The organism is Streptomyces sp. NPDC058872 (assembly GCF_042743065.1).
GTDB lineage: Bacteria > Actinomycetota > Actinomycetes > Streptomycetales > Streptomycetaceae > Streptomyces.
The window spans coordinates 1-55,859 of the sequence record NZ_JBHYMK010000022.1 but is presented as its reverse complement, the minus strand read 5'-3'; the positions used below and the strand labels follow the sequence as shown (position 1 = coordinate 55,859).

The 55,859-nt window shown below is 72.1% G+C and carries 50 protein-coding genes and 4 pseudogenes (1 of these 54 running past the window's edge); 26 read left to right on the top strand and 28 right to left on the bottom strand.

The window, feature by feature from the left end; all coding sequences use genetic code 11:
* Nucleotides 1–374, bottom strand: partial view of a CapA family protein gene (locus tag ACFW22_RS16570; protein WP_386404237.1) — the beginning only. It extends 838 nt beyond the left edge of the window; only the first 374 of its 1,212 coding nucleotides appear in the window; the start codon lies at nt 372–374; its stop codon lies beyond the left edge, outside the window.
* 260 nt (nt 375–634) lie between these two features.
* On the opposite strand from ACFW22_RS16570, the gene ACFW22_RS16565 reads away from it, so the two are divergent.
* The 3 genes from ACFW22_RS16565 to ACFW22_RS16555 all read left to right on the top strand — a co-directional run bounded on the left by ACFW22_RS16565 (nt 635) and on the right by ACFW22_RS16555 (nt 2,342).
* Nucleotides 635–1,192 carry a sigma-70 family RNA polymerase sigma factor gene (locus ACFW22_RS16565; RefSeq protein WP_386404234.1) on the top strand — a complete coding sequence of 186 codons (558 nt, stop codon included), beginning with the start codon at nt 635–637 and terminating at the stop codon, nt 1,190–1,192.
* Between the two features lie 4 nt (nt 1,193–1,196).
* On the top strand, nt 1,197–1,616 hold the full coding sequence (locus ACFW22_RS16560) for a PaaI family thioesterase (RefSeq protein ID WP_386404231.1): 420 nt from the start codon (nt 1,197–1,199) through the stop codon (nt 1,614–1,616).
* 228 nt (nt 1,617–1,844) lie between these two features.
* On the top strand, nt 1,845–2,342 hold the full coding sequence (locus ACFW22_RS16555; protein ID WP_386404228.1) for a hypothetical protein: 498 nt from the start codon (nt 1,845–1,847) through the stop codon (nt 2,340–2,342).
* Here ACFW22_RS16555 and ACFW22_RS16550 read toward each other — a convergent pair.
* The 4 genes from ACFW22_RS16550 to ACFW22_RS16535 all read right to left on the bottom strand — a co-directional run bounded on the left by ACFW22_RS16550 (nt 2,286) and on the right by ACFW22_RS16535 (nt 6,637).
* Nucleotides 2,286–3,557, bottom strand: a complete 1,272-nt coding sequence (locus ACFW22_RS16550) for a sensor histidine kinase (RefSeq protein WP_386404225.1) — start codon at nt 3,555–3,557, stop codon at nt 2,286–2,288. The two genes, ACFW22_RS16555 and ACFW22_RS16550, sit on opposite strands and share 57 nt — an antisense overlap.
* A gap of 64 nt (nt 3,558–3,621) precedes the next feature.
* Nucleotides 3,622–5,355, bottom strand: coding sequence for a cation acetate symporter (locus ACFW22_RS16545; RefSeq protein ID WP_386404222.1), 1,734 nt, complete (start codon nt 5,353–5,355; stop codon nt 3,622–3,624).
* A gap of 10 nt (nt 5,356–5,365) precedes the next feature.
* On the bottom strand, nt 5,366–5,776 hold the full coding sequence (locus ACFW22_RS16540) for a hypothetical protein (RefSeq protein ID WP_386404219.1): 411 nt from the start codon (nt 5,774–5,776) through the stop codon (nt 5,366–5,368).
* Nucleotides 5,777–5,884: 108 nt separating this feature from the next.
* A complete protein-coding gene (locus tag ACFW22_RS16535) occupies nt 5,885–6,637 on the bottom strand; it encodes a LytR/AlgR family response regulator transcription factor (RefSeq protein WP_386404216.1) in 753 nt (250 codons plus the stop codon).
* Between the two features lie 129 nt (nt 6,638–6,766).
* On the opposite strand from ACFW22_RS16535, the gene ACFW22_RS16530 reads away from it, so the two are divergent.
* The 3 genes from ACFW22_RS16530 (at nt 6,767) to ACFW22_RS16520 (ending at nt 10,587) form a co-directional block, all read left to right on the top strand.
* Nucleotides 6,767–7,441 carry a response regulator transcription factor gene (locus ACFW22_RS16530; protein ID WP_386404213.1) on the top strand — a complete coding sequence of 225 codons (675 nt, stop codon included), beginning with the start codon at nt 6,767–6,769 and terminating at the stop codon, nt 7,439–7,441.
* Nucleotides 7,438–8,751, top strand: coding sequence for a sensor histidine kinase (locus tag ACFW22_RS16525; RefSeq protein WP_386404210.1), 1,314 nt, complete (start codon nt 7,438–7,440; stop codon nt 8,749–8,751). Before ACFW22_RS16530 ends, ACFW22_RS16525 begins: the two co-directional genes overlap by 4 nt.
* Before the next feature lie 189 nt (nt 8,752–8,940).
* Nucleotides 8,941–10,587: an alpha/beta hydrolase gene (locus tag ACFW22_RS16520; RefSeq protein WP_386404207.1), complete on the top strand. Its 1,647-nt coding sequence runs from the start codon at nt 8,941–8,943 to the stop codon at nt 10,585–10,587.
* Here ACFW22_RS16520 and ACFW22_RS16515 read toward each other — a convergent pair.
* From ACFW22_RS16515 to ACFW22_RS16505, 3 genes are all read right to left on the bottom strand, one after another.
* Nucleotides 10,550–11,941 carry a wax ester/triacylglycerol synthase family O-acyltransferase gene (locus ACFW22_RS16515; RefSeq protein WP_386404204.1) on the bottom strand — a complete coding sequence of 464 codons (1,392 nt, stop codon included), beginning with the start codon at nt 11,939–11,941 and terminating at the stop codon, nt 10,550–10,552. The two genes, ACFW22_RS16520 and ACFW22_RS16515, sit on opposite strands and share 38 nt — an antisense overlap.
* A gap of 98 nt (nt 11,942–12,039) precedes the next feature.
* Nucleotides 12,040–14,121 (bottom strand): SpoIIE family protein phosphatase, encoded by a 2,082-nt coding sequence (locus ACFW22_RS16510; RefSeq protein WP_386404201.1) that lies wholly within the window; start codon nt 14,119–14,121, stop codon nt 12,040–12,042.
* A gap of 49 nt (nt 14,122–14,170) precedes the next feature.
* Nucleotides 14,171–15,283, bottom strand: coding sequence for a DUF6777 domain-containing protein (locus tag ACFW22_RS16505; protein ID WP_386404198.1), 1,113 nt, complete (start codon nt 15,281–15,283; stop codon nt 14,171–14,173).
* Nucleotides 15,284–15,684: 401 nt separating this feature from the next.
* Here ACFW22_RS16505 and ACFW22_RS16500 point away from each other — a divergent pair, with 401 nt between their 5' ends.
* From ACFW22_RS16500 to ACFW22_RS16490, 3 genes are read left to right on the top strand one after another with little or no spacing between them, the layout of a single operon-like run.
* Nucleotides 15,685–16,551 (top strand): YndJ family protein, encoded by an 867-nt coding sequence (locus ACFW22_RS16500; protein ID WP_386404397.1) that lies wholly within the window; start codon nt 15,685–15,687, stop codon nt 16,549–16,551.
* Entirely contained in the window at nt 16,548–17,099 is a 552-nt protein-coding gene (locus ACFW22_RS16495) for a DUF1990 family protein (RefSeq protein ID WP_386404195.1), read from the top strand. The genes ACFW22_RS16500 and ACFW22_RS16495 overlap by 4 nt, the downstream gene beginning before the upstream one ends.
* Nucleotides 17,100–17,121: 22 nt before the next feature.
* Nucleotides 17,122–18,549, top strand: coding sequence for a lipase maturation factor family protein (locus tag ACFW22_RS16490; RefSeq protein WP_386404192.1), 1,428 nt, complete (start codon nt 17,122–17,124; stop codon nt 18,547–18,549).
* 55 nt (nt 18,550–18,604) lie between these two features.
* Here ACFW22_RS16490 and ACFW22_RS16485 read toward each other — a convergent pair whose 3' ends face one another.
* From ACFW22_RS16485 to ACFW22_RS16475, 3 genes are all read right to left on the bottom strand, one after another.
* Nucleotides 18,605–18,775 carry a hypothetical protein gene (locus ACFW22_RS16485; protein ID WP_384875582.1) on the bottom strand — a complete coding sequence of 57 codons (171 nt, stop codon included), beginning with the start codon at nt 18,773–18,775 and terminating at the stop codon, nt 18,605–18,607.
* A gap of 290 nt (nt 18,776–19,065) precedes the next feature.
* Nucleotides 19,066–20,541 carry an SDR family NAD(P)-dependent oxidoreductase gene (locus tag ACFW22_RS16480; protein WP_386404188.1) on the bottom strand — a complete coding sequence of 492 codons (1,476 nt, stop codon included), beginning with the start codon at nt 20,539–20,541 and terminating at the stop codon, nt 19,066–19,068.
* A gap of 60 nt (nt 20,542–20,601) precedes the next feature.
* Complete coding sequence (locus ACFW22_RS16475) at nt 20,602–21,315, bottom strand: (2Fe-2S)-binding protein (protein WP_386404394.1); 714 nt, start codon at nt 21,313–21,315, stop codon at nt 20,602–20,604.
* Between the two features lie 245 nt (nt 21,316–21,560).
* Between ACFW22_RS16475 and ACFW22_RS16470 the strand changes: the two genes are divergently transcribed.
* Nucleotides 21,561–22,535, top strand: a complete 975-nt coding sequence (locus tag ACFW22_RS16470) for a DMT family transporter (protein ID WP_386404185.1) — start codon at nt 21,561–21,563, stop codon at nt 22,533–22,535.
* Here the strand turns inward: ACFW22_RS16470 and ACFW22_RS16465 are convergent.
* The 5 genes from ACFW22_RS16465 to ACFW22_RS16445 form a co-directional block, all read right to left on the bottom strand.
* Nucleotides 22,416–23,774 carry a transglycosylase family protein gene (locus tag ACFW22_RS16465; protein ID WP_386404182.1) on the bottom strand — a complete coding sequence of 453 codons (1,359 nt, stop codon included), beginning with the start codon at nt 23,772–23,774 and terminating at the stop codon, nt 22,416–22,418. The two genes, ACFW22_RS16470 and ACFW22_RS16465, sit on opposite strands and share 120 nt — an antisense overlap.
* 431 nt (nt 23,775–24,205) lie before the next feature.
* Complete coding sequence (gene panD, locus ACFW22_RS16460; protein ID WP_386404179.1) at nt 24,206–24,631, bottom strand: aspartate 1-decarboxylase; 426 nt, start codon at nt 24,629–24,631, stop codon at nt 24,206–24,208.
* A gap of 477 nt (nt 24,632–25,108) precedes the next feature.
* A complete protein-coding gene (locus ACFW22_RS16455) occupies nt 25,109–25,768 on the bottom strand; it encodes a nucleotidyl transferase AbiEii/AbiGii toxin family protein (RefSeq protein ID WP_386404176.1) in 660 nt (219 codons plus the stop codon).
* On the bottom strand, nt 25,765–26,127 hold the full coding sequence (locus tag ACFW22_RS16450; protein WP_386404173.1) for a hypothetical protein: 363 nt from the start codon (nt 26,125–26,127) through the stop codon (nt 25,765–25,767). The genes ACFW22_RS16455 and ACFW22_RS16450 overlap by 4 nt, the downstream gene beginning before the upstream one ends.
* A gap of 785 nt (nt 26,128–26,912) precedes the next feature.
* Nucleotides 26,913–27,308 (bottom strand): GNAT family N-acetyltransferase, encoded by a 396-nt coding sequence (locus tag ACFW22_RS16445; RefSeq protein WP_386404170.1) that lies wholly within the window; start codon nt 27,306–27,308, stop codon nt 26,913–26,915.
* Nucleotides 27,309–27,564: 256 nt separating this feature from the next.
* Between ACFW22_RS16445 and ACFW22_RS16440 the strand changes: the two genes are divergently transcribed.
* Nucleotides 27,565–28,782 (top strand): metallophosphoesterase, encoded by a 1,218-nt coding sequence (locus ACFW22_RS16440; protein WP_386404167.1) that lies wholly within the window; start codon nt 27,565–27,567, stop codon nt 28,780–28,782.
* On the opposite strand, the pseudogene ACFW22_RS16435 reads toward ACFW22_RS16440, so the two are convergent.
* Nucleotides 28,776–28,868, bottom strand: a pseudogene (locus tag ACFW22_RS16435) (IS5/IS1182 family transposase); the annotation flags it as partial. The gene ACFW22_RS16440 and the pseudogene ACFW22_RS16435 sit on opposite strands and share 7 nt — an antisense overlap.
* Here ACFW22_RS16435 and ACFW22_RS16430 point away from each other — a divergent pair.
* Nucleotides 28,852–29,512 (top strand): annotated as a pseudogene (locus ACFW22_RS16430) (3'-5' exonuclease); the annotation flags it as partial. The pseudogenes ACFW22_RS16435 and ACFW22_RS16430 sit on opposite strands and share 17 nt — an antisense overlap.
* 79 nt (nt 29,513–29,591) lie before the next feature.
* On the opposite strand, the gene ACFW22_RS16425 reads toward ACFW22_RS16430, so the two are convergent.
* Nucleotides 29,592–35,402 carry an AAA domain-containing protein gene (locus tag ACFW22_RS16425; protein ID WP_386404164.1) on the bottom strand — a complete coding sequence of 1,937 codons (5,811 nt, stop codon included), beginning with the start codon at nt 35,400–35,402 and terminating at the stop codon, nt 29,592–29,594.
* A gap of 481 nt (nt 35,403–35,883) precedes the next feature.
* Between ACFW22_RS16425 and ACFW22_RS16420 the strand changes: the two genes are divergently transcribed.
* The 3 genes from ACFW22_RS16420 to ACFW22_RS16410 all read left to right on the top strand — a co-directional run bounded on the left by ACFW22_RS16420 (nt 35,884) and on the right by ACFW22_RS16410 (nt 37,923).
* Nucleotides 35,884–36,657 (top strand): hypothetical protein, encoded by a 774-nt coding sequence (locus ACFW22_RS16420; RefSeq protein ID WP_386404161.1) that lies wholly within the window; start codon nt 35,884–35,886, stop codon nt 36,655–36,657.
* Nucleotides 36,658–36,733: 76 nt separating this feature from the next.
* Nucleotides 36,734–37,069 carry a DUF262 domain-containing protein gene (locus tag ACFW22_RS16415; RefSeq protein ID WP_386404158.1) on the top strand — a complete coding sequence of 112 codons (336 nt, stop codon included), beginning with the start codon at nt 36,734–36,736 and terminating at the stop codon, nt 37,067–37,069.
* On the top strand, nt 37,024–37,923 hold the full coding sequence (locus tag ACFW22_RS16410; RefSeq protein WP_386404155.1) for an MGMT family protein: 900 nt from the start codon (nt 37,024–37,026) through the stop codon (nt 37,921–37,923). The genes ACFW22_RS16415 and ACFW22_RS16410 overlap by 46 nt, the downstream gene beginning before the upstream one ends.
* On the opposite strand, the gene ACFW22_RS16405 is transcribed toward ACFW22_RS16410, so the two are convergent.
* Both ACFW22_RS16405 and ACFW22_RS16400 read right to left on the bottom strand, forming a co-directional pair.
* On the bottom strand, nt 37,845–38,192 hold the full coding sequence (locus ACFW22_RS16405; RefSeq protein WP_386404152.1) for a deoxyxylulose-5-phosphate synthase: 348 nt from the start codon (nt 38,190–38,192) through the stop codon (nt 37,845–37,847). The genes ACFW22_RS16410 and ACFW22_RS16405 overlap by 79 nt on opposite strands.
* A 121-nt stretch (nt 38,193–38,313) precedes the next feature.
* Nucleotides 38,314–39,990 carry a hypothetical protein gene (locus tag ACFW22_RS16400; RefSeq protein WP_386404149.1) on the bottom strand — a complete coding sequence of 559 codons (1,677 nt, stop codon included), beginning with the start codon at nt 39,988–39,990 and terminating at the stop codon, nt 38,314–38,316.
* A 638-nt stretch (nt 39,991–40,628) separates the two neighbouring features.
* Between ACFW22_RS16400 and ACFW22_RS16395 the strand changes: the two genes are divergently transcribed.
* From ACFW22_RS16395 to ACFW22_RS16385, 3 genes are all read left to right on the top strand, one after another.
* Nucleotides 40,629–42,611, top strand: coding sequence for an N-6 DNA methylase (locus ACFW22_RS16395; RefSeq protein ID WP_386404146.1), 1,983 nt, complete (start codon nt 40,629–40,631; stop codon nt 42,609–42,611).
* 313 nt (nt 42,612–42,924) lie between these two features.
* Nucleotides 42,925–43,344, top strand: coding sequence for a RidA family protein (locus ACFW22_RS16390; protein WP_386404143.1), 420 nt, complete (start codon nt 42,925–42,927; stop codon nt 43,342–43,344).
* A gap of 122 nt (nt 43,345–43,466) precedes the next feature.
* A complete protein-coding gene (locus ACFW22_RS16385; RefSeq protein WP_386404140.1) occupies nt 43,467–43,625 on the top strand; it encodes a hypothetical protein in 159 nt (52 codons plus the stop codon).
* Here the strand turns inward: ACFW22_RS16385 and ACFW22_RS16380 are convergent.
* Both ACFW22_RS16380 and ACFW22_RS16375 read right to left on the bottom strand, forming a co-directional pair.
* Nucleotides 43,604–43,717 (bottom strand): annotated as a pseudogene (locus ACFW22_RS16380) (VOC family protein); the annotation flags it as partial. The gene ACFW22_RS16385 and the pseudogene ACFW22_RS16380 overlap by 22 nt on opposite strands.
* Before the next feature lie 27 nt (nt 43,718–43,744).
* Nucleotides 43,745–44,197 (bottom strand): Lrp/AsnC family transcriptional regulator, encoded by a 453-nt coding sequence (locus ACFW22_RS16375; RefSeq protein WP_386404137.1) that lies wholly within the window; start codon nt 44,195–44,197, stop codon nt 43,745–43,747.
* A gap of 107 nt (nt 44,198–44,304) precedes the next feature.
* On the opposite strand from ACFW22_RS16375, the gene ACFW22_RS16370 reads away from it, so the two are divergent.
* The gene (locus tag ACFW22_RS16370; protein ID WP_386404134.1) at nt 44,305–45,264 is read left to right on the top strand and encodes an SMP-30/gluconolactonase/LRE family protein; all 960 of its coding nucleotides are present in this window, start codon (nt 44,305–44,307) and stop codon (nt 45,262–45,264) included.
* A 176-nt stretch (nt 45,265–45,440) separates the two neighbouring features.
* On the opposite strand, the gene ACFW22_RS16365 is transcribed toward ACFW22_RS16370, so the two are convergent.
* Nucleotides 45,441–45,914, bottom strand: coding sequence for a MarR family winged helix-turn-helix transcriptional regulator (locus ACFW22_RS16365; RefSeq protein ID WP_386404132.1), 474 nt, complete (start codon nt 45,912–45,914; stop codon nt 45,441–45,443).
* Between the two features lie 73 nt (nt 45,915–45,987).
* On the opposite strand from ACFW22_RS16365, the gene ACFW22_RS16360 reads away from it, so the two are divergent.
* Nucleotides 45,988–46,356 (top strand): cupin domain-containing protein, encoded by a 369-nt coding sequence (locus ACFW22_RS16360; protein WP_386404129.1) that lies wholly within the window; start codon nt 45,988–45,990, stop codon nt 46,354–46,356.
* A 224-nt stretch (nt 46,357–46,580) separates the two neighbouring features.
* Here the strand turns inward: ACFW22_RS16360 and ACFW22_RS16355 are convergent, their stop codons facing one another.
* Nucleotides 46,581–47,732: an FAD-dependent monooxygenase gene (locus tag ACFW22_RS16355; RefSeq protein ID WP_386404126.1), complete on the bottom strand. Its 1,152-nt coding sequence runs from the start codon at nt 47,730–47,732 to the stop codon at nt 46,581–46,583.
* A gap of 24 nt (nt 47,733–47,756) precedes the next feature.
* On the opposite strand from ACFW22_RS16355, the pseudogene ACFW22_RS16350 reads away from it, so the two are divergent.
* Together ACFW22_RS16350 and ACFW22_RS16345 are read left to right on the top strand one after the other, a co-directional pair.
* Nucleotides 47,757–47,939 (top strand): annotated as a pseudogene (locus ACFW22_RS16350) (hypothetical protein); the annotation flags it as partial.
* 312 nt (nt 47,940–48,251) lie between these two features.
* Entirely contained in the window at nt 48,252–48,878 is a 627-nt protein-coding gene (locus ACFW22_RS16345) for an exonuclease domain-containing protein (protein ID WP_386404123.1), read from the top strand.
* Between the two features lie 29 nt (nt 48,879–48,907).
* Here ACFW22_RS16345 and ACFW22_RS16340 read toward each other — a convergent pair whose 3' ends face one another.
* Nucleotides 48,908–49,189, bottom strand: coding sequence for a hypothetical protein (locus ACFW22_RS16340; RefSeq protein ID WP_386404120.1), 282 nt, complete (start codon nt 49,187–49,189; stop codon nt 48,908–48,910).
* A 255-nt stretch (nt 49,190–49,444) separates the two neighbouring features.
* On the opposite strand from ACFW22_RS16340, the gene ACFW22_RS16335 reads away from it, so the two are divergent.
* A complete protein-coding gene (locus ACFW22_RS16335; RefSeq protein ID WP_386404117.1) occupies nt 49,445–49,570 on the top strand; it encodes a hypothetical protein in 126 nt (41 codons plus the stop codon).
* Between the two features lie 170 nt (nt 49,571–49,740).
* Here the strand turns inward: ACFW22_RS16335 and ACFW22_RS16330 are convergent, their stop codons facing one another.
* Complete coding sequence (locus ACFW22_RS16330) at nt 49,741–50,913, bottom strand: cytochrome P450 (RefSeq protein ID WP_386404114.1); 1,173 nt, start codon at nt 50,911–50,913, stop codon at nt 49,741–49,743.
* Nucleotides 50,914–51,240: 327 nt separating this feature from the next.
* Here ACFW22_RS16330 and ACFW22_RS16325 point away from each other — a divergent pair, with 327 nt between their 5' ends.
* Together ACFW22_RS16325 and ACFW22_RS16320 are read left to right on the top strand one after the other, a co-directional pair.
* Nucleotides 51,241–52,395, top strand: a complete 1,155-nt coding sequence (locus ACFW22_RS16325) for a cytochrome P450 (protein ID WP_386404110.1) — start codon at nt 51,241–51,243, stop codon at nt 52,393–52,395.
* Nucleotides 52,396–52,425: 30 nt separating this feature from the next.
* Nucleotides 52,426–53,205, top strand: a complete 780-nt coding sequence (locus tag ACFW22_RS16320; RefSeq protein ID WP_386404107.1) for a class I SAM-dependent methyltransferase — start codon at nt 52,426–52,428, stop codon at nt 53,203–53,205.
* 18 nt (nt 53,206–53,223) lie between these two features.
* On the opposite strand, the gene opcA is transcribed toward ACFW22_RS16320, so the two are convergent.
* Both opcA and ACFW22_RS16310 read right to left on the bottom strand, forming a co-directional pair.
* Nucleotides 53,224–54,135, bottom strand: a complete 912-nt coding sequence (gene opcA, locus ACFW22_RS16315; RefSeq protein ID WP_386404104.1) for a glucose-6-phosphate dehydrogenase assembly protein OpcA — start codon at nt 54,133–54,135, stop codon at nt 53,224–53,226.
* An 83-nt stretch (nt 54,136–54,218) separates the two neighbouring features.
* The gene (locus tag ACFW22_RS16310) at nt 54,219–54,752 is read right to left on the bottom strand and encodes a DoxX family membrane protein (RefSeq protein WP_386404101.1); all 534 of its coding nucleotides are present in this window, start codon (nt 54,750–54,752) and stop codon (nt 54,219–54,221) included.
* Nucleotides 54,753–55,188: 436 nt separating this feature from the next.
* Here ACFW22_RS16310 and ACFW22_RS16305 point away from each other — a divergent pair, with 436 nt between their 5' ends.
* Nucleotides 55,189–55,803 carry an HdeD family acid-resistance protein gene (locus tag ACFW22_RS16305; protein WP_386404099.1) on the top strand — a complete coding sequence of 205 codons (615 nt, stop codon included), beginning with the start codon at nt 55,189–55,191 and terminating at the stop codon, nt 55,801–55,803.
* Nucleotides 55,804–55,859: the final 56 nt, after the last annotated feature.

Sequence of the window (55,859 nt, the reverse complement as noted above, 5' to 3'; positions counted from 1 at the left end):
GTGTAGGGGCCGCCCTCCTTCCCGTACACGGTCTCCATGTGGCAGAGGGCGAGGTCCGCGTGGGAGACGACGGGCCTCGCACCGGACAGCATGGGGCCGAAGTCGTATCCGGTGCCGCGCGCGTCCTCGGCCGCACGCCGGATGATCGAGTCGTGCGGGAGGACGTCCCCGGAGGCGACGAGGGTGAACCCGGTGGGGGCCGATGCCCCGCCGGGCGCGGCGGACGGGACGGCGGGGCTCCCGGTCCGCGCGTCCCCGACACCCGCCGCGGTGGCATCGGCGGCCGGACCGCTCCCACCGGCGCAAGCGGTCGCGGCCGCGAGCAGGAGCGCGGCGAGCGCCACCGTCCCCGGCGATCTGGTGCGTGAGGTCATGTACGGCACTCCGCCCTATTCATGTGATGAACATCTGTTCTGATGAATTGACCGTCCAGAAAAGCCGCAGTCAAGGGTCAAGGCCGCACCGGGCAATGAACCACGCCGAAACGGACGCATCGACTCCGCCTGACCGCTCGCCGTACCGCTCGTCGCTCGGTGCGACCGTTCGTCGCAGACCGGTGTCCGTTCCCTGTCCCCCGCGGTGCGGATGCGTTCCGATACGGCCCGGACGACGAGCCGCAGGAGAGGCGGGAAGCATGACGACGGCGACGACCGACGAGCGGACCCTGGAAGAACTGCAGCGGGACCACGGCCCCGCGCTGCTCTCGTTCTTGCTCGGCTTGACCTACGGGGACCGACAGCGGGCCGAGGACCTCGCCCAGGAGACCCTGGTGCGGGCCTGGCTCCACCCCGAAGCCTTCGCCGGGCCCTACGCCTCGATGCGCCCCTGGCTCTTCACCGTGGCGCGCCGCCTCGCCATCGACGCCCGCCGCTCACGGCTCGCCCGCCCCGCCGAGATCGGCGACGGCGTCCTCGCCGTGACTCCCGATCCGGCCGACTCCACCGCCTCGGCCGAGGCCGCACTCGACGTACGGGCGGCCGTACGGGAGCTCAGCCCCGAACACCGGGCGGTGCTCGTCCGGATCTACTTCCGCGGCCTCACCGTGAACGAGGCCGCCGACGAGCTCGGCATACCCGCCGGGACCGTCAAGTCCCGCTCGTACTACGCGCTGCGGCAACTCGGCCGTTCCCTGCCCGGCTACCGCCCGCGTCACGGCGTCATTGCCCGGTCCCGCGCCGGGGCCGCACAATGACGCCGTGACGCTGACAACCGCTGCCGCCGAAAAGGTCCTCGCCGACAACTTCGCACCCTGGGTGCTCGACCTGGGACTCACCGTCGAATCCGTCGCCGTCGACGGCCACGAAGCCGTGCTCAGGCTCCCCTGGTCGGACCGATTGGCCCGAGAGGGCGGCGGGCTCTCGGGCCAGGCCCTGATGGCTGCCGCCGACACGGCGACGGTGATCGCCGTCGCGGTGGCCCGGGGCGGCTTCGTACCGATGACCACCGTCCAACAGTCCATCAGCTTCCAGCGCGCGGTGATCGGAGCCGACGTGCTCGTGCGCGCCCGCCTGACCAAGGCGGGGAAGCGGATGGCCTTCGCCGACATCACGATGACGGCCGAAGGGACGGACGGGGCGGCGGCCCATGCGACCGCCGTCTACGCACTCCTGGGGTGACGCTCCCGATCCCGGGCGTCCGGACCTGCCTCCTCCCCCTACCTCCCCCGTCCCTGCTCGCCCTTCCGGCATTCCCAACCCCACCAGCACCGATCCGGCCGGAAAACGTATCCGAAACCACACGGGCGAGTTGAGCAAAGCAGGACCCGCGGAGCTCCTCCAGGGAGGAGGCTCTCCTCCGGACCCCTGACGTCCGGGGTCCGCCACGCCCGGGAGAAGGTGGGAGCATTGCTGCCCGAAAGCACGAACGACACCGGCGGGGCCGGTGGCGGCCGCCTCGCCGTGCCGATGGCATGGCTGTGTGCCGAGTACCTGGCCGACGAGGTGCTGCGGAGGGCGGCGCTCGTGCCCTCCGGTTCGTTGGAGTACCGCGCCGGCCTCCAGGCCCTGACGCTGACCGTCCACCTCGCGGAGGAGCCGGACCGTCCGACGGGCACACGGGCCGGCCGCCGGCCCGACGAATGGCTGCGCCGCACCGCGTACGACCGGCCCTGGCCGCCCTGGGTGGAGGAGCGGCTCGCCGAACGGCTGGCGAGCGGGGGCGACGGACCGGACCTGGCACTCGCACGAACCGCCTGGAGCCGCCTGCGGAACACCTGGGTCCGCGCCGTGGACCTCGACGACCGGACCGACCCCGCCTCTCCCGTCGACGAAAGCGAACAGGCCTGGCTACCCGCCTGGAAGCTCGGTCTCCCGCTCGCGCACCTCTCCCTGTACCTGCGCTGACGGATCCCAGAGCGCCGAGGGGTGCACCCCCGAACGGTACTTGGGAATGCGCACCGTCACCTTCATGCCCGCACCGACCCCGGTCTCGATGACCAGGCCGTGCTCCGCCCCGTACACCTGGCGCAGCCGTTCGTCCACGTTGGACAGGCCGATGCCGGAGCCCGGCGGGTGTTCGCCGCGCAGAACGGCGCGCAGCAACTCCGGGTCCATGCCGACGCCGTCGTCCTCGACCGTCACGACCGCCTCGGCACCCGCGTCCCGCGCCGCGATGGTGACCCGGCAGCCCCGCTCACGGTCCTGGAGGCCGTGCTTGACGGCGTTCTCCACCAGCGGCTGTAGACAGAGGAACGGCAGGGCCACCGGCAGCACCTCGGGAGCGATCTGCAGGGTCACCTCCAACCGACTCCCGAAGCGGGCACCGGCCAGGGCCAAGTACTGCTCGATGGAGCGCAGTTCGTCGGCGAGTCGGGCGAACTCCCCCTGCTTGCGGAAGGAGTAGCGGGTGAAATCGGCGAACTCCAGCAGGAGCTCCCTGGCGCGTTCGGGGTCGGTGCGGACGAACGAGGCGATGGCGGCGAGGGAGTTGAAGATGAAGTGGGGGGAGATCTGGGCGCGCAGGGCGCGGATCTCGGCCTCCACGGTCCGGGTGCGCGAGCGGTCCAGCTCAGACAGCTCCAGCTGGACCGAGACCCACCGGGCGACCTCGGTCGCGGCCCGCACCAGGACGGCCGACTCCCGCGAGCCGTAGGCCACGAGCGCGCCGAGCACCCCCTCCTCACCGGTGAGCGGGGCGATCACCGCCCAGCGCAGCGGACACGCCGGATCGTCGCAACCGCTGTGCACGGAACGGCTGCGACCGGTCTCCAGGGTTTCGGCGGCGCGCTCCGGAACGTGCGCACGGTGGTGCTCCTCGCCCGGTCCGTCCCAGGCGAGGACCGCGCCCCGGTCGGTGAGGCAGAGCGCCTCCGTGCCGAGCAGCGAGCGCAGCGTGCGGGCCGCCTTGCGGGCGGTCTCCTCGGTGAGCCCGGCGCGCAGCGGGGGTGCGGCGAGCGAGGCGGTGTGCAGGGTGTGGAAGGTGGCCCGCTCGACGGGGGTGCCGAGGTCGGGGTCGGCCGGGGGACCGCCGCGACGGGCCGCGAGCCTCCCCAGGACGAAGCCCACGGCGAGCAGCAGGACACCGGCGGCGGTCGCGGCGACGAGGACGGTGCCGGTCATCCGCGCTCCTCACCGTAAGGAACGGGGGCGCCCGTCGCAGCACCCCACGGGCGGCGGCCATCGCTCATCGACACGCTCCCCGGACGGGGAGGGTGCCGGCGAGTTCCTCCGGAAGGTGGAGCCGGGCCAGGAGGGCGGGGGTGCCGGGCGGGATCCGACGCGGAGTGGCGAGCGAGACGCACACCATCGTCAGGAAGCCGAGGGGAACCGACCAGACGGCCGGCCAGGCCATCAGGGTGTGCGGCCACCCCTCGGGGGCCAGCCCGGCCCGGGTCGCCATCACGGCCGCGAGGGCGGAGCCGCCGCCGAGCAGGAGGCCGGCCATGGCGCCGGGCGGGGTGAGCCGCCGCCACCAGATGCCGAGGACCAGCAACGGGCAGAAGGAGGAGGCGGAGACGGCGAAGGCGAGGCCGACGGCGTCGGCGACCGGCACCTCGGAGGCAGCGGCCCCCACCCCCAACGGGACGGCGGTGGCGATCAGGCTCGCGAGGCGGAAGTGCCGGACGCCCCCGGAGGACAGCACGGACTGGGTGAGGACCCCGGCGACGGACATGGTGAGCCCGGAGGCGGTGGAGAGGAAGGCGGCGAAGGCACCGGCCGCGAGGAGCGCACCGAGGAGTTCGCCGGGGAAACCGCCGAAGACCCGATCGGGCAGCACGAGCACGGCTGCGTCCGCGGAGCCGGTGAGGACGAGTTCGGGGGCGTAAATCCGGCCGAGGAAGCCGTAGAGGGGCGGAAGGAGGTAGAAGGCCCCGACGAGGCCGAGGACGACCAGGGTGGTGCGTCGGGCCGCGCGGCCGTGCGGGCTGGTGTAGAAGCGGACCGCGACGTGCGGCAGCCCCATCGTGCCGAGGAAGGTCGCGAGGATCAGTCCGTACGTGGCGTACAGCTGGTGCCCTTCGCGTCCGCCGGCCAGCGGTTGGGACCAGCCGAGGGGGTCGGTGACGCTCGTGGCCCGTTCGGGGAGCGGCGTGCCCGGCGGGAAGGCGAGCGAGGTGCCGGCGAGGACGCGATGGGTGCCGGGGGCGAGCGTGACGGTCCGTCCGGCGGAGCGGACGGAGTCGACGGTACCGGTGACGGTGACCGTGAGGGGTGCGTCGAGGTCGATCCGCACCGTGTCGGCGACCCGGACGACGGTGTGGTCGCGCAGGACGGCGGGTGCGTCGAAGCGGGCCCGGGGCGCCCCGTCCCCGTACCAGGCGACGAGGAGGAAGAGGGCGGGGACGAGGAGGGCGGTGAGCTTCAGCCAGTACTGGAAGGCCTGGACGAAGGTGATGCTGCGCATGCCGCCCGCGGCGACGGTGCTGGTCACGACGACGGCGACGAGCAGTCCACCGGCCCAGTCGGGGGCTCCCGTGAGGATCCGCAGGGTGAGTCCGGCGCCCTGGAGTTGGGGCAGCAGGTACAGCCAGCCGATGCCGACGACGAAGAGGCCGGCGAGCCGGCGGGCCCGTGGGGATTCGAGGCGGGCCTCGGCGAAGTCGGAGAGGGTGTAGGCCCCCGAACGGCGCAGCGGGGCGGCGACGAGGACGAGCAGGACGAGGTAGCCGGCGGTGTAGCCGACGGGGTACCAGAGCATGGCGGGGCCCTGGACCAGGACGAGTCCGGCGATCCCGAGGAAGGAGGCGGCGGAGAGGTACTCGCCGCTGATGGCGGCGGCGTTGAGGCCCGGACGGACGGTGCGCGAGGCGACGTAGAAGTCGGAGGTGGTCCGGGAGATCCGCAGCCCGAGGGCTCCGATGAGGACGGTGGCGAGGACGACGGCGGTGACGGCGGCGACCGCGTAGCTCTGGTTCATGCGGGGAAGGTCACCGTTCGACGGTGCCGGCGGAGCCCGTCTCCACGAGGCCGGTGAAGTCGCGCTCGTTGCGCTCGGCCCGGCGGACGTACCAGTGGCCGACCGTCCACACGACCGGGTAGACGCCGATGCCGAGGGCGGCCCAGACGAACGCTTCGGGCACGGGCAGCGCGAGCAGCAGCGGCAAGGTGCCGACGAGCAGGGCGAGGGCTCCGAGGGCGGTCAGGGCGGCGCGCAACTGGCTGCGCATCAGGGAGCGGACGTAGGTGTGGCCGAGGGTGGTCTGTTCGTCGATCTCGGAGCGGGCCGGGGCGTGCGCGGGGCGCCTGCCGCTCGGCCGGGGCACGGCTCCGGGAGCGTGGGCGGAGGCGTAGGTGACGGTCTCGCGCCGGGGTCTGCGCGGGGGGTGGCCCTCGGACATCGGCGTCCGCTCCCGCCTCTCTCGACGACTTCCGGTGACGCGCGCGGGCGGCGGCACCGGCCCCGCGACGCGTGGAGTCTACGCAGCGGGCTCGGGGGACGGTAGGCGTCAGGCGGATCCGCCCCCGGGCCTGCGCATCAGGAGGTCCCGCAGGTGGCGGGCGTGGCGGCGGCTGACGGCCAGGTCGGTGTCACCGAGCCGGACGGAGGTGGCGCCGCCTTCGAGCCGGAGTTCGTCGATGCGGGCGAGGGCCACGAGGTGGCTGCGGTGGATGCGGACGAAGCCGCGGGCGGCCCACCGCTCCTCCAGGACGGAGATCGGAATGCGGACGAGGTGGCTGCCGCGGTCGGTGTGGAGGCGGGCGTAGTCGCCGTGGGCCTCGACGTACGCGACGTCGTCGACCGGGACGAAGCGGGTGACGCCGCCGAGCTCCACGGGGATCTGCTCCGCCGTTGCGGGGGCGGTGGCGGCGTGGACCAGTTCGTGCAGGCGGCGGACGGCCTCGGCGAGGCGCTCGCGGCGGACCGGTTTGAGGACGTAGTCGACGGCCTTCAGGTCGAACGCCTGGAGGGCGAAGCCCTCGTGGGCGGTCACGAAGACGACGGACGGGGGGCGGGCGAACCCGGCAAGCAGGCGGGCCACGTCGAGTCCGGTCAGGCCGGGCATGTGGATGTCGAGGAAGACGGCGTCGATGCCGTCGTCGCCGTCGGGCCCGTTCTCCAGGGCGCGCCCGATCCTCCGCAGGGCCGCGGTCGCGTCGCCGGCGCCCTCGGCGGTCCGCACCCGGGGGTCGGCGCGCAGTAGGTACAGCAGCTCTTCGAGGGCGGGTTCCTCGTCGTCGACGGCCAGGACGCGCAGCATGCGGCGCAGTCTAGGGGTGGAGGCGGCGGTCGGTGCGGCCCCTCCTCCGGGCACGACCGTGCGGCGGGGTGCCGTGGCCGTCGTCGGGCGCCCGCCGGGGGGCGCGGAACAGCCCTTAGGGTGTGCGACGTGCGTGTACTGCTCGTCGAGGACGACGAAGACCTCCGGTTCGGGGTGGCCGCCGCGTTGCGGGCCGCCGGGCTGGCCGTTGACGAGGCCGGCGATCTGCCCCGCGCCGACGAGGCGCTCTTCGTCACGGCGTACGACTGCGCGGTCTTCGACCGGATGCTCCCCTCCGGGGACGCGGCCGTCTACGTGGAGGGGATGCGGCGCAGCGGACGGAACGTGCCCGTGCTGTTCCTGACCGCCCGCGACGCGGTGGCGGACCGGGTGGAGGGCTTCGCGAGCGGTGGTGACGACTACCTCGTCAAGCCCTTCGCCGTGCCCGAGCTGGTCGCACGGGTGCACAGCCTGTGCCGGCGGTCCGGCGTCGTCCGTCCGCCGGTGCACCGCGTCGGTGACCTGGAGGTCGACACGGCCCGCCGCCACGTCCGCCGGGCCGGGGTGCTGCTCACCCTCACGCACCGGGAGTTCGCCGTGCTCGAAGTCCTCGCGGCGCGCTCGGACCAGGCGGTCTCCCGCTCCGAACTGATCGAGAGCTGTTGGGACGAGATGGCCGAACCGCAGTCGAACGTCCTGGAGGTGGTCGTCTCGCAGCTCCGCCGCAAGCTCGGCGATCCACCGCTGATCCGTACCGTGCGCGGGGTCGGCTACCGGCTCGCGCCGCCGGACGACGCACGGTGAGGACCGCCCGCCCGCGCCGGTCCCGACCGCCCACGCCCACCGCCCGGGTCCTACGGCTGCGCAGGCGGATCAGCCTGCTGTTCGCGCTGACCAGCGCCGTGGGGCTGATCGCGATGGCGACCTTGGCGGTGCGCAGCGACAGCAACCGCTGGCGGGAACAGCTGGACCACACCATGGACGCGGACACCAGTTGGGCCCTCGGGCTCCTGGAGACCGACGAGGACGGCCGGCTGGTCACGGACGTCCTGGCGGACGCGGTGGACACCGCGTGCCCGCCGCTGGCGGTGCTCCTCGCGGACGGGGACTCCCCCGGTGCCCTGACGGTCCGGCACGCACCGGTGCGGCCGTGCCTGACCGTGGGCCGGGAGGTGGTCCTGGAGGCGGGGCGCGAGGCGGTGCGGGCCGATGGTGCGCGGGCCTTCGACGGGCGCACGACGGGCGGCGCTCCGGTGCGGGTGTTCGCCCAGCCCTTCTACGCTCCCGAGGCCACGGACGACGAGGGACCCCAGGGCGTGCTCGTGACCGTGTCCGACGCCAGCGCCCAGCGTGCGGACCACCGTCGGCTCGTGTGGCTGGTGACGGGCGGCTGCGCGGTGCTCGTGCTGCTGTCGGCAGCGGTCGGTCACGCCCTGTCGGGGCGGGCGGTGCGCCCCGCGCTCGCCGCCCTCGACCGGCAGGAGGCGTTCCTCGCCGATGCCGCACACGACCTGCGGACTCCTGCCGCCTCGCTGCGGACGCTCGCCGAAACGGCCTTGCGCGGCGAGACGGACAGCGCCGACGTGCACCGGCGCACGCTGCGGCTCGCGGAGGGCATGGGTCGGCTCGTCGACGGTCTGCTCACCCGGGCCCGGCTCATGTCCGGCACCGCCGCGGTGGCACGACAGCCGCTGCGCCTGGACCAGTTGGTGGAGGCGGTCGTCCAGGAAGCCATCGCGGCCTCCGCCCCGGAACCCCACGTGCGGACCGTGGCCGAAGCGACCGTGGTGGTCGCCGATCCCGACCTCGTGCGCCGGGCCGTCGGGAATCTGTTGGACAACGCGTTCGCCCACGGCCGCGCCCCCGGCGTCCCGGCGGACGTGCTGGTCTCGGTGGGTCGGGACGGCACGGTGACCGTCGAGGACGCGGGTCCCGGTCTGCCCCCCGAGGTCGCCGGCTCCCTGTTCGAACGGTTCCGCAGCGGATCCGGGTCCACCGGTCTCGGACTGTCCATCGCCTCCTGGGTGGCCCACGCCCACGGCGGAACGCTCACCGCGGAACGCGGCGGGCGCGGCGGAGCCCGGTTCGTCCTGCGCCTGCCGACGGAGGACTGAACCCGGGCGGTGCGGGCACACCGGTGTGCAGGGCCCGGGTGCTCCGCGGAGCCGGGCGGACGGCCCGGGGCGGGTCGGGCGGGCGGCGTCTCCCCCGCCCGGAGGGACGGGCCGCCGACGGGGCCTTCAGGAAAACCTCAGCATCGGTGCCCGATGCTTCCGTGGACCGACCATCCAGGGGAGTTCCACGTGTTTCGCACCACCGCCCGCCGTCGGGCCCTCGCCCTCGCCCTCGCCGTCCTCGGCGCCGCCTCCTCGGCCGCCTGCACACAGGTGTCCGAACGGCCCGGAGACCGGCCCCGGGCTTCGGCGGCGCCCGCCGACCCGGCCGCCCGCACCGACCTGCGGCGGTTCTACGGGCAGCAGCTCGACTGGCAGCCCTGCGGCGACTTCCGTTGCGCTGCGCTCACGGTTCCGAGGGACTACTCGCGGCCCGACGACGGCAACACCTTCGTCCTGCCGGTGGTGAAGGCGGCGACCGCGGTCGCCGGCAAGCGACTCGGCTCGCTCGTCCTGAACCCCGGTGGGCCGGGCGAATCCGGTGTGGGGGTGCTCAAGGACGGCATCGCCGAGGACCTCGGCCGGGGCGTGCGCGAACGGTTCGACGTGGTGTCCTTCGACCCGCGCGGCGTCGGCGGGAGCAAGCCCGCTGTGACCTGCCTGGACGGAGGGCGGGCGGACGAGGACTCCGCCGCTGCGGAAGGTGTCCCGCTCCACCCCCGGACGGACACCGAGCGTGCCGCGGCACTGGCCGAGGCACGGGCGACCGCCGAGGCCTGCCGAAAGGCCAGCGGTCCGCTGCTCCCCCACGTGGGCACGGACGACGCGGCCCGCGACATGGACGTGCTGAGGGCGGCGCTCGGCGAGCGGAAGTTGACCTATGTGGGCTGGTCGTACGGCACGAGCCTGGGCACCTCCTACGCGGAGCAGTTCCCGCGTCGGGTGCGGGCGATGGTCCTGGACGGAGCGGTCGACCCCTCCTTGAACTGGCGGGAGCGCGTGATCGGCCAGTCGGTCGGGTTCCGGAACGCGGTCGCCGAGTACGCCGCGTCCTGTGCCGAGGTCGTCGGCGAGGGCTGCCCCGGGAAGACGCCCGAAGGGATCCGCACCCTCATCGACGGTCTGGTCGAACGGACGGAGCACGAGCCGCTGCCGGTCGACGGGTCCGAGGCCGGGCTCGATGCCACGGGCGTGGTGTCCGCGCTCTCCCTGTCGATGTACACCCCGGAGGAGCAGTGGGCGGGCCTGTCCGAGGCGCTGCGTGCGGCGGCCGACGGGGACGGCACGAAACTGGCGGCACTGGCGGCGGGTGAGGAGGATGCTCCGGCCGGAGGGACGGAGGACGAGGCGGCTCCGGCCGAAGAAGGGGGCGCGGACGTGCGCCCGGAGCCGTCCGGGGAATCCGCGGACGACGTGCCCGAGGACAACGCCGAGGCGGCCCTGATGGCGATCAACTGCCTCGACGTGCCCCATCCCCGCGACGCGCAGGCGTACTGGGACGCCCTCTCCCCCGCCCGGAAGGCCGCCGGGGTCTACGGCACGTCCGGGGTGACGGCGGAGCTGGTCTGCAAGGACTGGCCGACCGGACCGCAGAAGCCGCACCGGGTGGACGCGGCGGGCGTTCCCCCGGTGCTCGTCGTGGGCACCGAGGGCGATCCCGCGACGCCGTACGACGAGGCGGTGAGCCTGGCGCGCCAGTTCCCCGGTGGCATGCTGCTGTCCTTCGACGCCCCCGGACACACCGGGTACGGCCGCAACGCCTGTGTGGGCGAGAAGGTGGAGGAGTACCTGGTGTCGCTCAAGAAGGTCGAGCCGGGCACGACGTGCGCGCCGTAGCGGCGCCCGGATCCAACAGGTCGAGTTCGGCGGTGAGGGCCGCGGCCAGCGCGTCGACGTCCGGAACGGCCGCGCCGTCGGCGACGAGGCCGACGTGGACCTCGCCGGCGTACGGGGACATGGCCACGGCGAGGGACTGGCCGCGGGCGAGCGGCGCCATGGGGAAGAGCGCGCGCAGCGGGGCTCCGCCGAGGGAGAGCGCAGAACGGGGCAGCGGCACCTGGGTGACCAGGAGGTCGAAGAGCAGCCGGGCCGCCCCCGCGGCGAGCGGGGCGCCGAAGCGGTGGGCGAGCGGGGGCAGCTGGTCGGCGAGGAGCGCCACGGCACCCGCTCCCCTGGAGGGCCCGGCGGCCTTGTTGCGGTCCATGGCGTCCCGGACCGCGGCGAGCCGGACGTCCGGGGAGGGTTCGGTGACGGGCAGGTCGAGGAGGTAGCCGGAGAGGCTGTTGCCGGGGCCGGGCGGGGCGCCCGGCCGACGGCGGGAGACCGGGACCAGGGCGCGGGGGTCGGCGTCCGGCAGGGAGAGGCCCCGCCCGTCGAACCAGCGCCGCAGGGCGCCGGCGACGAGCGCGAGCAGCACGTCGTTGGCGGTGCCGCCGGTGGTGCGGCGGATCCGGTGGACGCCGTCGAGGGACAGGGTGGCCGTGGCGATCCGGCGGGTGCCGCTGGAGTCGGCGGCGAGCGCGGTGGCGGGGCGCCCGTCGAGACGACCCGCCCGGACGACGGAGGAGCCGACGACCGAGGCACCGACCTCGACGGCCCGGCCGAGGTCGCCGATGCGGTCACGGGCGAGGTCGAAGAGGCGGCCGGGCCCCGGCAGCCAGGAGCGCGGGGGCACCGGGCGGGGACGGCCTGCGGGGCGTCGGCCGGCAGCGATCTCGTCGAAGATCCCGGCGCCGATGGCAACGGCCCGCATGCCGTCGGCGAGGGCGTGGTGGAGCTTGACCAGGACGGCGAAGGAACCGTCGGGGGCACCGCTGAGCAGGTACATCTCCCAGGGCGGCAGGCCGCGGGCGACGGGGCGCTCCATGAGCTCGGCGGCAAGCCGCACGGTCTCGGCGGGGAAGTCGACGCCGGGAAGGGTGATCTCGCGGACGTGGCGGCACACGTCGAAGTCGGGATCGGCGCTCCATGCGGCACCGCCCACGGGGATCAGGACGTCACGGACCCGCATCCTGAGCCGGGGGACGGCGGCGGCGCGACGGGCGAGCAGCGCCAGGACGTCGACCGGATCGTGTCCGGGGGACGTGGGTGGGGGGCCGAAGTGGGCGAGGGCCCCCAGGTGCAGGGGGTGATCGGGTGATTCCAGGTGCCAGAAGGCCAGGTCCAGGGGTGCCAGTAGCTCGCTGCTCACGGTGTCCTCATGTCCTGCGCTGAGAGGCGGATACGGGAAGTCAATCGCGTACCGTCAGTTACGGTCAAGTACGATCACTTCACGCACAGTTAACATGCTCACTGTTCTACGGTGAACTCGCACCAGACGCACTTGCCGCCGCCCCGCGATTCCACGCCCCACGCGTCGGAGAGCTGGTCGACGAGGAACAGTCCCCGACCGGACACGCCCGCCTCTCCCGCCTCCCGGCGCCGGGGCAGTGCACTGGACCGGTCCTCCACCTCCACGCGGAGTCTCCGGGGCGGCCCGGCGAGGATCCGCAGCGTCACGATCGCCCCGCCGTCGGTGTGCATCAGGGCGTTGGTCATGAGCTCGTCGGCGACCAGCTCCATCTCGTCCGCGCGCTCCCCCGCGCCCCAGGCCCGAACGGCTGCCCGGACCATGTGGCGGGCCGAGCTGAGCGCCTCCGGGTCGTTCTGGGCCACGTGCTGTTGGAAGCGCCCCGCACCCCGGGCGCGGTAGGAGCCGTGACGACGCAGCAGCAGGATCGCGACGTCGTCCTCGCCGCCGCGGTCGACGACCACGTCACAGAGGTGGTCGGCGAGCTGTTGGAGGTCGGCGGGGCCGCGTCGTACGAGCGCGGAGAGCCACTGGAGCCCCTCGTCGAGGTCGGCACCGGGCTTCTCCACGAGACCGTCGGTGTAGAGCATCAGGGTCTGCCCCGGGTCGAGCTCCAGGGTGGTCACCGGGTAGTCGAGGCGACCGAACTCGGCGGAGAGGCCGAGCGGCAGCCCGCCCTCCACCGGGGCCCTGCGACAGCCTCCGGCGACGTCCCTGATCAGCGGGTCGACGTGACCGGCACGGACCACTTGGACGACGCCGGTGGCGAGGTCCACCTCCGCATAGGTGCAGGTGGCGAAGCGCTCGGTGTCGAGTTCGTGGAGGAAGACCGAGGCCCTGGCCATCACCGTGGCCGGGGGGTGCCCCTCGGCTGCATAGGCGCGGAGCACGATCCGCAACTGTCCCATGACGGCGGCCGCATGGGTGTCGTGGCCCTGGACGTCGCCGATGACGGCGCCGACCCGGCCGCCGGGCAGCGCGATGACGTCGTACCAGTCGCCGCCGACGTCCCGGCCGAGACGGGCCGAGCGGTAGCGGACGGCCGTCTGGGCACCGGGCACCTCGGGGATCTTGCGCGGGAGCATCGCCTGCTGGAGCCCTTCCGCGAGGTCGTGCTCCTGCTCGTAGAGCATGGCCCGCTGGAGGCTCTGGGCGATGCTGCTGCCGAGGGCCACGAGGAGGGTCCGTTCGTCTTCGCTGAAACCGGTCCTGTCGCTGTAGAGCAGGCCGAGCGCACCGATGGGCCGGGCCTGGGCGATCAGCGGCAGATAGGCGGCGGCCGTGATGCCGAGCCCGCTGATGTGGGGCCAGAGCACGGGGAAGGAGTCGGCGAAGTCCCGGGCCGACTCGATGAACCGGGGACGCAGGGTGCGGATGACCTCGCTCATCGGGTACGGCTCATCCACCCGGGTGAACCGGGTCCCCGGCACGAAGGCGCCCTCGGGCCCCTCCGCGACCAGATGGATCCGACCGGCATCGAGGAGCCCCATGACGAGGCTCGCCGCGCCGAAGTGTTCGAGCGCGTGCGAGTCGTTGAGCAGGTCGATGACGTCCTGCACGGTGCGGGCGTAGGCCAGGGCGGCCGTGGTGCCCTCGACGACGCCGGCCCGCTGGCGGCGCCCTTCGTCGAGGCCGAGTCGGGCGGCGGACTCGGTGAGCTCGTGGGTCGCGTCGCGCAGGACGCCGACGATGCGCACGGGGCGGCCGGTGTCGTCGCGGTGGACGAGGCCCTGGGTGTGGGTCCACTGGTAGCGGCCGTCGCGGCGCCGGATCCGGAAGTAGGCGCCGTACTGCTCGTTGCCCTCCTTGAGGGCCTGGGCCACCAGGGTGTCGAGCCGACGGGCCTCGTCCGGCAGCACCCGCACGCTCAGGCTCTCGGGCAGGCCGTCGTAGTCCTCGCGGTCCATGTCGAAGACGGCGAGCGCGGCGTCGTCCATGACCATCGTGCCGGTGAGCAGGTCCCAGTCGAAGCCGCCCATGCGGAAGGCGGAACCGTAGGCGGCCAGGATTCCGGCAGACGAGTCCTCCGGTGGACGGTGCAGCCGACCGATCGGCTCCCCGCCCCCGTTGCCCGCGTTCATGGGCCCACGCTAGGCGGAGCACCGCCCGCGCGCACCAGGGAGATCCGCTTCACCCCTCGAAGGTCTCCGGCTGGTCGGGCACCGGAACGACCGGGAAGAACTCGGGCGGCAGCTCGCCGTCGGGAACGGGGGGAGGGTCCGCGAACGGGTCGAGGAAGGGATCGGCGTACGGATCGGCGTACGGATCGGGCATCGACGGCGTGGGGGGATCGGGGGTCGGCGCCGGCGGCTCGGTGCCGGTGCCGCCGGATCCGGACGGGTCGGTGGCCTCGGGGAGCGGGGTCGCGGGGGCGGGCCGCACGGGATCCGGGGAGGCCGGAGCCGAAGGCACGGGGGTCGGGACGGTCGGGTCGGGCGTGCCGGAACCCACGAGGGCGCACGCATCGGGGGCACAGGACGGCTCCACGGCGGGCTTGCGGTCCACGTCACCGTCGCTGCCCGTCCGTCGCTCGATCCAGGTGCGGTCCGTGGTGTTCACGATGACCAGGCTGGTGACGACTGCGGCGGTCGGCTTGACGACGATCACGCGGTCGGGATCGAAGTCGTCCCAGGGATCGCCCTGGTGGACCCCGCTCCGGTCGGCGGACGGGCTGCGGAGCGGGTTCCCGCAGGCGCAGCGGACGCGCGGGGAACCGTACGGGTCGACGAGGACCGCCGTGCCCGTCTGCAGCACGGCTTGGAAGGCGCTGGCCCGGCCCTCGCGGTAACCGTGGTTGGTGACGCGGACGTCGTTGCGCAGGGCGACCGGGGTGAGGCCGCGCAGCCAGCCGGCGACATCGGCCTCGGGGACGCCGGCGGCCTCGGCGAAGGCGCGCGCCTTGACCGGATCGGCGGTGAGGAGTTCGATCTGCCGCTTGACGTCGCAGCTGCCGATCGCGCGCGTACCGCCGTAGAGGCCGGGGGTGGAGCCGGTGACCTCGCGGAGCTGCGGCACCTCGCCTTCGGCCCGTCGCTCGGGGGCGGTCGGCGGAGCGGTGTTCCGGACGGTGGAGGCGGTGAAGGGGTCCGGGCCGTGGGCGCCGATCGACTGGAGGACGACGTCCTGGACGGGGGCCGCGCCGGGTTCGCCCCCGGTGTTCCGCTCCTCGGCGGAACAGCCCATGAGCAGCAGGGCCGCGAAGAGGGCCGCGAGGCCGGGACGCACGGCGGCGAACAGGGGCACGCGGGAAGCTCCGGGGGGCCGTCGGGTCCGATCGGTGGGAGGTTGCGGCTCGAAGTCGCCCACGCGCCGTCGCACGGGCACGAAGGGGGCTCGCCGGATCGGGGCGAAGCGGGTTCGCCGGGTCGGGGCGAAGGCGGTTCGCCGTGTTCGGCGGAGGGGTGGGCGCACCTGGTTCTCCCGACTTTCTCTCCCCCGGGCCCGCGCCCGGTTTCGACCAGTGCCTCATGTCTGTCGCAGCGCGCGCGGGGCCGCAAGCGGAGGGCGGCCGACCGGGCGGTGGCCTGACCCGACGGGGCGCGGCCGACCCTCCGCACCAAGGACTTGAACGTGTTCAAGAAAGCATCTACGCTCGTCTTGTTACTTGAACACGTTCAAGAGGGGGGTGGTTCCACGTGACCACGCTGTCGTTCCTGGTGAATCCGGTCGTGATGATCGGTATGTTCTGGGTCGTTCCGACCGGGCTCGCCCTCATCGACGGCCCCGCGCCCCCGGGATGGCAGCTGCTCCAGCGCGCCTGGCCGCTGCTCGCCGCCCCCGGTGCGCTCTCGCTCTGGCTGCCCCGCTCCGGGTTCGCGACCGCACTCGCCGCCGTCTACGCCCTCGCCACCCTGGCCCTCGCCCTCCAGGCACCGGCCCGGCTGATGCTGACCCGTTCCCTCCGAGCCGCCGAGATCGCCATCCTCACCGCCCTGACGGCCCCAGCCGTCGCCGGCCTGGCGCTCGTCGCGGAGCGCGCCTCCCATCCGCTCTTCGGCTTCGACCTGGACATCCTCGCGCTGACCGTTCCGCACTTCCACTTCGCGGGCTTCGCCGCCGCCCTGGTCGCCGGGCTCCTCTGTCGCGCCGCCGACAGCCGCACCTCCCGCTTCGCCGCGCTCAGCGTGCCCGCCGGCACCCTGCTCGTCCTGCTGGGCTACTTCGTCGACGACTGGGCCGAGCTCGCGGGCGCGGTCGTCCTGACGGCCGGCATGGCAGCGGTCTCCGTGCTGACCCTGCGGGAGCGCCACGAGTTCGCCGCCGATCCGCTCACCCGGGGACTCCTCGCCGTCTCCGCACTCGTCCTGGTGGTCACCATGCTGCTGGCGCTCAGCTGGGCGCTCGGCGAGGCCACCGGCCTTCCACACCTCAGCCTGACCTGGACCGCCGCCACCCACGGCCTGGGAAACGCCCTCGGCTTCGCCGTCTGCGGGCTCCTCGCCCGCCGCCGCCTGACGGACCGCACGTCCCCGTCCCTTCCGCCCCGCACCCGAACGGAGCTCCCGGCATGACCCGCCTGCTCACCGACCTCACCCACCGCGCCACCCGCCGACCGGCCCTCACCTACCGGGAGGTCGGCGCCACCCGCGCCCCCGACACACTGCCCGAGGACTACCAGCACCTGCGGCACAGCACGGTCGTCGGGCACGGCAGGACGGCCTTCGAGAGGGCCGGGGCCGCCGTCACCACCTGGCGGATGCACCGGGCCTCCGGGGCCCTCGTCGACGCCGACGCGGAACTCGCCGAGCCGGGGGTCCGCCTGACGGTGGCGCTGGGCGCCGGCAGGTTGCGGTTGGGCGTGCCCTGCTCGGTGATCTGGACGGCGTACGAGGAGGACCGCATCGGCTTCGCCTACGGCACCCTGAGCGGGCACCCGGAATGCGGCGAGGAGTCCTTCGTGGTCACCCTCGGGGCCGACGGCACGGTCCGCTTCACGGTGACCGCCTTCAGCAGGCCCGCCACCTGGTACACCCGGCTCGCCGGCCCCCTGGTGCCACGGCTCCAGCACGCGTACGCACGGCACCTCGGCCGCACCCTGCGGCGTCTCGTCAAGGCGTGACGCGGGGCCGATACTGGAAGCGATGGAGTGGTTCACCGCACCCGACGCCTGGTTGGGCCGGATCGTCTTCCAGCGGGGCCTCGCCGGGCTCTACTGCGTGGCGTTCCTGTCGGCAGCGCTGCAGTTCCGGGCGCTGATCGGAGAACGCGGCATGCTCCCGGTCCCGGAGTACGTGCGCAGGACCCGCCCCCGCCACACACCCTCGCTCTTCCACTGGCGCTACTCCGACCGCCTCTTCGCGGCCGTCTCCTGGTCCGGCGCCGCCCTCGCGCTGGCCCTGGTCGCGGGCGCCGGAGACCTCGTGCCGCTGCCGGTGTCGATGCTCCTGTGGCTGGTGCTCTGGGCGCTCTACCTGTCGATCGTGAACGTGGGCCAGACCTGGTACGCCTTCGGCTGGGAATCGCTGCTCCTGGAGACCGGGTTCCTCGCCGTGTTCCTCGGGAACCAGGACACCGGCCCGCCCGTCCTCGTCCTGTTCCTGCTGCGCTGGCTGCTCTTCCGGGTCGAGTTCGGCGCCGGACTCATCAAGATCCGCGGCGACCGCTGCTGGCGGAACCTGACCTGCCTGTACCACCACCACGAGACCCAGCCGATGCCCGGCCCGTTGAGCTGGTTCTTCCACCACCTGCCGCGACCGCTGCACCGGGTGGAGGCCGCCGCCAACCACGTCGTGCAGCTGCTCGTGCCCTTCCTGCTGTTCGCCCCGCAGCCGGTGGCGACGGTGGCGGCCGGTCTGATGGTGGCGACCCAGCTGTGGCTGGTGCTCTCCGGCAACTTCGCCTGGCTGAACTGGCTGACCATCGTGCTGGCGCTCTCGGTCGTGGACGCCTCCGCGCTCGCCGGCGAGCACCCCCGACCGGACCCGCCGCTCTGGTACGTGGTCCTGGTGGTCGCGGCAACCGCTTTCCTCCTGGTGAGGAGCTACCGCCCGGCCCGCAACCTGCTCTCCCGTCACCAGGCGATGAACCGCTCCTACGACCCGTACCACCTGGTCAACAGCTACGGCGCCTTCGGCACCGTCGGCCGGATCAGGGACGAGATCGTCATCGAGGGCACCGACGAGCCGACACCGCACCCGGGCACGGTGTGGCGGGAGTACGGCTTCCGCGGCAAGCCGGGTGATCCGCGCCGGCTGCCCCGCCAGTTCGCCCCCTACCACCTGCGGCTCGACTGGCTGATGTGGTTCGCCGCGCTCTCCCCCGGCTATGCGCGCGAGTGGTTCGGCCCGTTCGTCGAACGCCTGCTCGCCGGCGACCGGGACACACTGCGACTGCTCGCCCACAACCCGTTCCCGGACGCCCCGCCGACGCACGTGCGGGCCCGGCTCTACCGCTACCGGTACACGACGTGGCACGAACTCCGTACGTCCGGTGCCTGGTGGCACCGGACGCTGCTGCGCGAGTACTTCCCGCCGACCCGCCTCCGAGGGGTTCCCGGGAGTTCCCGCTGAACGCGGCGAGGTGCCCCGGGCCACGAAGGGCCGGGGCACCGGGATGCCGAGGGGATCAGTCGATGCCGGGCAGGATGTGGGGCTCTGCGAGGTCGTCCTCGTAGCCCGCGAGCCGGATCGGGGCCGCATGGGCCCAGACTTCGAGGCTGCCCAGCTCGCCGTTCCGTCGCTGCCGGTCGTGGGGTTCGGCCGGTCGCGGTTCCTGCTTCGTCAGTTCGGGTGTCACCGCGCACTCCTTCGTGTCGCGCTACCTGTGGGACAAGTGCCGGTCGGTCGCGGTGGCGCCGTTCGTCGGGCGGGACCGCGGCCTTGGTGGCAGGCCTGTCCCATGGAAGGCCGTGGGGAATGTGTGTCTCCCCGGTGGCCGACCGTGAACATCAGAGTAACCAAATGAGCACCTCTGCGCTCTACCGGGCTCGAAAGTGTGATGCGATCGGGTGAATCGAGCCGAAAGAGCGCCCCACCAGGCCGGTGAGGCGCTCTTGTCAGAACCCCGGGAACAGCGGTACGGCGGTCCTACCAGTTCGCCGGGGAGTAGTCCTTGAGGAAGCAGCCGTAGAGGTCCTCGCCCGCCTCCCCGCGCACGACGGGGTCGTACACCCGGGCCGCGCCGTCGACCAGGTCCAGGGGGGCGTGGAAACCTTCCTCGGCCAGGCGCAGCTTGTCGAAGTGCGGGCGCTCGTCGGTGATCCAACCGGTGTCGACCGAGGTCATGAGGATGCCGTCGGTCTCGAACATCTCCTGGCCGCTCGTCCGCGTCACCATGTTCATCGCGGCCTTCGCGGCATTGGTGTTCGGGTGACCGGCGCCCTTGTAGCCGCGGCTGAAGACGCCCTCCATCGCCGACACGTTCACGACGTAGGCACGCCCGCTGGCCGCCTTCTTCGCCGCCTCCGCCATCACCGGCCGCAACGCGCTGATCAGGATGAACGGCGCCGTGTAGTTGCACAGCTGGGTCTCCAGCAGCTCCACCGGGGAGATCTGCTCGATGCTCTGGACCCACGTGTTCGTCTCGACGACGTCCGGCACCAGTCCGCCCGCGTCGATGGCGGTGCCGTCGAGGTGTCGGGCGATGCTCGCGTTGCCCGCGACCAGCGCGAGGTCCGCCACCTTCTGCGCCTCCAGGCCGCTCACGCCGACGGGCAGCGCCGCCAGGCCGTCGACCGCGCCCGAGTTGAACGCGCCGATCACGTGGTGCGCAGGGAGTTCGCCGGCCGGCAGCGGGGCGGTCTCGCCCTCGACCAGGGCGGCGTACGCCGAGGGCAGGCGGCGCACGGTCTGCGTGGCGTTGTTGATCAGGATGTCGAGCGGGCCGGCCTCCGCCATCTGGTCGGCCAGCGCCACGGCCTGGGCCGGATCGCGCAGGTCGATGCCGACGACCTCGAGGCGGTGCATCCAGTCCGCGGAATCCTCCATCGCCTTGAAGCGGCGGATGGCGTCCTTGGGGAAGCGGGTGGTGATGGTGGTGTGGGCGCCGTCGCGCAGCAGCCGCAGCGCGATGTACATGCCGATCTTCGCCCGACCACCGGTGAGCAGCGCGCGCTTGCCGGTGAGATCGGCACGCGCCTCCCGCTTGGCCCGGTTCTCCGCCGCACACTTCTGGCAGAGCTGGTGGTAGAAGTAGTCGACCTCGACGTACCGCGTCTTGCAGACGTAGCAGGAGCGCGGGCGCTGGAGTATGCCGGCGATCCGGCCCTCCTCGGTGACCGAGGAGGGCAGCAGGCCCTCGGTCTCGTCGTCGATGCGCTGGGCGGAACCGGTGGCCGTGGCCTCGGTGACCGCCTTGTCGTTCGCGGTCTTGGCAGCCCGGCGCTCCTGGCGGCGGCGCTGCTTGACCGTCCGGTAGATCCCGGCGGTGGCACGCCGGACGGCGATCGCGTCCGGGTGGTCGACCTCCAGCTCGTCGAGCTCGTCGAGGACGCTCAGGCAGACGGCCAGGCGCTCGGGGTCGATGCCCGGCCCGTATTCCTGGATTTCTTCGGTCACCGTCATGGCCTTCGGGTTCCTCGTTCGCTCGTGCGTCGCCGTTCGCGGGCTTTCGAAAGGGCAACTTTACGGAGCGGAGGGCCGCGCCTCCAAACCCGTTCGGGGGGCGTGGTCGAAGACACAGTCGCCGCACAGCCCGCCGCCCGGGGCGCGGTAGTAGAGGCAACAGCTGGTCCGGCGCAGCCCGGGTCCGCGGACCGTGCCGGCGAGGTCGGAATGGTCCAGGAGCCCCGAGGCCAGGACGGCGGCCCGCTCGGCGACCTCGGGCCTGCCCCGGGAGCGCGCCCAGCGGGTCAGTTCGCGCAGCGCCCCGACGAGGGCGGAGCCGGCATTGCCCCAGAGGAGACGGGGCGCGATCCGGCCCCCGCGGTGCAGTGCTGCGTGGAGCGGGACGAGATGGGCCTGCTGCACCGCGGCGCGGAGCTCGTCCACGGTGGCGGGGCGGGTCGCGGAACCGGCCCACCAGAGGTCGTCGGGCGCGACCAGGGAGCCGTCCCAGAACAGCTCGTCGGGATCGAGGGCGGGGAAGCGGCCGTACAGTGCGGCCGGCCCGAGGGTGACGGACCAGAGCCGGGCCGCGAGCCCGAGGTGGGCGACGGAGGCGCCGACGCGACGCTCGGCGGCGCCGAGCCGGGCGGCGACCCGATCCACGCGCGCAGTGAGCGGGCCGTCCTCCCCGGCGTACAGACGGGCGAGCGACCGGTGCGCACCGCCGGTCTCCGGAGCGGTGACCCGCAGGGCGAAGAAACCGCCCGGGCCCCCGTCGCCACCCATGTCCATGCCCATGCCCCCACCCGGCTCCGCGGTCCTGCCCGTCCGGTGCCACCGTAACTTCTTCGAAGTGGCCCCCAGCACCCCCAGAAGACGCCCCCGAACGGGCGGAAGGACCGCTTTGCACCCGTTCCGACCTGCGTGGTCGTACACCCCGGGGCGTAGTCGGGGAGCACGTACTCCATCGGCGGTACCCGCGAAGACGTCCCCCGGTACGACGACGCGATCGGCCGGAAAGAGAGATCGTGGAAGACATGAGCCCTCTCACGCTGTCCGTCGTCCTGGCCCTGGCCTCCGCGGTCGCCTACGCGGCCGCGGCGATCGTCCAGGAGCGGGTCGCGGCCTCCGCCGCGGGCCCGCGCTACGCACCGCTGCGCGTCCCGGCCTGGTGGGGGTCCGTCCTGCTCAACGGCATCGGCGCGACCCTGCACGTCGCGGCCCTGGCGTACGGGCCGCTCAGCCTCATCCAGCCGCTGGGCGCCCTGACGATCGTCTTCGCGCTGCCCATGGCGGCCCTGTTCGTCGGCCGCCGGGCCGGTGGGCGGGCCTGGCGCGGGGCCCTCATGGCGACGGTGGGCCTTGCCGGGCTGCTCAGCCTCACCACCGGGCACGGAGCACGGCAGCTGACGGACGGCGACCGGTGGCTGCTCACCGGGGTCGCCTTCGGCACGGTGGCCGTCCTCTTCGCGGCAGCGCACCTGGTGGTCCGCCCGGTGCTGCGCAGCATCGTGCTCGCGGCGGGCGCGGGCGTCGCCTTCGGCTTCGCCTCGGTCTTCACCAAGGCCGTCGCCGACGCGTGGAAGCCCGCGGCGCCGCTGGCCGAGTGGACCGGCCTCCTCGTGCTGTCCGCGTTCGCCGTGACCGGGCTGCTGCTCTCCCAGGCCTCGTACCGGGGCGCGGGGCTGGCCGCCCCGCTGGCCACCGTCACGGTGGTCAACCCGATGGCTGCCGCCGCGGTGGGCGTGACGACGTTCGGCGAGGGCTTCCGCTACGGCACCGCCGGCGGCGTGGCCGCCCTGATCTGCGGCGCGGTCGCCGCCGGCGGCCTCGTCCAGCTCACCCTCGACCGCATGACCGTCGCGTCGGACGCCCCGTCGGCGTCATCGTCGTCAGAGGGGGACCCCACGCGCCCTGAGATAGGCCAGGGGGTCGATGTCGGAGCCGTACCCGGGACCCGTCCGAACCTCGAAGTGGAGGTGCGGTCCCGTGCTGTTGCCGGTCGACCCTGAACGCGCGATGCGCTGGCCGGCCTCCACCCGCTGCCCCTCGCGGACGGTGAGGGCGGAGAGGTGCCCGTACTGGCTGTAGCGGCCGTCGTCGTGGCGCAGGACGATCTGGTAGCCGTACGCCCCGCCCCAGCCGGCGGAGACGATCCGGCCGCCGGCGACGGCCTTGACCGAGGTGCCGGTGGGCACGGGGAAGTCGACTCCGGTGTGGTAGCCGCTGGACCAGGAGGCCCCTCGGGTTCCGTACCGGGTGCCGATCGAAGCGGAGACGGGCGCGGAGTAACGGGTCCCGGCAGGTTTGGTCTCGGGGCGGGGGGTGGACGTCGCGGACGGCTTGGTGCTGGGCTTCGGGCTCTGTTTGCCGGACTTGGCGCCCGGCTCGGCCGTCTGCCGGGCGCTCGGCCTGGCCGAGGGCTTCGGGGCCGGCTTCGCGGCGGGTGCGGCAGAGGTCTTCGCGTCGGTCCGCCGCACCGGGCCGGCGGCCGGAGGGGCGGTCTTGGGCGCGGTCGCCCCGGCCGTCCGGGACGCCTGGGCGGGCGGTGCGTCCTCCGCGGCCGGCCGTGGTGCCGCGATCCGCAGGGTGAGCCGCTGGCCCGGGTGGATGAGGTCGGGGTCGTCCCCGACGACGGTGCGGTTCGCCGCGTAGAGCCCCTGCCAACCGCCCCGGACCTGCTCGTCGCGGGCGATCGCGGACAGGGAGTCGCCGGGGGTGACCGTGTACATCTCGCGCACGGTGGGCACCGTGGTCGGAGTGGCACTGCGGGCGGGCTGCTCGGGTAAGGCCCGCTGCCCCGGCAGGGAAGTCGTCCGGACCGCGTTCCCGTCGCCGGTCGCCGTGGCCGGCCGCTGGATGGCGTCCGGTGCCCCTCCGCCGCGTGCAAGGCCCGCACGGGAGCCGCAGGACGGCCACGCCCCGGGCCCCTGCCCCTTGAGGACGCGCTCGGCGATCGCGATCTGCTGGTCCTTGGAGGCGAGGTCGGCACGGGGCGCGTAGTGGGTGCCGCCGTACTGCTCCCAGGTGGACTGGCTGAACTGGAGGCCGCCGAAGTAGCCGTTTCCGGTGTTGATGTGCCAGTTGGCGGAGGACTCGCAGGAGGCGACCTTCTCCCACACGTCGAGCGAGGCGGCATGTGCGGCGCCCGCACCCACCAGCGGCAGCGCCATGCCGGCGCCCCCCGCCGTGACGGTGAGCGAAGCACGGTTGATCCGGCTCGGCTGGTGGCGGCGGTGACGTCCGGCCATGGGCCCCCCTTGAACACGACAGCAGCCGTCCAAGTTAGGGGCGGCGCACGCTCCGTGACAAGGGTTCCGCGGAACTCGCGCCCCTTCCGTCACCTTTCCGTCCGCTCCCGGTCACCCGCCGGCGGGCCCGGGCTCGGGCTGGGGTTCGGGTTCCGGCACGGGACCGCCCGGCTGGGGCGCCGGGCTCGGGCCGGGATCAGGAGGGACCGGCACCGGGTTCGGCGGCGGCACCGGGGGCGGCGAGGGCACGGGGGGCGGGATGGGCGATGGGGGCAGGGGATCGGGGTACGGGTGGGTCATCACGGACCTCTCGGGGCGGCGGGGTCTCCCCTTCCAGGGTGACCCCGCCGCCCCGACGGCGCCCGCCGGGCTCCGGGCTCCGGGCTCCGGGCTCCGGGCTCCGGATCACCCCGCAGCCGGGAGCCCCGCCCTCAGGCCCGGGCGGGCACGGCGTGCGGGGGGCGCACCGTGCCGCTGCCGGGGACGGGCGCCGAGGCATCGCTGCCGAGCTCCACGACGCGGTTGTCGCCGTCGACGTGCACGACGCGCGGCACGAACGTCCGCGCCTCCGCGTCCTCCATCTGTGCGTAGCTGATGAGGATCACGAGGTCCCCGGGGTGCACCAGGTGCGCGGCGGCACCGTTGATCCCGATGACTCCGGAACCGCGCTCCCCCTCGATGACATAGGTCTCCAAGCGGGCGCCGTTGTCGATGTCGACGATGTGGACCAGCTCCCCGGGAAGCAGGTCGGCGGCCTCCATCAGATCCGCGTCGACGGTGACCGAACCGACGTAGTGCAGATCCGCCTGGGTGACGGTGGCGCGATGGATCTTGGACTTGAACAGAGTACGCAGCACTTGGGACTCCTCGAAGACGGCTCCCTGCCTGCTTTCTGCAGGTCAAGGGCGTCCTCGACCTTACACCGGCGCCCTCGTCCGAAGTTTGTGAGGAACATCGCCCGGGTCGGGCTGGACGGCTTCCCGCCTGGACTTTCGCACCGCACCGGCGCCTGTACAGGCAAATCCTTCGGGAACGTCCGGCGACCCGTGCTGACCGGATGCCGACTTCCCCAACGAGCCATCAGGCGTGCAGGAGACCCCTCTGCACACACGGACGACGTGCGCCCATGCGCCACCGACCCGTCGGGCACCGACATCGCTCTGGTTCAGAGCACACGGTCCCTTCGGCCATCCGCCTGTCGGCGCTCGACCGCCCCACCCATCCGCCGTGCAAGGCAGCCCACCGTGGACGGCTCCGAGTCGGAACCTGCTGGCTACACCGCATCCTCTCGTGGCAACCGCGCTAGAGAGGAGGACGGCTGCGATGACCGCCTCTCAGGCGTTCTCGTCATGGATCCGCGCGCCCAGATCCTCCGCCCACTCCAGCGCCCACGCCTTGAGTTCTTCGATCTGCCGGGAGGTGAGCCCGTACGCGGTGTAGTCCTCGTCCTCGTACCAGTCCGCGCCGATCAGCCGGTCCCGGAGGTCTTCGAGGCTGAACTCGTCGTGGGCGCGACGGCGCCCCAGGGACTCGAGATCGGCGGTGGAGCGGTGGCGGGAGGCAGCCCGGACGTCGATGAGGTCGCGGACGGTGCCGCGGTCGGCGAGGGCACGGACCTTGGTGCCGATCACGTCGTCGAGGGAGAGGACTGGGCCGTAGGGAGTCTGGGCTGGTGGGGCCCAGAACGCCTCCTTGAGGACGTCGACCTCGCACTCCTCGCCGGTGTCCGGATCGGTGGCGAGGAACCGGCCGCTGAGCGGATCGGTCTCGACGTGCGTGGTCCGCCATCCGCGCGCGCTGAGGCCGGCTGTGAGTGAGGCGACGATCTCCTGCATCGGAGCAGGGTTCTCAGTGGCGACGTCGAGGTCGCGGCTGAAGCGTTCGACCAGGCCGTGGGCCTGCACGGCGTATCCGCCGGTGAGGACCAGAGGGTAGGGGGAGCCGAGATCGAGGATGTCGGCGAGGAGACGCTCGTGGAGCGGGGTGAGCTTCACCCGGCGGTCGCGCTGGTCGTAGCGGTGCGGAGCAGCTCGGGGAAGGCGTCCTCCCAGACCTCGCGGATGTAGGGACTGACCAAGCGCCGCAGCACGGGCCACTGCTCGGTGAGCAGCCGGTGGTGCAGGAGGGCCACCAGGTCCTCACTCAGTCCTTCGGCGAGGACGGTCCGGTAGAGCGTCATGCAGGACTTCGGACGGTCCAGGCTGTAGCTCGTCCGCCCGGACCAGACGATGTGCAGCGGCAGGTCCACGTTGCCCTCGACAGGGCCGGCCAGCGCCTGCAAGCACTCGGGCAGTCGGCTGCGGTAGCGGTCCCGCAGCACCTCGGCGCGGGGTGCGGTGATCGTCGTGTCCATGCATCCAGTATCGCTGCCGGGAGGCGGCGGCATGGTGGATACGAGACCCTGTCGTACGTACGGATCGGGCAGCCGCCTGCCCTTCGCTCGGACATCTCACCCCGTGGACGCTTCGCCCATCATGGCCTGCACGTACAGCCCCCCGGGTGGTGCGGCAACCGGCTGCCCTGCCGACCCAGGACCAGCCCCGCTTCACGGGCGCGGGTGATCGTGGGCAACAGGTCACGCGGAGGGCCGCCGCGGTGGAGTGAGCTCCGGCTTCGGTCGCGGCGTCGGGAGGGGCGACGGTGTCGAAGCCGAGGCCCATGACGCCGGCGCAGTGGACGAGAAGGACACCGGGGCGGACGAGGCGGCGACAGCGGCCGGAGGGGCAGGCGGCATCCACAAGGCACGCCGCTTCGGCTCCGAACGCAGCCCACTCACTCAGGACCCATGCCGCGGACGAGCTGTCGAGGCACGCAGCCAACGCCTCAAGCAAGAGTCAGGCACCCGTGTCCAGGCCCCCGTCATGGCGGGCCCTTGAACAGGGCACGCAGCGCTTGGGACTCCTGGAAGACGGCTCCCTGCCTGCTTGGTGCAGGTCAAGGGCGGTCTTCACCGTTCAGGTGGACGGCCGGCGCGTGAGCGAGGCGCTCCACCACACCGCGTGACGGACGTCGAGCGCGGCAACGTGGACGATCGAGGTGAAGCCTCTGGCGGTTGCGGACGGGTTCCTGTGGTGGGACCTGTCCTCCCAGGATCTCCACGCTTGTCCGTGGACCGGGACGCCGTACGGCGAGGCCGGCTCAGAGCGCGATGAGGCCGGCCGTCGTCGGCGTGAACCCGCAGGCGTCGAAGTAGAACGGCCGCAGGTCGTCCTCGAAGTCGACGTGAAGCCATGCACATCCGGCTTCGCGGGCTTGCCGGGCGGCCTCGGCGACGAGTTCGGCCCCGAGCCCGGCATGGCGACGGCCTGCCGCGACCACGGTGTCGAGGATGAACGCGTGAACGCCGCCGTCCCATACGACGTTGACGAAGCCGACGAGGTCGCCGTCATCACGTGCACAGACCCACCCGAGGCTGTGGCGTTGCACCCGCGTCAGCCAATCGATTTGCAGGGAGGATTGGTCGAAGCCCTCCGCATGCAGCGCATCGACCTCGGCGTTGCCGAAGCCGCCCCGCCACTCATGAGTGATGGTCATGGCGCGAGCGTAGACCGCTGTCCTTGCCCGATCCTCCTCCGCAGGCAGGACATGACGTGGTCGCCGTCGAAAAAACCTCACCGGACCCCTTTCATCCTGTGCTGGAGGACGAAACGGTCTGGTCAGCGGGTGGGGTGACGAGGCAGGCCCCAGAGAACCCTCTGCCCGGGCGTCCTCGCCCCCGAACGCCGGTCCGACCGGCCGGAGGCGACCGGATACAGTGCGCGGGACGGCAGTTCGGTCAGGAAGGGGAAGCGTGACCGACACCAGCAATGCCCGGTCCACCGAGGGCGAAGCGCAAGCTCCGCGGCAGAGCAGACTGCACCACCTGATGCGCTACGTCCCCCTGATCGCCCCCGTCCTGCTGTGGGCCGTGCCCTGCTGGGTGCTGCTGTACACCGGACAGCACTGGCCGCTGGCCGGCACGCTGGCCGGCACCGCCCTGTTCGGCCTCGGCCTGATGTGCATGCCGCTGGCGATGGTGCGCGGGCACGGCCGACGCCAGCAGGACCGGGCGGCGATCATCGGTGACACCCTGCTGGGCACCAGTTGGGTGCTGTTCACCTGGTCCGTTCTGCTCGGCGTCCTGTTGCGGCTCGCCCTGACCGTGGCCGACGTCGGGAACGGTCAGGTCCGGGCCCGGATCGTCACGTGGGCCGTCCTCGGCGTGACGGCCGTACTGCTCGCTTGGGGGTACGCCGAGGCCCGCCGCGTGCCGCGCGTACGCCGCCTCGACGTGCACCTCCCCCGCCTGGCTGCCGGGCTGGACGGCCTCCGCGTCGTCCTCATCACCGACACCCACTACGGCCCGCTCGATCGCGCCCGCTGGTCGACCCGGGTGTGCGAGAGGGTGAACGCCCTGGAAGCCGACCTGGTCTGCCACACCGGTGACATCGCGGACGGCACGGCCGAACGTCGCCGCGCCCAGGCCGTCCCGCTCGGTACCGTGCGGGCCACCCGGGCCAAGGTCTACGTCACCGGCAACCACGAGTACTACAGCGAGGCCCAGGGCTGGGTCGACCTGATGGACGAGTTGGGCTGGGAGCCGCTGCGCAACCGCCACCTGTTGCTCGAACGCGGAGGCGACACCCTCGTGGTCGCCGGCGTGGACGACGTCACCGCCGAGTCCTCCGGGCTGGCGGGCCACCGCGCCCACCTCGCCGGAGCCCTGGACGGCGCCGACCCCGACCTGCCCGTCCTGCTCCTGGCACACCAACCCAAGTTCATCGACCGGGCAGCAGCCGCAGGCATCGACCTCCAGCTCTCCGGCCACACCCACGGCGGGCAGATCTGGCCCTTCCACCACCTGGTCCGCATCGACCAGCCCGTCGTCGCCGGCCTCAGCCACCACGGCACCCGCACCCTCCTCTACACCAGCCGCGGCACCGGCTTCTGGGGCCCGCCGTTCCGCGTCTTCGCCCCCAGCGAGATCACCCTGCTCGTTCTCCGCTCCCCGCACCAGCAGTCGCGGTAGCCGCCGTCTGCGATCACGGTGGTGTCGCCGACCGCGTCCTTGGCTCCGGAGAGTTCCCGTACCTTGCCGTCGTTGCGGTCCCTGGGCGTCCACGTGCGCGGGCGAACGTTCCCGACTGCGCCTCAACTACCGGAGCACGGAGGAGATCCTGCGCTGGTCCGCGTCCCTCCTGGACGGTCAGCCGGTGGGTCGGCTCGGTGAGGACGACGAGGATGACGGGGGCCAGGACTCGCTGCGGGGTTACCGTTCCGAACTGCACGGCCGGGTTCCGGCGGCTCACGGCCACGGCAGCCAGGACGACGAACTGCGCGCACTGGTGGACCAGATCCGCAGGTGGATCGACCAGGACGGCGTGAAGCCGTCCGAGGTGGCCGTGTGTGCACGGTTCAACACGCTGGTCGACGCGGTCACCACCCGCCTGCGTCGGGAGGGTGTGCCCGCCGTCGCGGTCAAGGACGATCCGGGACCGTCGGTTTCCGGTGTGCGGGTGGCGACCATGCACGCCATGAAGGGGCTGGAGTTCCGCTGTGTGGCCGTCGTCGGCGTGACGGCCACCGTGCTGCCGTTCGCTCCGCAGGTGACACCGATCGACGAGGACGCCGCACAACACCGGTCTGACCTTCTGGCCGAACACTGTCTGCTCTTCGTGGCCTGCACGCGGGCGCGCGACGCACTGGCGATCTCCTGGAGCGGTGAGCGGAGCCGCATGCTGGACCCCGTCACCGGCTGAGACCCGTCGGGGTCCCGTCCTACGGACCGAAAAGGGGTCCGTAGGACGGGACCGTCTGATCGCGGTGACGTCACCGCGATCAGACGAGGATTTCGCGCACGACCACCGTGTGCGTCTTGCCCTGCGTCTCGTAGGAGATCGTGCGTCCCGTCGGCTGCCAGGCCAGCGCATGGCCGAGCGGAGAGGACGGAGAGACGACGTCAGCCTCTTCGGTGGGCAGCTCGGCGATCGTGTACAGGGTGTCCTCGTCCACTCCGCCGTCGAACTCCAGGCGGAGCAGCGCTCCGGGAATCACCACGTCCGGGACGGCCCCTTCCCTCCCGACGCCGACGGCATCGAGGAAGGTCCGCAGGAAGAGAAGGTGCTTGGTGTGCCGGTCGCGCCGATCGTTCTGGGTCCTCCTGAGGAACAGCAGCTGTGCCGCGTCCGCTCTCTCGGGGGTATCGAAGGGAGCATCGACCACCGTCTGCAACTGCTGCACCTCGCGTACCAACCGCTGGAAGGCCCCGGCAGGGACCTCCCGGACCGGCAGGGCACCCGGTGCGCCCGAGAAGGGCGTCTCCGTCCGCGTCTCGCTCCCGGACGGTTCGGCGGGCGCCACCCCCGGGGCGTCGTCGGGCGACGACTGCGCTGGAGCGCTGTCCCGGCTCCCGGCCTCGTGGTTCGACGCCCCCCGCTGCTCTGAAGGCGCGCCGTCGCCGGCGGCAGCCTCCCCGGCCCCTGCCGCATCTGCTGTGCGGACGGTCGTGGCCACCTCGGCCGTGCCATCGCCGGCTTCTGCCCCGAGGCCGGTCGCCGCATCGCCGCCCGCTTCCACCTCGCCGGGCACGGTGCCGTCGGCAGCACCGGTTCCTGCCGGCTGCCTCCCGACCGGTTCGATGCCCAGCCGTTCCAACTCGGCCCACAAGGGGGCCAGCGCCTGCTCCGGGTCGAGGTGGTAGCGGCTGCCCCGGATCCGGACGAACGTCCAGTCGACGCGTTCCAGGTCTCGCTGTCTGGCGGCCGCGGTGGAGGCGTCCTCCCCCTCGGCGAAGACGTCGCCGTCACAGGCGACCGCGAGGCGACGCGTTCCGCCCTCCACGACGAGGTCGATCGTGTGACGGCCCACCTTGTATCCCGGTCGGACACGGTAGCCCCGCGCCTCCAGTTCCAGGTACACCCTCTGCTGGAACAGCCCGTCGAACGCCTCGTGCCGGACATCGGGCAGAACCTCGCCCTCGACCGCCACGACGTCCTCCTCCGTGGGGCGGGTGAGCTGATCGAGCCACCGCCGGCGCAGGTCGTTCTCGTGGAACTGTTCGACCCGCGCGCTGTGGAACACCCACACCTGGTCCTGGGCGCGCGAGGCCGCCACGTTGATGCGCTGCTCGTAGGTCTTGCCGTTGAAGCCGCCCGGTACCGATCCGGCCGCCGTCATGGCCGAGTTGACGAACGAGATGAACATGATGTGCCGCTCGTCGCCCTGGAAGTCCTCGGCGTCGCCGACCCGGATGCGCCTCTCCTCGCGCTGCTCGTAGTCGAGGCGCTCGGCGAGCAGGTTCTCCAGCTCCGTCAGGTGGCCCTTGCTCGCACGGAGGCTGATGACGCCCATGGTCTTCCCCGCGTAGGCGGGGTCGGCACAGCAGCGCACGATCGCATCGACGAGGGCCTCGGCCTCGACGGCGTTGGTCAGCCGGGTGCTGGTTCCGACGGCTTCGCCCGTCTCGACGTACACCGTGCGGACCGGGGGCAGCCGGTCCGCGCCGTACTGCCGCAGGGGCAACAGGTCACGGTTGTAACAGAGCTCGTTGGAGAAGGAGATGATCTCCGGCATGCACCGGAAGTGCTCCTTGAGCATGAGCGTGCCGCGGCCCGCCGAGAGTGCCTCCGTGAGGTCGAAGAAGCTGGACTCGGGGCCGAACAAGCTGCGGACGTCCGGTTCCAGCGCGGTGAGCAGACGGTCCCTGAGGTGGAAGTACTCGTCCTGCTTGAGGCCGACGTTGGACGGGCTGACCTGCTTGCTGTCGCCGACGACGACCATCCGGTCGGCGAGCCAGCTCAGCAGCATGGCCTCCAGACCGGACTGGCTGGCCTCGTCGACGATGACGACGTCGAACAGGCCCGGTCGGTCCATGGGCACGGTCTCGGCGACCTGGTGCAGGGGCATGATCCAGGCCGGCACCGCCGTCTGTGCCTTGCGCAGGGCGGCCTGCGCGTCGCGCCGGTAGCGGTGCTGGTACTTGCCCTTGATGCGCCTCGCCGCCTGCTGATAGGCGCTGAGCGCCCGGGACTGGTCGCCGGTGAGCAGGCCGAGGCAGCGGTGCCAAGCGCGGGCGGCGGCGAGCCGTGCCAGCATGATGCGGGCCTCGTCGTCGGCCTCCGTCAGCCGTCGGCGCAGGGCGCGCTCGGCCTCGGGGTCGGTCAGTCGCTCCATGCGGTCGCGCCACGCGGACCAGGCCCAGGCCTCGGCGAGCGAGGGCAGCCTGTCGTCCCAAGTGCCGTCCTCGGCCGTGGTGGAGATGCGGTCCGCGAGGGCCGGGAACGCCTCGCGGACGTGGTCGAGGGCCACGGCCTGCTCGGCTCGCAGCCGAGCGGCCTCGCGCACCTCGGCCATCTCTTCGCTGAACGTGCGGTAACCGTCGGGGTCACGGTCACGGACGGTGCCGAGTGCGCGCACGACGGCGGGTGACGCGCCCGGCCGGTCGCCCCAGAGGCGCAGCAGGTCCTCGCCGTGCTCGATGACCTTGCGCGACCGCTCGGCCGCGCGCAGGGTGGTCGCCGCCCGCAGGAGGGCGCGCACGGCGTTCTCGACGGCCGCCTCGTGCCAGGTGGCGACCGCGAGGGTCGGTGAGGTGGCCGCGGCGGTCAGGACGTCGGTGCGGGCGGCGGCGACGGCGAGCAGCGCGTCCAGCACTTCCGCGTCCTGTCGCAGCCGTGCGAGGCGCGGTCCGTGTCCCTGCCAGGCGGTGACGGGCGTGCCCCACTCGGACTCCAGCTGGGCCAGGCGCAGTTCCAGCTGGACGCGGGCGAGGACGACGGCCGATGTCGGGACGTCCTCCGGCGCCCGGCCGTCGACCCGCACGGCTTCCACGAACGCGCCGACCGCCTTCGCCAGCTTGGAGCGCATGCCGAGGGGTCCGCGCAGCTTCTGTCCCTGCACGAGCCCGTCGTGCAGTGCGGTGACCTGGGCGAGTGCCGTGGCCGGATCGTACTGCTCCAGGCCGCTGACCATGGCCGTGCCCAGGGCGGCGGACGAGACGTCGACGGCCGCCAGGGTTTCGGTGACGGCGGCCTGCCGGCTGCGGGCCTGCCAGTCCTGTCCTTCGGTCACCTGCTTCAGGAGCGTCGTGGCCCAGTCACCGGCCGCGGCGGCGAGAGCCGCGGCGCGGGCGCGGGCGGCGGAGAAGGCGTCGAGCGCCGAGGACAGCCGCTGCTGTTCCCCCTCGCCGAGGCTCCTCACGGCCGTGTCGTACTCCGCGCACACCGGGTCCCGGCGTGCGTCCGCGTGTGCTTCTTCAGCCGACCGCACGATGCGCACGGCTTCCTCGAAGTCACCGGGGGCCGGCAGCTCGTGGGGGCCGGGGACTTCGGCCGCCAGGGCCTGGTGGTGCGAGGTGTAGGCACGGGTGGTGTGCAGCAGGCGCAGGGCCTCGTCGGCGCTCAGGGCGGGCTGTTCCTGCGGGACCGGGCCCAGCCAGTCGTACCGTCCCGCCTCCGTGGTGAGGCGCTCGGCGATCTCCTGCAGGCTGCCGCTGTAGTCGCCGATCTCCGCTTCGAAACGGTGGGTCTCCTGTTCGCGCAGTGCGGCGAGATCGCGCAGCATGGCCTGCTGGGCGGCACGGGCCCGGGCGAGGCGCTTCTGGAGGGTGCTGATCCTCTGGCCGGAGGCCTTCTCGTCGTAGCCCGCGTACTCGCTGAGGATCCGCTGCACGGATGCTTCCAGCTCGCGCTGGGCGGCGGCGCCGTCCTCGGTGCGGCTCACGCACAAGTCGCGGACGGACTCCGGCAGTTTGTCCCGCAGCACGCGCAGGGCGCGCGGGGTGTGGCTGGTGATGAGGACCCGCTTGCCCTGCGCCAGCAGGTCGGTGACCAGGTTGGCGATGGTGTGCGTCTTGCCGGTGCCGGGCGGCCCTTGGACGACGACGAGCCGGTTGGCCCGCAGGCGTTCGGCGATCGTGCGCTGCTCCTCGTTGGCGGGCAGCGCGAAGTACATCTCGTCGCCGTCCTGTACCGCTCCGCCGTCCTCCGCTGCCGCGAGGTCCGCCGCGGTCAGTGCGCCGTCCCGGCCCGCGATGTGACCGAGCAGTGCGGTGGGCGGCGTGCCCGCGTCGATCTGCCGGGCGATGGCCTTGAGGGCGTCCATGGTGGAACGGCGACTGCGCTCACGCAGCACGAGTGCGGGGGTGAATCCCACCTGCGGGACATCGAGGCTGCGCGGCTTGGCGCGCTCGACGGTCGGCGCGTAGCTCCCGGCGCTGTGCGCGGCGTTCACCCAGCTGCGCAGGGCGGTGTGCACGGCGTCGAGGTGCTCCGGGTCGGTCACGTCGGAGGCGTCTTCCAGCACTTCGACGATCGCCTCGCGCACCGCGCCCGGAACGTGCTGGGCCCCTTCCAGCATGCCCTCTTCGAGTTCCAGTCCCGTGCCGGTGGGGTCGGGGGCGGCAGTGAGCGCACCGGTGGACGGGTCGAGCCGGAGGGTGGCGCGGTGCGTGAGGAGGTGTCGTTCCACCCTCTGTCCAGTGGTCGTCTGCCAGGTGAGCCGGCCGAGCCCGAGCACGAGTTCGTACGCCTCGCCGAGGCCTGCGGCGTCCTCGTGCATCTTGTGCAGGCGGTCGTACAGCCTGACCATGGGGTCGATGGCGCGGCGTCGTTCCGCCCAGGCCAGCCATTCCTGCTCCCAGGCGGCGTACAGCTTCTCGATCTTCTCCTGCTGGGGGTGTTCGTCGAGCTCGTGGTAGGCCTTGTCGAGCGGGATGCCCCGGGACCAGTCGGGGAAGTCGGGTTCGATGCGCCGGCGCAGGTGTGGTGCGCGGGGCTCCTTGAAGTCACGTATCCGGGTCTCGTCCACCCAGGGGGCGAGCAGGGCCTTGGGGTGCGGCGCGTCCTCGCGCTCGGGGCGGGCGACGTTCAGCCAGGCCGGGTCGTCTCCGACGAGGGCGCCCTCGATCATCACCTCGACGCCGGCGTCGTCCGGCAGCTCGTCGAACCACACGGTGCCGGCCGCCCCGTCGAGCGTGCGCACGGGACGCGTCTTCGACTCCTCGGCCTCGGCGAGGAACCGGAAGATCTGTCGGACGCGAGCGGCGTCCAGATCGTCGGGGGAGGTCCCCGGCGCCCCCACCGGGGCGGCTCGACGTCCGGCGGGGGCCGGCCGGGCCGGGGCGACGTCGTGGACGGCCGTCGCGGTGGCCGGCGGGAGGGACCGGTCGTACGTCCTCGACGCGGGGTGCTCACCGGCCTCCGCGGCGACGCCCGGTGCCGTGCCGAAGGTGACGCTTCCCCGGTCGCCCTCCGGGAAGCGGACCTCGATGTCCAGGTCGTCGGCAGAGCCGGCCGGAATGCTGTAGGCCCATGTCACGGAGACCCTGCGCCCCGCGCGCAGGGTGCCCTCGAGTTCGCCGTCGAGCGCGTCACCGCGGAGGTCCCGCACCTGACGGGCCGTCTTGCCGTACGGTCCTCCCCGCACCAGCAGGGTGATGCCACCGAGGTCCAGCGGACGTCCGGTGCCGTTGCTCAGGGACAGGGTGCACCGCACCAGGTCGTCACCCTGCCGGTGACCATGACTGGACTCGGGGTCCGCCGGCACGTAGGGCACGACGTCATCCATGCGTACGTACAGGCCGTCGTCGTACTGGTAGACGGAACCGACGGGCTGCAGATCTCCGCCCAGCCCGCGCTCGCCCTGACTCACACGCCCACCCCACCACTGCTTCTGAGGACCATCCGGTGGCCCGACGGGTCATCCCGCCCCGATCACCACAAGCCCGGCCACATGACACCCCCGACACAGGAACTCGCGTGTGAACTGAGCACACATGGCGAGCGTAGCAGCAAACACGAACCCCCATTCCGCCCTGTCGAGATCCCTTACGAACGGACGCCGAGGGTAGCCGCGCATGGCGCCCCGCACGCCGAACCGACGCCCTCTGGCCTGAAATCCACCCCACCCAAGAGATGTTGACTTAGTTCACGAGGGACACCAGGCTGCCCTTCGACGTCATGCCAAGCGGGACAGCAGTGTCGTACTCACGCAAGTGGGCAACCCGTCGGCCCAGTTGAGGGCAGACTGACTTCCGTACGCCCGACAACCGCCTGCTTCAACAAGCAGTTTCGGAGTCGCCCCCGTCCCGACGCCCCCGATGGGCTCGCGACCCGAGAGGACCAGAACCCCGATGAGCATGGCCGACGACCCCAAGGGCCTGATCCAACAGGCCCTCGACCGGGCGCTGGTCGCCCAGCAGCCTTTGGCGAGGAGGAACGTCGAGCGGCTGCGGCGGGTCCACCCCGACGACGGTCCGCAGGAGCTGATCAGCCGGCTGGATCGCTACTACCTCGCCGGCGTCACGGCCTCCGGAGGTGCTTCCGGCGCGGCGGGGATCCTGCCCGGCGCCGGCATCCCGACGGCTCTGGCCGACATGATGCTCTTCACCGAGGCGTCCGTGCTCTACACGCTGTCGCTGGCCGAGGTCCACGGCACGCATCCCGAGGACTTCGAGCGGCGCAGGCTGCTGGTCCTGACCGTCCTCCTCGGCGACGGCGCGGTGAGCGCGCTGGACAAGGTCGTCGGGCACACCGGCGCCCACTGGGCCAAGAAGATCGTCAAGTCGATCCCGATGAGCGCGATCAACAAGGCCAACAAGGTCCTGGGGCCGCGGTTCATCACCAAGTACGGGACCAAGCAGGGCGTCCTGGTGCTGAGCAAGCAGGTGCCCCTGGGCATCGGTGCCGCGCTCGGCGCCGGAGGCAACCACATCTTCGGACGCCTGACGATCAAGTCCGCACGGAAGATCTTCGGAGATCCCCCGTTGAGTTGGGCCGACGACCAGCACCTGGACGACGTGTCCTTCGGCGCCGAGTCGGCGGGCTCCGCTCCTTCCCGGGCGTCGCTGCCGCATCCCCGACCGACCGCCTCGGACGACAGCACGGCGACATCCGAGCAGACGTAGTAGAAGAAGAGGAGGCGCATGCGCGCCCAGGAGATCACCCCGCTCAAGATCGTCCAGGGGGGACAAGCAGTTCCACGTGCCGCTCTACCAGCGCACCTACAGCTGGGGCGGAGAACAGCTTCGGCGACTGTGGGAGGACGTCGGAGAACTCGTTGACCAGCATCTGGCCGGTGAACCGGCCTCGCCGCACGTCCTCGGTTCCGTGGTGCTCGCACCCGGCCGGATCCAGGCAGGCGGCGTGCAGGGGTGGCTGGTGGTGGACGGGCAACAGCGCCTCACCACGCTGATGCTGACCTTCACCGCGCTGCGCGACCACCTGAAAGAGACGGGTGACGCGCGCGGGGTGGACCGGGTGCACCGCTGGCGATGCCGAGCGGCACCTGGACGACGTACGGCGACGTCGCGGAGCTGATCGGCAGCCACCCGGTACCCGTCGGGGCCTATCTGGGGTCCCCTACCAGGGTGATCGGCGCCTACCGGGTGCTCGCCGCGGAGGGCAGGACCTCCCCGTCGTTCCGCTGGGCGGACGGCGGTGACCGGTCGCCGCCGCAGGAGCTGCTGGCGAGCGAGGGGGTGCACTTCGCCCCCTCGGGACGGGCCCGTCCGTCCCGGCGCCTGTCCGCCGCCGAGCTGGCCACCTTGCCGGGCAGGGACGTGGCACAGCCGGCAGTGCACGACCCGCTCCCCGACGGGGAGGACGCGGTGGCGGCCGAGCGGTTCCACACGCAGTTGCGGGAGAACTGGCCAGCCGCGCATCCCGGCGTCGTGGCGGCCCTCGACTTCTGGCGCCGTCAGGGCGGCCACGTGACGTACGGCCGGCACGAGGAGACGAGTTGCTTCCCCACGCTGGACCTCGGGACCGGCCACCGACCGCACCTGGTGTGGCCGGTCGGGATCTACCCCGTCAGCGGCACGGTCGAGGCGGTCTTCCAGGACTTGAAGAGCCGCTGCCCCTTCGACGACACAAAACAGCGCCGGGAACTCCTGAACGGGATCGACGGCATCGATCTGCCCGAGGCGAAGTCGGAACTGCGCCCGTCCTTCCCGAGCAACGTCTTCGAGGAGCACGGTGACGAGATCTGCGGAGTACTGGACTGGTTCGTCGGGGTGGTGGCGCGACCTGGCCCGGAGGGGCTGAACGCACACCGGGGTCTCACACAGGAAGCCCGTGGTCGCGCCCGCCCGCCTCACCCGCGCTGCGGGGAAGACGGCACCTCGTACCGTACGAGTGACCTCGCGAAGGGTTCGCCGCTGCGCCGGGCGTAGGCCATCCGCTCGCGGACCTCGCTCAGGGTGCGCGGGCGGTAACCGGGCCCGCCACAGCAGCTCTTGTGGAAACGGACCCCGGCGTGCAGCAGCACGGAAAGCGTCCGCCAGGCTGCCGTGTCCCGGCGACGGGGCGCGGCGAAGGCGGAGCCGACGTGGACCAGCGGCAGGGAGCAGCGGGGGCAGATCCGCTCCCTGTCCCTGTCATAAGACTGCTTGTACGAGGCCCGGCAGGGCAGGCAGACGTACGAGGTCTTCGCGTGGGCCATGCCGACAGGGTAGGCGCCCCGAGGGCGGGACTCGACGGATTTTCGCCTCCGTCAGGCCCGGGACCAGCAGGGCGCATCCCGCCCGAGGCCCCGAAGACGGCACTCCTGACGGAAACGCCGCTCACCTCGTCCTCTTCTCCGGTCGGTCGTCGCCGACTCCGGGCAGGGGGCGTGCGCCCTGCAACGGGTCCTTCGCCTTCTTCCCCTGCCGCGTCTTCTGGACTCGGGCCGTCTGCTTCGACGCGGCGGTCTTCCTCGCGTTCGCGGTCTTCCTCGCGTTCGCGACCTTCCTGGCGTGAGCGGCCTTCTTGCGCCGGCTCCGCTCGGGCTGCTGCGCCGATGCGTCCGGTCGGCCGTCCAACCAGCGGCGGGTGCTCGCCATCTCGGCCACCAGCTGGGTTCGTTGGGGTTCGGGCAGCCTCGTCAGTGCCTCTTCCGCTCGCGCCATGAGGGCCGCGGCATGCCCGGGCCCGGGTCCGCGTCTCTGCCGTGCACTGCGCAGGGCGTGCCGGATCTCCGTGTCGCGGAGCAACGGAACACCGGGGAGACCCTCCGGCTTCGGCCGGGCCGCGGACCGTCGAACCGGGCCGCCCTCGACATGGACGATGGTCCGGTGCTGAGCGGGCTCCGCGCTCTGCGGCACGGCGAGCCGACCGTCCTCGGTGAGCGGAAGCCTCGGTGGGGCCGTACGGGACGGCATCCCGTACACGGCGGACGCCCGGTCAGCCTCCCGCTGGCACCACCGTTTGAGCACCGAAGCCGTCGCGGGAACCCCGCAGCCGACGGCGGCGACCACGTCTCCCACGTAGGGCGGCGGGTCGCCCTCCCCACCCCTGATCAGTGCCGACAGCAGCGGGCGACCCTCGCTGCCGCTGCCCCGGTCGACGAGGGCCAGGAGACCGACACGGTCCCGGACGGGCAGCCCGAGCAGATCGCTTCCGGCCGTTCGGGCCAGTGCCTCCCAGGTGGGCCGGGTCCGGAACCGCGCGGCGCTCACCAGCGCCTCCTCCAGCGCGAGCGCCTGCTCCCCGCGCGACCGCGGCACCGGCGCCGCGCCGCGCCCGGCAGCCGCCTCGGCGGAGGAACGCGTGCCCGAACGGCGTCGCGGCTCCACTCCTGGAATCCGGAGGCCCTCCGGAGTCATCGCACAGGCGCCGAGGGGCACCCAGTCGGTGCTGCGCCGGGGATCCTCCGCCCGGAGACGGATGCGTCGTACGACACCGTGCGTCTCGAAGCGGAAACGGAGGAGGTACCCGTACTCGTCGTACAGCTCCTCCATGGTCTCCGGCTGGGCCGCGCCCGGGCCGAAGACCCAGTCGAGGGTGGCCGAGTCACCGGAGAGCTTCCGGCGGGCCCGCTGCCACTCGGCGTGTGCGAGCCCCCTGAACTGGAAGCGGACGTGCTGCTGCCTGGCCGCGCCGACCCGGAAGTCGACGGCGTCTCCCGGTCCGGACCCGAGGTCGCGCGAAGTGACCTTCCCCTTGAACCTGTTGCGTCCGGCCCAGGCGGCGAGGTCGTCCTTGACGAAGAGGTGGTCAGCGCTGGCCGTGCCGGTGGCCGTACGGTGACAGGAGGTGTGGGGCCGGTGGGCGAAGTGACAGACCTTGTCGCGGTACAGACGGTCCGACAACTCGTGGCCACAGCCACCGAGCTGGGTGCCACACCAGTAGGTGTGGCTGGGGTGGAGCCGGCGCCACCGGGTCAGTTCGTCCGCGTCGGTCGGCAGGACGATCGCCCGGCCGGAGTTCCGGCTCCCGATCACCGCGGTCTGCACGAGCCTGCCGTCTGGGCCGATCACTGTTCTCCCCTCGGACCACGACCCCCTGCCTGCCGAGACGACGGGCCGTGGGCGGCGGTTGGCCGGCATCAGTATGCGATCCATGTACTCAGTTCACAAGAGATGAGCGTTCGGTTCACGCACCCAAGCCGGGAACGCGCGGCCGGTCGCATAGATTCGACAGACGGTGGGATCCGGGACCGGGAGGGCACGCGCAGAAGGGCACCCGGGAGTACGAGCAGGCCCTGGAAGCCGTGATCGAGATCCTGCGGTCACGCGCACGCCAGGGCGCAGCGCCCGTTCCGTACGGCGATCCGCGCGGCGAACCGGCCCGGCGCACCCCGTACAGGCGGCCGGGCGAGGACGTACTGCTGCGGACCCGGGAGGTCCAGAAGCCGGGTGAGCACCACGCCGTCCGCTGGCGGTCCCCTTCGCCGTCGCTGCGGCGACGCCGGTCGGACCTGTTCCCGGATGCGGGAGGACGTCTCACCATTCCCGGCGCAAGGCCCCGCGCGTCTGCCGACCTCCATATTTCCTGCACAGCAGAATGGAACGTACACGCTGTAAACAAAGTCAATAAGGGTAGTAGCCTTCCCCTGCATGAACGGCCGTTGGGAACGCCGACAAGCCCAGCCGCCAAGTATCCCGGAGACCGAACCATGACTGCCCGTGAAGCCGTCCCCGTCAGCCTGGCCGAGATCGCACGGATCGCCGGTGTCGGGCGAGCCGCCGTGAGCAACTGGCGGCGGCGCCACGACTCCTTCCCCACCCGGATCGGGGGCACCGACGTCAGTCCTCAGTTCTCACTCGCAGAAGTCGAGCGGTGGTTGCGGGACAACGGCAGGCTGGGGGACATCGGCGGTCGGGAACTCCTCTGGCCGCGCTTCGAAGCGCTCGGCAGCCGAAACGAGTCGGGTCTGGCGATCGCCCAGGCAGCTCTCCTGATGCGCTCCCCCAGGACGCGGACCTCCTCTGCCGACCTCTCTGCGCAAGCCCGTGACCTGGTGGTCCGAACGGCGGAGGTGGGGCGGGAGGCGGGGCCGCGCGAAACCTTCGAGTTCCTGTTGCAACGATGGCTGGAAACCCACGTCCGGCAGCTCAGCACCACGCCGCCGCAACTCGCCGCACTGATGGCTCGGATCGCCCTCGCCGTCCGCCTCGGCCCGGCACGGGGCGGGCTGACCCTCCTCGATCCGGCGTGCGGTACCGGACATCTGACCGCCGCGGTCATACGGGAACACGACCGTCTCGGGCTGGAGGTGCTCGCGTGCGAACGGGACCCGGCGCTGGCCGCGTTGGCGGCCGGTCGGCTCGGCTTCCTCGCGGAGGAGCGCGACGTCCAAACGCGGATCGCCACCGCGGACACGTTGCGGGACGATCCCTTCGCCGGGGCGAAGGCCGACATCGCACTGTGCAACCCCCCTTTCAACGAGCGCGACTGGGGTTACGAGGAACTCGCCACCGATCAGCGCTGGACGCACGGCCTGCCCCCTCGCACCGAACCCGAACTGGCATGGGTGCAGCACCTGCTCGCCCGCCTCAAGCCCGGCGGGGCAGCGGTGGTCGTCCTTCCACCGGCCGTCGCATCGCGCAGAGCGGGCCGCCGCATCCGTGGCTCGCTGCTGCGTACCGGAGCGCTCCGCGCGGTCGTCTCCCTGCCCCCTGGCAGCGCACAACCGCACAGCGTTTCGCTGCAATTGTGGATCCTCCGCGCGGCACCGGACGGCCCTGCGGCAGCTCCCCCCGACCAGAACGCCCTCCTGGTGGACGCCACGCATTTCGCGAGGTCGGGAACGCGCGAGCCGAGCCCCGACTGGGACGGCCTCGGTTCCTTCGTCCTCACGTCGATGGCGGCTCTCGACCGGGTGGACCAGGCCCCTCCGGAGGGAGCGGTGCGTGTCCCCCTGCTCGACCTTCTCGACGACGAGGTCGACGTCACTCCGGGGCGCTACACGGCGGCGGCAGAGCCCTCCCGTGAGGAAATCGCCGTCGAATGGGGAAACTTCGGAGCGTTGCTGACCGACCTGGCCGATCACGCCCGGCATCTGTCCGCACTCGACTTCGAGGCCGGGACTTCCCGGACCGTGACGACGGTGGGAGACCTCGCCAAGGCCGGGGCACTGACACTGCACGCCGGCCGGCAGCCGCCGGAGTCGGCCGCAACGGCCCGCGGGGCCCATGTGCGACTCCTCACCATCGCCGACCTCCTGCACGACGGCACTCCCCACGGTGCGGTCCCCGCCGACTCGGCTCCAGTCGTCGCCGAGAAGGGCGACGTCGTGGTCGCCGGGGTGGCCCGGGCCTTCAAGGCGTGGGTCCATCAGGGACCGCCCATGGCGCTGGGCCCTCAGCTCTACGCCCTGCGGGTGGACACGGAGAAGATGGACGCCCACTTCCTCGCCGGCTGTCTGTACGCGCCGGCCAACGGCCGCCAGGCGGGCACCCACGCCTCCAGTTCGTCCAGGGTGGACATCCGGCGTCTCCAGGTGCTCCAGCTTCCTTTGGAGAAGCAGATGGCGTACGCGGAGACGTTCCGCCGCCTTCGGGCCTTCGAGGAACTGCTCACTGCAGCCGGCAGGTCGGGCAGGGGGTTGGTGGGCGACATGGGCGATCGACTCGCGGCAGGCGGACTGACCACGTGACTCCCTCCGCCCAGCCGGCGCCGCACGTCGAGGAGTGTTCTCCGAGCTGGCGGTGTTGACCGCGCGCCCGTGGACGTCGTGGGCGGGGACTGCGCTTCCGGCCGGACGACCGAGCCGCCCGAAGCGGAGGAAAGCCAAGGGCGGGAAGTCCGGTCGTAGCCGAACGACCGGGCCGTGGGCCCGCACGGCGCACCCGTCGGATCTCAGAGGATCCGTACGGTTCCGTGCGGGAGACTACCGTCCGGGGCGGGTCGAGCACCGAGGAGCTCGGCGCGCGCCGCAGCCCGTCCGTCCGAACTGGAGCAGAACTTCCGTGAACACCTTCCGAAACCCCCCGGGGGTCGCAGCGCCGCTCGCCGCCTACTCGCACCAGGCCGAGATCACCGGTCGGGTCCGGTGGCTCGTGGTCTCCGGCCAGGTCGGCATGACCCCGGTCGGTGAACTGCCCGAGGACCCGGTCGAGCAGCTCGGCCTCGCGTTGGAGAACGTCACGGCCAACCTCGAGGCGGCGGGCATGCGCCACGAGGACCTGGTGAAGCTGACGTTCTACTTCGCGGGCGAGATAGACCTGCAGCGGCGGCGCGAGCGGATGGCCGCATGGCTGGGCGACCTGCGCCCCTGCATGACCGTGATGACCGTGGCCGCGCTGGCCACGCCCGCGCTGCGCGTCGAGGTCGAGGCGCTCGCCTGCACCGAGGACGTCACGGCGACGCAGAGGGGGGAGCAACCGTAGTCGCGGTCCGGCTCCTCGGAGGGCGCCGTTGCCGTCGAGGAGCCGGACGCCACTGCACCGGTGGGCTTCGGGCAGCGGGGCCGTACCGAGCCGAACCGGTGGCGGCAACGGGGACGGATCCCGTGGTCGTCACCGGCTTCGAGGTCACCCTCGTCCGCACCGACCACTGGCTTCGCGCGCTGCTCGTCCTGATGGACACCGGCGCCACCAAGGACGATTGCCCCTGCTGCAGGCGCCCCACGAGCAGCGCGGAACGGCGTCACCGATCAGGGATCGGCTGAGTGAGGTTCACCGGATTGCCGTCGGGGTCCTGGATGTGGGCGACGCGTTGTCCCCACGGCATGTCGCGGGGACCGCTGCGGACCGAGTTCCCACAGAGCGGTGCCGGGGCGCGAGGGGGTCACGACCGATCGGGGGCGAGCGGTGACAGCGGGCGCTCGAAGAAGGTCTCCAGGACCACCGTCGCCTGTGTTCCGCTGACCCCGTCGATCGCGTAGATGCGGCGCAGCACGTCCTGCAGTTGCTCGGTGGTGGCCGTCCTGACCTTCACCAGCACCGAGGCGCTGCCGGCGATGACGTGCGCCTCCAGGACCTCGGGGAGCGCGGCGAAGTCCGGTGCCGAATCACCCATCCAGGACGTCGAGTCGACCATCACGTAGGCCAGGACGGCACTGCCCACGGCGGCCGGGTCCACCTCGACGGTGGTGCGCCGGATGACCCCGCGCTCCCGCAGCTTCCGTACGCGCTCGTGGGCGGCGCCGGCGGACAGGCCGACGGCCCGGCCGAGCGCGGCATAGGGCTGGGTGGCGTCCTGCTGGAGCTCCGCCAGCAAGGTACGGTCGACGTGATCCACAACTCTCCATTCGGAATCTACTGGCGATGTCAGTACCCCATCTTGCAACATACGCTTCGGGCCGATCCACATTCGGCAGACGATGAGTTGCATGAGGAGTGGACTCCATGAGCGGTGATCGTCCGGGGCTGTACGAAATGCTTGACGACCGGTTCCGTACCGGGCGCTGCATGAACGGAGACGAGGCACTGGAGGTCCTGTTCACCGGCTGCCGTTGGGCCGAGGGGCCGATCTACCTGCCTGCCTGGCGTCAGGTGGTCTGGAGCGACATCCCCAACGACCGGATGCTGCGGTGGGACGAGGAGACCGGCGCGGTCGCCGTCTTCCGCCGCTCCGCCGGGCACACCAACGGCAACACGCTCGACCGCGAGGGCCGGCTGATCACCTGCGAACAGGGCAATCGCCGGGTGACCCGGACCGAACACGACGGCACCGTCACCGTGTTGGCCGATCGGTGGGAGGGCAAGCGCCTGAACAGCCCGAACGACGCGACCGTGAAGTCCGACGGTTCGATCTGGTTCTCCGACCCGGACTTCGGCATCACCAGCGATTACGAGGGGTACCGCGCCGAGAGCGAGATCGGCTCCAACAACGTCTACCGCATCGATCCGGCCACGGGTGACGTGCGGCTGGTCGCGGACTGCTTCGGCGCACCGAACGGGCTGGTCTTCTCCGCGGACGAACGGCAGTTGTTCGTCTCCGACACCAGGGCGGGCTGCATCCGGTTCTTCGACGTGCGCGACGACGGCACCCTGTCCGACGGCAAGGTCTTCGCCGAAGCGGGGGCCCGGGAGAAGGCCCGCTTCGACAACCTCCGCTTCGACGACGGCGGACGGCTCTGGGTCGCCGCGATGAACGACGGCGTGCACTGCTACGACCCCGACGGCACCCTGATCGGACGGCTGAACGTCCCCGAGGCGGTCGCCAACATCTCCTGGGGCGGCGCCAAGCGCAACCGCCTCTTCATCGCCGCGGAAACCAGCCTCTACTCGGTGGTCATGGGCACCACCGGCACCCACCCGACCGGACCGGGACACCGACCCTGGTCGCAGCCGGCGCCCCGATGACCCCGGCGGTCCCCGAGAGGCGTCGCGGAAGCCCGCGTCCGACCGCCTGATCTGCCCGGGTGTCGGGGGTTCCACGGCGAGGGCAAGGCCACGGGTCCCCGGACGGGTGCGCCGAGCGCTTCGATTTCCCACCGCGACGGACGCGACGGCAGTCCGTCGCCGCGCCTCGGCACGTTTCACCAGACGGGCCGCAGCGGCGGGACCGCGCGACCCGCCAGTGCGCGGATGATGGCGGCGAGTTCGGCTCGCGGGACCTGGCCGCCGGCTTCGTGGAGCTGTCGCGCCAGCTGTGCCTCCAGGTCGTGCAGGACCCGGCCGGCCACCGCGAGGTGGGTCAACGCCTTCTCGGTCAGCACGACGAGTTTGCGCCGGCCGCCGGCGGGATGCGGCCGGCGCTCCACGTAGCCCCGTTCCTCCAGTTCGTCGACGATCTGGCCGGCGGCCTGCTTGGTCACCCCGAGCTGCTCGGCCAGCTCGCTGCTGGTCGCACCGGAGGTCCGCAACGCCTGGAAGACCAGGCCGTGCACGGGGCGCAGATCGGCGTACCCCTCGGCATCGAGGCGGCTCACGAACTCGGAGAGGACCAACTGGAAGGCCATCCCAAGCAGAAAGATGAGTTCGGTTTGCTCGAGGGGGTCGCGGTTCTCCATCGGTCCATCTTGACACACCCATGTAAAGCTCCTTTACTCATGTCGAGTAAAGGAGCTTTACACGGGAGGCGTCATGAACGTGATCAGCGAAAGCGAGCAGCGGACGACCAAGACGCCCGCCGGGGCGGTGTTCGGTCTCGCGGCCCCCAGCCAGGGGAGCACCGAGGTCAGCACGTGGCGGGTGGAACTGGGTGCGGGCACACCGGTGCACATCATCGACCGCGAGCAGGTGTGGATGCCCTTGGCGGGCGAGTTCGAGTTCGAGGTGGAGGGTCGGAGCAGTCGGGCCGAACCCGGCCAGGCCGTCATCGTGCCCGCCGGCGCGGTGCGGCAGGTCAAGGCCGTGGCCGGCCCGGCGGAGGCACTGGTCGCCATGACCGTCGGGGGCAAGGCCATGCTCCCGGGCAGCGAGGACAAGATCCCGCTCCCCTGGGCCGAATGACCGCCCCGCCCCGATGACCCCCACCGGTCGTTTCGGGACGCAGCTCGCGGTCGACGCGGACCATCGTGGCAGCGGGTCGCCCCGCTGCCACGGATTGCCGGAAAGGACGTCAGCACGCCCCGCCGGACACGCTGCCCGCAGCGAACGTCAACGACGCGGTCAGTCGCTGGCTCCGCTCCGGAAAGCGCCTGGCCGTGCGTGGGCGTCGTACGCGTCGGATCAGTTCAGCCGCGGGGGACCCAGGAGTGGTGCCGCAGGATCATGCGCGTTGCGACGCGGGACGGCGTCAGGTGCATCGCCGTGTTCCGCAGGGCGACGGCCAGGGGGTGGGAGAGCTGCTGGCCCATCCTCCCGGCCTGCCGGGCAGCCCGCGCAACGGCCTGACTGCGCGGCCGGCGCTCGGCGTCGTAGCGGGCGAGCGCGGCCTCGACGGTGGGCTCGGCAGCGGGGGCGGCAGCCAGGCCGACCGCGTCCTCCAGCGCCTGACAGGCGCCCTGCCCCAGGTGGGGGGTCATCGCGTGCGCCGCGTCACCGAGCAGGGCGATCCGGCCGACCGCGTACGAAGGGAGCGGTGTGCGCAGTTCGTTGACGTCGTGGTGGAGCACGGCGGCGGGCCGGGTCGCGTCGAGCAGGGCGGGAATCGGGTCGTGCCAGGCGTGGAACCGTCGGCGCAGTTCGGTCAGCGGGTCGGTGAACCGCGTCCCGGCGGGGAGGCCGAGGACGGCGTGCCACTCGGCCCTCCCGTCCAAGAGGGCAATGTGGCCGAACTCCGTTCCCGGCCCCCAGGTCAACTCGAAGTCGGCACGCAGATCGACCTTGCGCCCGGTGAGGGCGCGCAGCACCGTCGCGCCGCTGTAGACCGGGCCGGGATGGTCCGGGAAGAGACGGCTGCGCACTTTGCTGCCGACGCCGTCGGCCGCCACCACCAGATCGGCGTCCAAGGCCGTGCCGCCGCAACCGACTCGAACCGTCCCGGAGTCGATCTGCTCGACCGAGGCCGCCTCGGAGTCGACCAGCAGCGATCCGACGGGCAGGGAGTCGCGCAGCAGTCGGTACATGGTGGAGCGCGGGATGCCCATGATCGGCGAGCCCACCGCCTCCTCCAGTACCGAGCCGTCCATCCGGGTCAGCCAACGGCCCCGGGGCGTCCGGGTGCCACCGCCGTACTGCCCTCGCGAGGCGTCCCGTACCGCTTGGCCGACGCCGAGTTCGTCCAGCGCCCGAAGGCCGTTGGCGGCCAGTGAGATGTCCGCTCCCGCATCCTCGAGCACGGGCGCGCGCTCGAGGACCGTCACGTTCCAGCCGATGCGGTGCAGGCCGATCGCGGCGGCCAGCCCGCCGATGCCGCCGCCGACCACCACTGCCGTGCTGCCCATGCCGACGCTCCCCCTCCTTCTACAACGGACGTCGAGGACCGGACCCACACCCTGCTGACCTGCATCGACGGATTGGTTTTCGACCGGCTGGTCAACGGCGGCGAAGTGCGGCGCGAGGCCCTCGAAGGATTGGTCGCCGCGGCGCTGCGCAAGGGCGTGCCCGATGAGTCGAGCGGCCGGCCGAGGAGGGCGAATCGTTCCGCTTGAGGTGGGGCGCGATGGCCTTTCCGATGCCGGATGAGGTCCTCCCGACCGCGCCGCCCCACTGGCCGAGCTCCGCCGGCCCGGCTCGTCGGACCTGGACGACTGCGCCGTGGACGGCCGTCGTGCCCGGCCCTCGAAGTCGTCACAGGGGGCTGGTGGTCGGGCTCGCAAACCCTTCGGAGGTTGACGCAGGGTGGGGTCCGGTTCAGATCGAGGCGCGAGTTTCCCGTTGGAGAAGTCAGTGGTGGCGGTGACGGCGTGGACGTGCAGAAAACGAGGTGTCGGAACCGGGCCGGCATCCCTACCCTCGGCCCCATGCGCCACGAATCCGCTCTGCTGAACGTCATTGACGTGGAAGCCACCTGCTGGGACGGTCAGCCTCCGCCCGGCTCCGTGAACGAGATCATCGAGATTGGTCTGACCGTCGTGGACGTGTCGGCAGGACGCCGCCTGTCCCGGCATCGCGTCTTGGTACGCCCCGCCCGGTCGAAGGTGAGTGACTTCTGCACCGAACTGACCGGACTGACACAAGCCGAGGTGGAACGGGGCGTCTCCTTCGCCGAGGCATGCCGGATCCTCGTCGAGGAGTACGAGGCCGGAGAGCGTCCCTGGGCGAGTTGGGGCGAGTACGACCGTCGGCAATTCGCTCGGCAGAGCCAGGCCGACGGGGTGGCCTACCCGTTCGGCCATCCGACCGAGCGCACCCACACCAACGCCAAGGCCGTGTTCACCGCGGCCTACGGGCTGCACAAGAAACCCGGCATGAGCCATGCCCTCCAGATGGCCGGACTGCCGCTCGAGGGGCGCCATCACCGCGGAGAGGACGACGCGTGGAACATCGCCGCACTCGTCCTCGATCTGTTGGGCCGCGGGGCGTGGCCGGTCACGGCCCCGGTCGCCAGGTCGTACGGGAGGACACGGGGCGACGGTGAGCAGGGGTGACGCGCCGCGGGGCGGGGAAACCGCCCGTTTCAGGCGCCGTTGGCTTCCAGGAGCCGGCACGTACGGTCGCTGACACCGCTGAGCACGAGGGGAACGCCGAGGCCGGCGCACATGCGGTGGGCGCGGGCGAGGGCGCTGAGCGTGGCGGGGCTGGGGTCAGCCGTCGGAACGTCGATGACCACCCGGGCGGGGCGGTACTCCTGGACGAGGGCTTGGATCTGGAGGGCCGCTGCGGCGCGGTTGGTGACGTCCAGGTCACGATGGAGGACCACGTGCAGGACCTCATGACGTAGGACGTGACTGATCAGCAAGATGTCCCTCCACACGGGCCGAGGTTTCCCACGCCTTCGAAGCGATGTGCGCGGCTCGCCCGAGGATGTCACGGGTGACGGTCGGACGGCGTTCGCACGGCGTTCACCACGCGGAGCATCCGCCCGAGCGGCCTCTTGGAAGACCGGCGTGCGCACTCCGCGGGCACGGAGCCGGTCCGTCGAGTGCCGGACCGGGCCTGCGACGACTCCGCCGGGCCTTCTCCCTCGTTCTTCTCCTGGGGGAACCAACTCCACATGCGAAACGACGTGTTCGCGATGCACGGCACCTCGCCCTCATTCTGGTGGTCCGCCACGGCCGTGGTCGGCGTGCCGGGGCTGCTCGACCACTCCCGCCGGTGGACGGGAACCGCACGGTGGTGACGGCCCGGGCGGTCGAGCGGGCGGCCCGGGACGACGCCCCTCGGGGAGACGGGCCGGAGCCCGAGTCGCATCGCGGACCCGGACTCCGGCGGGGCGCACGTGAACCGTGCACCGGACGTGGCATCCGTCTCCCGGAAGGACCCGCGCCCGCTGGTTTCAGTGCCAGTACTTCATGTCCGTGCCTCCTCTCCCACTCGTGGACGCAGCGTGACCTCGAAGCGGTCGAGGCCACGGAGGGTCAGGTTGCGTCGGTGGATCGGTTCTGCGACGGCCCGCGCGTCCGGATGGTCCCTGGCCAGTGCGCCGAGGACCGATCCGGCGAGCCGGATCGCCATGGATGCGCCGAGGCAGGCGTGGGCCCCGCGTCCGAAACCGAGGTGCGGGTTCGGAGTGCGGTCGAGTCGCAGCTCTGCGGGCTGGTCGAAGCGCAGCGGGTCGTGATGGGCGGCTCCGAGGAGGAGCGTGACCGGATCACCTGCCCTGATGGTGACGCCACCCAGTTCGGTGTCGGCGACGCAGACCCGGGCGTCCGCCTGGACGGGTGCGTCGTAACGAATGAGTTCGTCCACGGCCGTGGCGGGGTCGGCCCGGAACGCGTCGAGTGCCCCGGGGGTGGTGAGGAGGGCGGCCGAGGCATTGCCGAGCAGCCGTGAGGCGGACTCGTAACCGGCGTGGAGGACCGCGCGAAGGCTGTTCCGCACAACCGTTTCTGCGACGCCGCTGTCCGGTGCGCGTTCCGCCACGTGGGCGATGAGCCCCTCCTTCGGCGGGTCCGCGAGCCATCCGCCGGCGTACTCCGCCAACTGCGCGCGGGCCGAGACCGCCGGCTCGTGCTTCTCGGGCCAGAGTCCGGCGTCCATCCCGTCGACGACCGTACGGGACATGGGGACGAACCAGTCGAGCGCGGGTGCGGGAACGCCGAGGAAGGCGGTGACGGAGCGGAGGGCCACTGGTTCCGCGAGCTCGCCGACGAGGTCGAAGGAGGGCCTGTCGGCCAACGCAGCGAGCAGGTCGGCGATCTCCCGCTCCAACTCTTCCTGCCGTCCCCGGTGGTCCTGGGCGCGGAAGCCGTCGAGCAACAGGTGTCGGACGGCGGTGTGTTCCGGCGGGTCGAGCGTCTGCACGCTCAACAGCGGGGCGGGAACGTCCTCGCCCGCACGGCGCCAGTCGGAGGCGAACCGATGGCCGTCGGTGAGCACCGCAAGGCAGTCGGCATGCCGGGTCAGCACCCAAGAACCGAGCAGTTCGTGCCAGAAGACCGGCGACGCCTCTCGCAGCCGGGCATAGGCGGGATAGGGGTTCCGCAGGATCGATGGACGGGCCAGATCGAGAATCGGATCCACGGCTGCGGCTTGCTCCACGGAACGTCCCCCCTGCGCATCGGACCTGATCGAGGTCGTGACTGCTGACGAGTCGAGAGGTAAGAGACGTCGAAGTCACCGGTGGGTGGAACGCCTCGCTGGTGCCTCACCGGCGGACCGCCGGTCTTTCCCCATGCATCATTCGAGCCGAGCGTCGGTGACGCTACCACGCAACTAGTCCTACTGGTATGACTACTTGACTCAGATCTTTCACAAATCTGCGGGGAGTCAAGGAAGATGAGCGGTCAAGACCAGGCAATCGTTCACGATGTCCCGGTAAACATTGCTCAACAGCCCGACCCTTACCCCGTGTTCGAGCGCATTCGCGAGCACGGAGTCGTCCAGCGCGTCCGACTGAATCCCACCCTTGAGGTCTGGATGGTCACCGGCTACGACGAAGCCGTGGCCGCTCTGACCGACCCCCGCCTCAGCAGCAGTCCCGTCGGGGTCAAGGGGCTCGAGGAGGAGATGGCCCATCAGGAGCGCACCAACGTCCTGATGGCCAGCATGCTCGTGGCCGACGGGGACGACCACGCCCGACTGCGCAACCTCGCTTCCAAGTCCTTCGCCTTCCGCAGGGTGGAACAACTGGCTCCCCGGGTCCAGGCCCACACCGAAGCCCTGCTGAACGCGATGGCGAAGCGCGGCTCCGCCGACCTGGTGTCCGAGTTCGCGCTCCCGCTGCCCATGGCCGTGCTCAGCGAGCTCATCGGCATCCCGGTCGAAGGACAGCCGGACTTCGCACGACTCGCCGTTGGCCTCATCATGCCGCCCAACACACCGGAAAGACTGGCGAAGGGAGCCCGAGCACGTGTCGAACTCACCTCTTTCTTCCAGCCGTTGATCGCATCCCGTAAGGCCCACCCGCAGGACGACCTGTTGAGCGCCTTGTGCGCGGCACAGGCCGAGGAGAAGATCAGCGACCGCGAGTTGACGGCCATGGCGATCCTGCTCACGCTCGCCGGCCACGAGACGACCGCAAGCCTCATCGCGAACGGCGTCCACGCGCTCCTGCGCCACCCGGAACAGTGCGCGGCACTTCGGAAGGACCCCTCCCTGCTGCCCGGGGCGATCGAAGAGCTGCTGCGCTACGAGGGGCCGGTGAGCCGCGGTGTCGCGCGCTTCACGGTCGACGCGTACGAGATCGGCGGGGTCACCGTCCCGCCCGGCGAAATGATCATCATCGGCTTGGCCGCGGCCAACCGCGATCCGAACCGCTACGACCGCCCGGACGTCCTCGACGTGGCACGTCGTGAAGTGCCCCAGCAACTCGCCTTCGGCCACGGGGCGCACTTCTGCCTGGGCGCCCCGCTGGCCCGGGTGGAAGCCAGGGTCGCCATCGGGACCCTGCTGCAGCGGTTCCCCGACCTCCGGCTCGCCGACCCGGACGCGGATCCGAGCCGCCGCGAGGGCATCCTGCGCGGGATGGCCACGCTGCCCGTGGCCTTCACCCCCGAGGCCTGACCCGGCACCCGACGACGGAGAGGAGACGGAGTGGAACCGACCTCCGGGAAGGCGCCGTTCGACGTGATCGCGCCGGACTACGACGCATCGCGCGGCGGCACGGAGCGGGCGGCCGGCTTCGCCGACATGCTCGCCCCGTTGCTCGATCCGGGTCTTCCGGTGCTCGACATCGGTGTGGGCACCGGAATCGTCGCGGCCGAACTGAGTGCACGCGGACACCTGGTGCACGGATTGGACCTGTCGCCCGCAATGCTCGCCCGGGCGCGGGACCGACTCGGCCCCCGGGTGGCGGTCGCCGACGCATGTCGACTGCCGGTCCGGACGGGGTCGGTGGAGCAGGCGGTGTCCACCTGGCTGCTGCACACCGGACCGGATCACGCGCAGGTCTTCGACGAGGTCGCCCGGGTGCTGCGACCGGGTGGTCGCTACTTGGTGGTCCCCGCCGGGGGCACTCGTCCCACGGACGACGTCGGGCGCATCGTCGGCGATCTGGAGGAGCGGCTCGATCCCGGCCGCACCCGCCAGGACGGACCGTGGACCCTGGCCCCGATCGCAGAAGCCAGGGGCCTGGTCTACCGGGGCAGGGCGTCCGAACGGCCCGTGACCTTCCGGATCTCGCCCCGGGACATGGCCCGTTCCCTGTCGCGCGGCCTGTTCACGGGGGCGTGGGCGATCGGAGGCGAAGGGGCCGACCGGCTCGTGGAGGAAACGCGGTCGCGCCTCCTCGCGCTCCCCGACCCCGAGGTCCAACGGGTCCGGGAGGCCGCCGACTACGTCATGGTGTTCGCCAAGCCCGGGCCGGCCGCCTGACGGACCTTCGGACCGGGGTCAGGCACGTCCGCCCAGGGCTGCTGCGTACGCCTCGTCCGGATCGAGCCGGCGCAACTCCTCGGCGATGAGCTCCGCGGTGGTCCGGACCTTCAGGGCGAGGACCCGGTTGGGTTGACCGGGGATGGCGAGCCGCGCGACCGGCCCCTCGGGCCGGTCGATGCGGATCTCGCCGTCGGCAGTACCCATGCGGACGGCCGTGACGACCGGCCCGTCGGTGACGACCCGGTCGACGGGAATGCCGAGTCGCACCTCGAACCAGCGGGCGAGGAGTTCGGCGCTGGGGTTCTCCGCCTCGCTCTCGACGGCCGCCGAAGTGATCGCGAGCGGCGCCTGGTCGAGCGCTGCGGCCAGCATCGAGCGCCAAGGGGTGAGCCGGGTCCACGCCAGGTCGGTGTCACCGGGGGCGTAGGAGGCGGCCCGGGCCTCCAGTGCGGCGAGCGGGTCCTCGACCGCGTACATGTCGGTGATGCGGCGCTGGGCGAGCGAGCCCAAGGGATCCCGGGAGGGCACCTCGGGGGCGTCGACGGGCCACCAGACGACCACGGGTGCGTCCGGCAGGAGCAGGGGCAGGACCACGGAATCGGCGCGGGCGCCGACTTCGCCGCGGAGCCGGAGCAGCACCGTTTCGCCCGACCCTGCATCGGTGCCGAGCCTGACCTCGGCGTCCAATCGGTTCTCGTGCCGCTCGCGGGGGGTGCGGGCGTGGCGCTTGATGACGACGAGGGTGCGGGAAGGGTGTTCCCGGGAGGCCTCGTTGGCCGCCTTGACCGAGTCGTAGGCGTTCTCCTCGTCGGTGACGACGACGAGGGTGAGCACGGCACCGACGGCGGGGGTGCCGACGGCCCTGCGGCCCTGCAGGATCGCCTTGTTGATCTTGCTGGAGTTGGTGTCCGTCAGATCGATCTTCATGTTGCGGCGCCCGTCCCTTCCTCTACGGCGAGCCTAACTCTCCCGTGCGACGGACGCGTACGGTCCCCTCCCCACGGTGCCCGCTACTCCTGTTCCGGATCGGAGTCGGAGGGCGCCCGTTCCTGGGCGCGCCGGCCGACGACGGCCGCCGCGGCGATCGCCGTGCCGAGGAAGGCGGTGGCGACCACCCAGGGTCGGTCGAGGACGTGCCCGGTGGCGTGGTCCAGGGAGTAGCGGCCGGCGCCGGCGATGCCGATGGCGGCGGCCGTGAAGCCGAGGAAGGCGGGGTACTCGTAGCCGCCGCCCTGGGCGAAGAAACCGGCCGGGGCGTGCACGGCGACGGCTCCCGCCATGGCGCCGGCCGCGGCGGCGCCGGCGGCCGGGGTCGCGAGCCCGAGGGCGAGCAGGGCGCCGCCGCCCGCCTCGCCGAGCCCCGCGGCGACCGCGCTCTCCCGGCCCGGGTGGAAGCCCATGGCCTCCATCGCCTTGGTGGTGCCCTCGATGCCGCCGCCGCCGAACCAGCCGAGGAGCTTCTGCGTGCCGTGTGCGGCGAGCACGGCACCGGTGCCGACCCTCAGCACGAGCAGCCCGAGATCGCGTCGGTTGAGAGGGGCCATGGGGTTCTCCAAGTGCGGAAGCGGACGCGTACGCCGTCCACTGTGGTCGGCCCGGCCCCCGGGCGCTCGTCGAGAGGTGTCGGGAATGGTCCGCTCGGGTCATGTTTTGCGGCATGGGAGAGCTGTTGCTTGACTGGGTGGGCTTTCGTTCCCAGGGGAAGAAGGTGCGCATGTCCGTCGAGTCCACCGCCGTGGACCGTCCGGTCGGGGCAGGGCGGCTCGATCCCGCCGTGCGACGTGCCGGCCGCACGGTTTCCCGAGGCGGAGCACGCGCCGTCCGGCGGCGAGGAACCGGGCCGTCCCGCCCGCGGGCAGAGCCAGGCCGCGGATCCGTCCGCGGTCGAGCGGACGGCACTCGCCGAAGTGCTCTTCTCCGGCTGCTGCACCATCGCTCCTGACGTGTCGTCACCTTCCGCGAAAGGGCTGGTTCCGTTCCATGACACAAACCCATGACCGATCCGACGACCGCTGGCCGCGGTCGGACGTGCCTCCCGGGCCCGTGGGCGCGCTGGCGAGCGCCGCCTGGCAGGCCCTGCTCGTCGCCGGGCTCGTCGCCCTGGTCCTCGGCATCATCGTGCTCGTCTGGCCGAGCGCGTCCCTCAGGGTGGCGGGTGTCCTCTTCGGGCTCTACCTGCTGTTCAGCGGCGTGCTGCAACTGGTGGCTGCCTTCGGTACGCACGCCACGACGGCCCTGCGGGTGATGGCCTTCATCAGCGGCGCACTGTCGATCCTCCTCGGCCTGTTCTGCTTCCGGGGCGCGATGCAGTCGACCCTGTTGCTCGCGCTCTGGATCGGCATCGGCTGGCTCTTCCGCGGCATCACCCAGACCGTGGCGGCGGCCTCCGATCCGGCGGTGCCGGCGCGCGGCTGGCAGATCTTCCTCGGCATCATCAGCGCGCTCGCCGGGATCGTGCTCATCGTGTCCCCGCTGGAGTCGGCCGCGGTCCTCACCGTGCTCGGCGGAATCTGGCTGATCGCCGTCGGCGCCGTCGAGGTCGTGACGGCCCTCCAGGTGCGCTCCCGGGCCAAGGACATCCCGCCGGGGGTCTGAACGCACGCTCGAAGGTGCCGGCCGCCCGCCCGTCGCCCGCCCGATCTCCGGGCGGG

What these genes read in the sequence shown, in the direction of transcription:
- ACFW22_RS16345 (WP_386404123.1), top strand. Translation starts at nt 48,252, where the DNA reads ATGCGCCACGAATCCGCTCTGCTGAACGTCATTGACGTGGAAGCCACC.
- ACFW22_RS16490 (WP_386404192.1), top strand. Translation starts at nt 17,122, where the DNA reads ATGGAGTGGTTCACCGCACCCGACGCCTGGTTGGGCCGGATCGTCTTC.
- ACFW22_RS16360 (WP_386404129.1), top strand. Translation starts at nt 45,988, where the DNA reads ATGAACGTGATCAGCGAAAGCGAGCAGCGGACGACCAAGACGCCCGCC.
- ACFW22_RS16445 (WP_386404170.1), bottom strand. Translation starts at nt 27,308, where the DNA reads ATGACCATCACTCATGAGTGGCGGGGCGGCTTCGGCAACGCCGAGGTC.
- ACFW22_RS16410 (WP_386404155.1), top strand. Translation starts at nt 37,024, where the DNA reads ATGCCGAGCGGCACCTGGACGACGTACGGCGACGTCGCGGAGCTGATC.
- ACFW22_RS16310 (WP_386404101.1), bottom strand. Translation starts at nt 54,752, where the DNA reads ATGGCCCCTCTCAACCGACGCGATCTCGGGCTGCTCGTGCTGAGGGTC.
- ACFW22_RS16420 (WP_386404161.1), top strand. Translation starts at nt 35,884, where the DNA reads ATGAGCATGGCCGACGACCCCAAGGGCCTGATCCAACAGGCCCTCGAC.
- ACFW22_RS16450 (WP_386404173.1), bottom strand. Translation starts at nt 26,127, where the DNA reads ATGGACACGACGATCACCGCACCCCGCGCCGAGGTGCTGCGGGACCGC.
- opcA (WP_386404104.1), bottom strand. Translation starts at nt 54,135, where the DNA reads ATGAAGATCGATCTGACGGACACCAACTCCAGCAAGATCAACAAGGCG.
- ACFW22_RS16540 (WP_386404219.1), bottom strand. Translation starts at nt 5,776, where the DNA reads ATGTCCGAGGGCCACCCCCCGCGCAGACCCCGGCGCGAGACCGTCACC.
- ACFW22_RS16510 (WP_386404201.1), bottom strand. Translation starts at nt 14,121, where the DNA reads ATGAACGCGGGCAACGGGGGCGGGGAGCCGATCGGTCGGCTGCACCGT.
- ACFW22_RS16475 (WP_386404394.1), bottom strand. Translation starts at nt 21,315, where the DNA reads ATGGACATGGGTGGCGACGGGGGCCCGGGCGGTTTCTTCGCCCTGCGG.
- ACFW22_RS16480 (WP_386404188.1), bottom strand. Translation starts at nt 20,541, where the DNA reads ATGACGGTGACCGAAGAAATCCAGGAATACGGGCCGGGCATCGACCCC.
- ACFW22_RS16365 (WP_386404132.1), bottom strand. Translation starts at nt 45,914, where the DNA reads ATGGAGAACCGCGACCCCCTCGAGCAAACCGAACTCATCTTTCTGCTT.
- ACFW22_RS16335 (WP_386404117.1), top strand. Translation starts at nt 49,445, where the DNA reads ATGCGAAACGACGTGTTCGCGATGCACGGCACCTCGCCCTCATTCTGG.
- ACFW22_RS16305 (WP_386404099.1), top strand. Translation starts at nt 55,189, where the DNA reads ATGACACAAACCCATGACCGATCCGACGACCGCTGGCCGCGGTCGGAC.
- ACFW22_RS16495 (WP_386404195.1), top strand. Translation starts at nt 16,548, where the DNA reads ATGACCCGCCTGCTCACCGACCTCACCCACCGCGCCACCCGCCGACCG.
- ACFW22_RS16395 (WP_386404146.1), top strand. Translation starts at nt 40,629, where the DNA reads ATGACTGCCCGTGAAGCCGTCCCCGTCAGCCTGGCCGAGATCGCACGG.
- ACFW22_RS16355 (WP_386404126.1), bottom strand. Translation starts at nt 47,732, where the DNA reads ATGGGCAGCACGGCAGTGGTGGTCGGCGGCGGCATCGGCGGGCTGGCC.
- ACFW22_RS16370 (WP_386404134.1), top strand. Translation starts at nt 44,305, where the DNA reads ATGAGCGGTGATCGTCCGGGGCTGTACGAAATGCTTGACGACCGGTTC.
- ACFW22_RS16470 (WP_386404185.1), top strand. Translation starts at nt 21,561, where the DNA reads ATGAGCCCTCTCACGCTGTCCGTCGTCCTGGCCCTGGCCTCCGCGGTC.
- ACFW22_RS16550 (WP_386404225.1), bottom strand. Translation starts at nt 3,557, where the DNA reads ATGACCGGCACCGTCCTCGTCGCCGCGACCGCCGCCGGTGTCCTGCTG.
- ACFW22_RS16405 (WP_386404152.1), bottom strand. Translation starts at nt 38,192, where the DNA reads ATGGCCCACGCGAAGACCTCGTACGTCTGCCTGCCCTGCCGGGCCTCG.
- ACFW22_RS16565 (WP_386404234.1), top strand. Translation starts at nt 635, where the DNA reads ATGACGACGGCGACGACCGACGAGCGGACCCTGGAAGAACTGCAGCGG.
- ACFW22_RS16465 (WP_386404182.1), bottom strand. Translation starts at nt 23,774, where the DNA reads ATGGCCGGACGTCACCGCCGCCACCAGCCGAGCCGGATCAACCGTGCT.
- ACFW22_RS16535 (WP_386404216.1), bottom strand. Translation starts at nt 6,637, where the DNA reads ATGCTGCGCGTCCTGGCCGTCGACGACGAGGAACCCGCCCTCGAAGAG.
- ACFW22_RS16545 (WP_386404222.1), bottom strand. Translation starts at nt 5,355, where the DNA reads ATGAACCAGAGCTACGCGGTCGCCGCCGTCACCGCCGTCGTCCTCGCC.